Source organism: Streptomyces sp. NBC_00631, from assembly GCF_045206895.1.
Classification (GTDB): domain Bacteria; phylum Actinomycetota; class Actinomycetes; order Streptomycetales; family Streptomycetaceae; genus Streptomyces.
This window is the reverse complement of record NZ_CP107734.1, coordinates 6276517-6333316: the sequence shown is the minus strand read 5'-3', so window position 1 is coordinate 6333316 and position 56800 is coordinate 6276517. Positions and strand designations below refer to the sequence as shown.

The window sequence follows — 56800 nt, the reverse complement described above, 5'->3', positions numbered from 1 at the left end:
CCGCCACCGGCAGCTTCGCCAGGCTCTTCGCGTCCAGCTGCGCCGACTGCTCCGTGATCTTGGAGCCCAGCGAGCCGGCCCGCTCGGCCATGACGTCCTTGACCCGGTTGTTGAAGAGCGCGCCCATGATGGCGACACCGAAGGAGGAGCCGAGCGTACGGAACAGGGTGGTGGACGAGGACGCGACACCCATGTCCCGCATCTCCACGCTGTTCTGCGCGACCAGCATGGTGATCTGCATCAGGCAGCCCATGCCGAGGCCGACGACGGCCATGTACACCCCGGAGGTGAACCGGGTGGTGTCGGTGTCCATGGTGGACAGCAGGTACAGGCCGATGGAGAGCAGCACACCGCCCACGAGGGGGAAGATCTTGTAGCGGCCGGTGCTGGTGGTGACCCGCCCGGCGACCATCGAGGTCACCAGCATCGCGCCGAGCATCGGGAGCAGCAGCAGACCGGAGTTGGTCGCGGAGGCGCCCTGCACGGCCTGCTGGTACAGCGGCAGGAACAGGGTGGCGCCGAACATCACGAAGCCCACGATGAAGCCGATGATCGACATCAGGGTGAAGTTGCGGCTGCGGAAGATGTGCAGCGGCAGGACCGGCTCGGCGGCCTTGGTCTGCCAGAAGACGAAGCCGATCAGCGCGACGACGCCGATGCCGATCAGTTCCATGATCCGCGCGGACGTCCAGGCGTACTCGGAGCCGCCCCAGGTGGTGACCAGCACGATCGAGGTGATGCCGAGGGTCAGCAGAGCGGCACCCAGGTAGTCGATGCGCGTCTTGTTCCGCTTCTTCGGCAGGTGCAGTACGGCACTGATGGCGGCCAGCGCGACCACGCCGAGCGGCAGGTTGATGTAGAAGGCCCAGCGCCAGCCCCAGTTGTCGGTGATGGTGCCGCCGACCAGCGGGCCGCCGATCATGGCGAGCGCCATCACGCCGGCCATCATGCCCTGGTACTTGCCGCGCTCGCGGGGCGGCACCAGGTCACCGATGATCGCCATGACGCCGACCATCAGACCGCCGGCGCCGAGGCCCTGGACGGCCCGGAACCCGATCAGCTGGCCCATGTCCTGGGCCATGCCGCTGAGCGCGGAGCCGATCAGGAAGATGACTATGGAGGTCATGAAGGCGCCCTTGCGCCCGTACATGTCACCGAGCTTGCCCCAGAGCGGGGTGGCCGCCGCGGTCGCGAGGGTGTACGCGGTCACGACCCACGACAGATGCTCCAGACCGCCCAGCTCGCCCACGATCGTCGGCATCGCCGTGCCCACGATCATGTTGTCGAGCATCGCGAGCATCATCGCGACCATGAGCGCGAGCATCACGACCCGTACGCTCTTCGGCTCTTTCTCCGGCTTTTCCTCCGGCTGCCCGGCCGCTTCCGGTGTCTTCGGAGTCTCCTGGCCGGTCTCGGCCGCCTGGGTGTCCGCCATCTCTCCCACTCCCCCTGGCGACAGGTACTTACTTGCCGCCCGGCTAGTTCACTACACTGGAAGTTAGACCCGTCACTAGCCGGGCGTCAAGTAAGTTTACTAGCCGGGCGGCAAGCAAGTTTTCGCGGGGATACGAGGAGTCAGAGGATGAGCGTCACCATGGACGGCACCAAGCAGCAGCGCCGCGGAAACACCCGCCAGCGCATCCAGGACGTCGCGCTCGAACTCTTCGCCGAGCAGGGCTACGAGAAGACCTCCCTGCGGGAGATCGCCGAGCGCCTCGACGTGACCAAGGCGGCCCTGTACTACCACTTCAAGACCAAGGAAGAGATCCTGGTCAGCGTCTTCGAGGACCTGACGCGGCCGATCCAGGACCTGATCGAGTGGGGCAAGGGCCAGCCGCACACCCTGGAGACCAAGCAGGAGATCGTACGGCGCTACCACCAGGCGCTGACCGAGGCCGAGCCCCTGTTCCGGTTCATGCAGGAGAACCAGGCGACGGTCCGGGAGCTGCGGATCGGCGACACCTTCAAGGACCGGATGCGCGGCCTGCGGAACATCATCATCGACCCGGACGCGGCCCTGACCGACCAGATCCGCTGCATCAGCGCGCTCTTCACCCTGCACGCCGGCATGTTCGTCATGCAGGACGTCGAAGGCGACCCCCGGGAGAAGCGCGAGGCCGTCCTGGAGGTCGCCGTGGACCTGGTCACCCAGGCCCACCGGGGCTCACACCCGGCCTAGGACGCGCCGCGACGAACGACCGGACGGCTCCCCGTCCGAAGCCCGGAGCGAGACGCCGGCCCAGCCCGCCGGACACACCTCGGACACCGGCCCGCCTCGCGCCGTCAGACGATGACGCCCTTGGCGCGCAGGAAGGTGACGGGGTCGACCGCGGAGCCGTAGTTCGGGGTCGTGCGGATCTCGAAGTGCAGGTGGGGTCCGGTGGAGTTGCCGGTGCTGCCGGACAGGCCGATGTGCTGACCGGTCCTGACGATCTGCCCGGGCCTGACGTCGACGCGGGAGAGATGCGCGTACTGCGAGTACTGGCCGTTCCCGTGCCTGACGACGATGGCGTTGCCGTACGCGGGACCGTCACCGGCGCCGTTGCCGCCGGCCTTGGCGACGGTGCCGCCGTGCGCGGCGACGACCTCGGTGCCGCTCGGCACCGCGAAGTCCTGCCCGCTGTGCTTGGCGCTCCACAGGCCCCCGGCCTGGGCGAAGCTCGCGGAGAGCGTGTACTTCTTCACCGGGTCGACCCAGGCGGCGGCACCGGAGGTGGCGGCCGACGCGACCCCCGACCCCGCCACGGCCGCGACTCCGACGCCGGCGGCCAGAACGGCGGCCCGCTTGCGGAGCGAGGACGGACGGGGGGCACGGAGAGCAGCGCGCAGGGACATCGGAACCTCATGAAGTAGACAGCAGGGACCCCTCCGCGGCACCGGCCCACAGGGGCGGCCGCCGAACGGGCCGTCCCTTGGTAACCCGGAGCCCGGAAACCGCTCAAGCCACCCGTCTACGACATCTCATAGTATCCATCGCCAGAATTGACCATTTCTTGACAGAAGACGCCTGACCAGGCAATCCCGCCCCGACGTCGCTCCCTGGTCGTAACGTCCAGGCAAAAATCCCCGTCGTTCCGGACGGGCGGATCCACTACCCGCGCTAGTAACGGACATTTCACCCGTGCGGTATGTCACCCGCGGAGCGCGCCGTCCGCCCGGATCCAGAGGAAATCCGGCGCACACCCCTAGCCTCCTACCCGCCGGTAACCCTACGGTTCCCCTCGCGCCATCTGCCCCACTCACCATGCCCCTGACATAGCAAGAGTGACGTGAGAGGACACCCCGCCCCGATGACCAGAGGCACCTGGACCCGCCGCATGTCCGTCACCGCCGTATCCGTGGCCGCGCTCGCCGGACTGGCCGCGCCGGCCCAGGCCGCGACGGAGAGCAGCTCCACCACGGTCGACTACGCCACCTGGCAGCAGGACTGCCAGTCCGTGATGGACCAGGCCCTGCCCTACCTGAAGCAGCGCATCGCCGCCGCCGAGCCGGGCGAGAAGCAGGCGATCGTCTTCGACATCGACAACACCACGCTGGAGACCGACTTCGGCTTCAGCTACCCCCAGCCGGCCAACAAGCCGGTCCTGAACGTCGCCGAGTACGCCCAGCAGCACGGCGTCTCCCTGTTCTTCGTCACCGCGCGCCCGGGCATCATCTACCTGCCCACCGAGTACAACCTCGAACACGACGGCTACCAGGTCTCCGGTCTCTACGTCCGCGGCTTCCTCGACCTCTTCAAGGACGTCGCCACCTACAAGACCGCCCAGCGCGTCGACATCGAGAACAAGGGCTACGACATCATCGCGAACATCGGCAACAGCGCCTCCGACCTCTCGGGCGGCCACGCCGACAGGACGTTCAAGCTGCCGGACTACGACGGCCAGTTGTCGTAACACGCCGATAGGCTCCATCCGCTGGCGGAACTCACGGGGGTGGCGGATGGAGCCGACGGTACTGGGCGGAAAGCTGGCGTCGAGCCTGATGGGCCCGCTCCTGAAGAAGCTGTTCGTGGCGGACGGGCCTGGCGCGGGCCTGGTGGACAGGCCGGTGCGGCTCAAGAGCCTGGTGTCCTTCCGCGGCGAGAAACGCGCGCTGGTCGAGAAGGACGTCCACAAGCTCGCCGAGCACCTGGTCCGGCAGGCGTTCGAGTCGCCCGGTGAGCCGCCGTTCCGGGCCAGGGAACAGCTCGCGGTCGCCGACGCACTGGCCCGCAGACTGCTCGCCCTCGGCGATCTCGACATGGACGACGTCCAGGCCGTACGGCTGGGCCACCGCGCGCTGGCCGCGAAACTGGGGCACGCGGCACCCGCGCCCGACGGCCTCTCCTCCGACGCCTGCTACTTCCTCGACTCCGCGACGGAGTGGGCCTGCCTCCAGATCCTGGAGTTCTTCACCCGCCGCTCCACCTTCGTAGCCCGCACCCTCGTGGAACAGACCCGGGCGCAGACCGAACTCATGGCCAGGATCGATGAGCTGCTCGCCCGCTCGCCGCGCCCCGACAGCCGCGACACCGCCTTCGAACGCCGCTACCGCTCCTACGTCACCGACCGCCACAACCACATCACCATCTACGGCATCGACCTGCGCGACTCCCCCGACCGCTGGCCGCTCGAAGTGGCCTATCTGAGCCTGGAAGCGACCGTCGCCGAGGACCGCGCCCTCCCCGGGGACGGCCCCGGTCCGGCCCCCGTCACCCTCCAGCTCCCCGCCGACGAAGCCCTCCTCGCCCACGACCGCGTCCTGCTGCGCGGCGACGCGGGCTCGGGCAAGACGACGCTGGTCCAGTGGCTGGCGGTGACGGCGGGCCGCGAGGGCGCGCACATCCCGTACGTCCTTCCGCTGCGCACCTTGATCCGTGGTGCCAGTGCCTTTCCCGCGCCCGCCACCTTCCTGACCGCGGTCGACTGTCCGCTGTCCGCCCCGGAGGGCTGGGCGGAACGCGTCCTGTCGGCGGGCCGCGGCCTGATCCTCGTCGACGGTCTGGACGAGATCCCCGACGCCGACCGCAACCGCGCCCGTGACTGGCTCCGCTCTCTCATCCACGCCTTCCCGGGCAACCGCTGGCTCCTGACCTCCCGCCCCACTGCGGTCCGCTCCGACTGGCTCGCCCCGGAGGGCTTCGGTGAACTGACCCTCGCCCCCATGCGCCGGACGGACGTGGCGACCTTCGTCCAACGCTGGCACACGGCGGCCCAAGCCCCGGAGTTCGAGGGCCCCCTCCTCGACTCCCTGCGCACCAAACGCGACCTGGCCCGCCTCGCCACCAACCCCCTGATGTGCGGCCTGATCTGCGCCCTGCACCGGGAGCGGCGCGGTTATCTTCCCACTGGCCGCAAGGAGTTGTACGACGCCGCCCTGGCGATGCTGCTCGCCCGCCGGGACCGGGAGCGGGGCATGGCAGTGGTGGACGAGGTGGAACTGGGGGAGGACGCACAGTTGGAACTGCTGCAGCGCCTCGCCTATGCGCTGGTGCTGAGCGGCCGTACGGAGATGGACGTGGAGACCGCCGAGGCGATCGTGGACCGCTGCCTGCCGTCCGTCGCGCTGCCGCGAGGGCAGTGGAACGCGTCGGCCGTTCTCCGCACTCTGCTCCTGCGCAGCGGCCTGATCCGCCAACCTGCCGTCGGCGTGCTGGACTTCGTCCACCGGACCTTCCAGGACTACCTGGGCGCCCGGTACGCGGTGGAGGAGGGCCACCTGGACGTCCTCGCCGGCCACGCGGACGACACCCAGTGGGAGGACGTGATCCGCATGGCGGTGGCCCATGCGCGTCCTCGGGAGCGGGCCTGGCTGCTACGGCAGTTGCTGGCCGGGGAGAAGCCGCGGCTCACCCTGCTGGCACTGGCCTGTCTGGAGCACGCGACGGCACTGGACCCGGAGGTGCGGGCGGAGGCGGAGTCACGGGCCGCGGCGCTGATCCCACCCCGTACAAAGGAGGACGCGAAACTCCTGGCGGAGGCCGGCCCCCTGGTGCTGGAGCTGCTACCGGGACCGGAGGACCTGAGTGACGAGGAGGCTCTGGCGGTCACGGTGACGGCATCGGTACTGGGCGCGGAGGAGCCGACGGGGGCACTGGGGGTGCTGCGACGGTTCCGGGACCATCAGGACCTGGATGTCCGGCGGCAACTGGCGGGCACCTGGAGCCGGTTCGACGTCGACGAGTACGCGCTGGAGGTACTGGACCATCTGCAGCGGACGGACCTCTTCCTCCGCGGCGATTCCGCCGGGGAGCTGAGGGCACTGGCACGCATGCGGCCCTGGCCCGCGCTCTCCTTCGCCGGCGCACACCCGGTGGAGAGCATCCTTGCCGCGATGCCCGCACCCGGCCTGGTGACGTCGCTCAATCTGTCGGACAACCCTCACCTCACCGATCTGGGGGTGCTGTCGCCCCTCGGATCGCTCGGGAGCCTGTGGATCGACGAGTGCCCGGCAGCCACCGGCCTGGAGCGACTCACCGATCTGCCGCTCGAACTGCTCGGTTGCAACGGCGTCGCCGACCTGACGGGGATGCGGTACCTGCGGTCCCTGACCCGCATCACCCTGAGCCAAGAGCTGCCGGGCGCCGATCTCACGGAGACCCTGCCGTCGGAGGCGGCCCTGGAGTTCCTCTTCCTCGGCGCGCACACCACGGAGAGCACGGGACTGCGCGGGCTGCAGCACTGGACCACCTTGCACACACTCAGCCTGGGACCGCTGACCAAGGAGCTGACAGACGCCGACTGGCGGGCGGTCACCGAACTGCCGGAACTCACCCACCTGTATCTGAACGCGAGGATCATCCAGGACCTCCCGCACTCCATCGAGTTGATGCCCGAGCTGCCGGGTGTGGAGGAGCTGCGGATCGCGTCCATGCAGGGCGCCGAAGACCTCGCTCCGCTGGTACCCCGGCTTCCGGGGCTCCGTTCGGTGATCCTGACCAATCGGCCGGGGCACACCTTCCCGGTCTCACGCTTCGCGGGCCTCTTCCCCGGCGTGGAAACAAGCCTCGAACCGCGCTGACGGACGAGCTGACAGGCGAAAGGGGCCGGCGCTTCGAAAAGCACCGGCCCCTGTCATCGGCTCACCCGCGAAGGGCTACGCCTCCTTGCTCAGGTTCGGCCCCGCTCCGCCGGCCGCCTGCTCGATCGGCGGGACGTCGGGGAGGGCCGACTTCTCCTCGCCGCGGAAGGTGAAGGTCGCGGTGTCGCCCTCGCCCTCCGTGTCGACGACCACGATGTGACCGGGACGCAGCTCGCCGAAGAGGATCTTCTCCGAGAGCGTGTCCTCGATCTCGCGCTGGATCGTGCGACGCAGCGGCCGCGCGCCCAGCACCGGGTCGTAGCCCTTCTTGGACAGCAGCTCCTTGGCGGACTGGGAGAGCTCGATGCCCATGTCCCGGTCCTTGAGGCGCTCGTCCACCTTGCCGACCATGAGGTCGACGATCCGCAGGATGTCCTCCTGCGTGAGCTGCGGGAAGACGACCACGTCGTCGACGCGGTTGAGGAACTCGGGCCGGAAGTGCTGCTTGAGCTCGTCCTGGACCTTGTTCTTCATGCGCTCGTAGTTGGTCTTCGTGTCACCCGAGGCCGCGAAGCCCAGGTTGAAGCCCTTGGAGATGTCCCGGGTGCCGAGGTTGGTCGTCATGATGATGACCGTGTTCTTGAAGTCCACGACCCGGCCCTGGGAGTCGGTCAGACGACCGTCCTCCAGGATCTGCAGCAGGCTGTTGAAGATGTCCGGGTGAGCCTTCTCCACCTCGTCGAAGAGGACGACGGAGAACGGCTTGCGGCGGACCTTCTCGGTCAGCTGGCCGCCCTCTTCGTAGCCCACGTAGCCGGGGGGCGAACCGAAGAGACGCGACACCGTGTGCTTCTCGCTGAACTCCGACATGTCGAGGGAGATCAGCGCGTCCTCGTCACCGAAGAGGAACTCGGCCAGGGCCTTGGACAGCTCGGTCTTACCGACACCGGACGGGCCGGCGAAGATGAACGAGCCACCGGGGCGCTTCGGGTCCTTCAGACCGGCACGCGTACGGCGGATCGCCTTCGACAGCGCCTTGACGGCGTCGACCTGGCCGATGACCCGCTTGTGGAGCTCGTCCTCCATGCGGAGCAGGCGGGACGACTCCTCCTCGGTGAGCTTGAAGACCGGGATGCCGGTGGCCGTGGCGAGGACCTCGGCGATCAGCTCGCCGTCGACCTCGGCGACGACGTCCATGTCGCCGGCCTTCCACTCCTTCTCCCGCTTGGCCTTGGCGGCCAGGAGCTGCTTCTCCTTGTCGCGCAGGGAGGCGGCCTTCTCGAAGTCCTGCGAGTCGATCGCGGACTCCTTGTCCCGGCGGACGGCGGCGATCTTCTCGTCGAACTCGCGGAGGTCCGGCGGCGCGGTCATCCGGCGGATACGCATCCGGGAACCGGCCTCGTCGATCAGGTCGATCGCCTTGTCCGGCAGGAAGCGGTCCGAGATGTAGCGGTCGGCCAGGGTGGCCGCCTGGACCAGTGCCTCGTCCGTGATGGAGACCCGGTGGTGGGCCTCGTACCGGTCACGCAGACCCTTGAGGATCTCGATCGTGTGCGGCAGGGACGGCTCGGCGACCTGGATGGGCTGGAAGCGGCGCTCCAGGGCCGCGTCCTTCTCCAGGTGCTTGCGGTACTCGTCCAGGGTGGTGGCACCGATGGTCTGCAGCTCACCGCGGGCCAGCATCGGCTTCAGGATCGAAGCGGCGTCGATGGCGCCCTCGGCGGCACCCGCACCGACCAGCGTGTGCAGCTCGTCGATGAACAGGATGATGTCGCCGCGGGTGCGGATCTCCTTGAGCACCTTCTTCAGGCGCTCCTCGAAGTCACCGCGGTAGCGGGAGCCGGCGACCAGGGCGCCGAGGTCCAGGGTGTAGAGGTGCTTGTCCTTGAGGGTCTCGGGCACCTCGCCCTTGACGATGGCCTGGGCGAGGCCCTCGACGACGGCGGTCTTGCCGACGCCGGGCTCACCGATCAGGACCGGGTTGTTCTTGGTACGGCGGGACAGCACCTGCATGACCCGCTCGATCTCCTTCTCGCGCCCGATGACCGGGTCGAGCTTGGACTCACGAGCGGCCTGGGTGAGGTTCCGGCCGAACTGGTCGAGGACCAGGGACGTCGAGGGGGTGCCCTCGGCAGGGCCGCCGGCGGTGGCGGTCTCCTTGCCCTGGTAGCCGGAGAGCAGCTGGATGACCTGCTGCCGCACCCGGTTGAGATCGGCGCCCAGCTTGACCAGGACCTGGGCGGCGACGCCCTCGCCCTCACGGATCAGGCCGAGCAGGATGTGCTCCGTGCCGATGTAGTTGTGGCCCAGCTGAAGGGCCTCGCGGAGCGACAGCTCCAGGACCTTCTTGGCACGGGGGGTGAAGGGGATGTGCCCGGACGGGGCCTGCTGGCCCTGGCCGATGATCTCCTCGACCTGCTGACGGACCGCCTCAAGCGAAATGCCGAGGCTCTCCAGGGCCTTTGCGGCGACACCCTCACCCTCGTGGATCAGGCCCAGGAGGATGTGCTCGGTGCCGATGTAGTTGTGGTTGAGCATCCGGGCTTCTTCCTGAGCCAGGACGACAACCCGCCGCGCGCGGTCGGTGAACCTCTCGAACATCGTTAATCGCTCCTCAGAGCGGTCAGGCAGTGGGGGGAACTTCCCCTCCCTGTCCTTCCGCAGCTTAGTCCCGCAAGCGGGGACCGCTCATTCCAACTGCCGACACCGTCGATGGCCTCCTGACCCCGAACGCCGACATCTGCTCCAACCCGATGGTGCGAGACGATGTTCCCGCAGGCCAGACAGTTACCCCTTCCGTCAGTACGCCGATGGCGAACGTGAGACGGCCTCGCCTGCGTGTCGCCCCCTCCCACTAGGGATGTCTTACCCGCAGCGACGGACAGTCCATGCCGTGGCCCCCCGGTCCCTCCGCTATGGGCGAACAACCTTGCGTCTCTCCGGACCTCTACACGCTCGCTTTTCCGGCACTCTGCGCGGTCGCACGCACACCCAGCGTAACCCGGGCGGTCTCGGGAAGGTTGACCAGGCATGGCTGGCACAGCGCCTCTGGCCGCTTCCACGGTCCCTCACCCCCGTCGTCCGTTCCAGTCGGGCGCCCCGCAGCCTGGCCGGCTGCGGCACTGGTACGAGAACGATCTGGGATGGGCAACGGTGCCCGTGGCGCCCGGAGAGCCGTTGCGGCTGGTCACGGGCGTGCGTTTCGACGTGCTGGAGGTGCCGGCGCGGGCGGGGCTGCGGGCGCTCAGGCACCTGGCGCCGGGCTCTCCGGTGGCTGTCCAGGGCGGCCGGATGCGGCTGCTGGTGGCCGCGGGCGGCGCGGAGGAGCTGCCGGGGCTGCTCGACTGGCTGGAGTGGGGCGCGGCGGCCCTGGATCTCGATCTGCGGGCGCTGGGCGCCGGAGGCGCGATGGACGCGCCTGCCCGGCCCGGGCCGGGCAGGCCCGTGCAGGGGGCCGCCGCCTGGTTGCGGCCCCCCGAGTCCGGGTGCGAGGTCGAGGCCTCGCTGCCGACGCTGTCGGCCATGGGGGGCGTCGGAGGCGCCCCCGATCTCGTACGGCTGGTGAACACGGTGGCCACGGAGTGCCACCGCATCCGGCTGCGGCGCGCGGAGCACGGGCCGCAAAACAGTCAGGCGTTGGCGTCCTCGTAGGCCTGGCGAATCGTCGCGGGAACACGGCCGCGGTCGTTGACCTCGTAACCGTTCTCCTTGGCCCACGCGCGAATCTGCGCGGTGTCCTGGCTGCCGCCGGCAGCCGCACGGGCCTTTCCACGTCCGCCCGAAGCACGGCCACCGGTACGCCGGCCGCCCTTGACATAGGGGTCGAGAAGGCCGCGCAGCTTGTCCGCATTGGCGGTCGTGAGATCAATCTCGTACGTCTTGCCGTCCAACGCGAACGTCACGGTCTCGTCCGCCTCGCCGCCGTCGAGGTCGTCGACAAGAAGGACCTGAACCTTCTGTGCCACCGGATTTCCTTTCATCGAAAACTTCAGGGCCGGGGGTCTGCGGCGTCCGCCGTTTCGCCGCCCCCCCTGTTATATGCAGTACTGCAGTACGTCGGAAAGCAAACCGCTTTTGCGGGAAAAACACAAACCCCTGGGAGAGACCGAGGGGCCCGCCCCCGCCCGGAAACATGCGCGTTTCGGACATAGGGCACCCGGGCAAGGCGGGTTGCCCGGAATAGCGGGCCGATCCCCGCCCATCTCTGCCCCGATGTCCCTTGTCGAGCCTTGTCCGCCCCGATCCCTCTTGACGATCACAGATGCAGAAGCATCCGGCTGTTGCCCAAGGTGTTCGGTTTCACTCGTTCGAGTCCGAGGAACTCCGCGACGCCCTCGTCATAGGAACGCAGCAGCTCCGCGTAGACATCGGTGTCGACGGGGGTCTCGCCGATCTCCACGAAGCCGTGCTTCCCGAAGAACTCGACTTCGAAGGTCAGACAGAAAACGCGGCGAACACCGAGCCAACGCGCGGTCTCCAGCAACTTCTCCAGCAACTGATGACCGACGCCGGCGCCCTTGAGGCTCCGGTTCACCGCGAGAGTGCGTACTTCCGCGAGGTCTTCCCACATCACGTGCAGTGCGCCACAGCCGACCACCTCGGCGTTGTCGTCGCGTTCGGCGACCCAGAACTCCTGGATGTCCTCGTAAAGCGTCACCGTGGCTTTGTCGAGCAGGATGCGGTCGCGAACGTACGCGTCGAGGAGGCGGCGCACGGCCGGGACATCGCCGGTGCGGGCCCGCCGGACGGTGATGGCTTTTGCGGTGACTTCGGGGCGCATCGCTGACATGAGCGGACGCTATCGCCCGTCGGTGTCCGCCACGGAGCCGGGGTTCTCCTCTTGCGGAGCCTCCCGGTCTTCCCTCTCCCTATCCGGACCCTGCACGATGCGTACGGCGTCCCGCAGGGCCTGTCGCTGTTCGTCGCTCATCATCCCGAAGAAGGCGACGAGTGCGGCTGCGGGGTTGTCACTCTGCGACCAGGCGTCGTTCATCAGAGCTGCGGCGTAGGCGGGCCGGGTGGAGACGGCCTCATATCGATAGGCACGTCCTTCGGCCTCCCGCCGGACCCAGCCCTTCTGATGGAGATTGTCCAAAACGGTCATCACCGTGGTGTACGCGATGGACCGTTCCTGCTGAAGGTCTTCCAGGACTTCCCGAACGGTCACCGGGCGGTTCCACTTCCACACCCGCGTCATGACCGCGTCTTCGAGTTCTCCCAATGGGCGAGGCACAGCTCAGAACAATAGTGGGAGATCCCGCCAATGGCGTGCCGGACGTGCACTTTCACCAGCAAACGCGAACAAAAAGGGCGTACGACTCGGAAAGCGCGGGCGGGGTAGGGGGATGCCCGGCGAGTCGTACGCCCGGGAGGGCGCGCGCGGTTCAGACGCCGTCGGCCTTGGCGGCGGCCTGGCCGGCGCTCTCCGCGCGCGCGAGGGCGGCGTCCACCGCGGCGTCCTCCTTGGCCTTGGCGGCGCCCCCCTGGGTCTTCACGATCACCCGGACCAGACCGATGAAGAAGGCGGCCATGACGACCGGGGGCACGAGCGCGGAGACGTAGTCCATGGGTCCAGAGTAGCCACGGGGGATCGGGCGAAAGGGGCGGGGTGGGCGAACCGCTCCCCCGCCCCTGCCGCCCGCCGCTTCTCCGGGCGGCCGCTCAGCCGGCGGCGAGCTGCTGCGGGGGCGCGGCCGGCGGCGAGGTGGGGCGGCGCCGGGGGAAGACCTCGCCCGGGGTGGGAATGGGCCGCTTCGGCAGGGCGGGCTCGGGAGCCGCGGGCCGCGGGGCGGGCCGTTCGGCGGGCTTCTCCTTGGGCTTCTTCTCCGGCTCCTTGGCCACGCCCCCCGGCAGGGCCGTCAGCCGGACCCTGGCGGCCGGAACGGCGGGCGCCGGCACCTTCCGGGCTCCCTGGGCGAGCCGGGCCCGTACATCGCGCTCGGCGAGATCCTGGCAGCGGCCGAGCAGAGCGGCGGCGGTGGTGTTCCCCCGCAGCGCGCGCAGCGCGGCGAGATCGTCCGGGGTGGGGCGGTGCCCGGCCTCCAGCACCTCCTCCAGGAGGGCGAGATAACCGGCGGCGGTCCCCGGCAGCGCGGCGCGGTACCGCGCCAGATCGGCCACCAGGAAGGCACGCAGCCGGGCCCCCTCGCACAACGCCTCGTCGAGCGACTCGGCGAGCCGATGACAGTCCTTGACGTCATCGGCGGAGACGGGACCGGGGTGAAGGGCGAGGGCGAGAGCACGGCGGAGCACACGCAGCTCCTCCGCACCGAACGCCATGCCGCCGCGGGATCCGTATGGCGTGGGCATGAACCGAAGATACGCGTAAATCAGACAAACTCGACACAACCCCCGGGTGTGGCGCCACACGGCCACCCACCTGGCCGCCGCCACAGCACAACCCCTGACCACGAAGCCCGGCCCCCACTCCCCCCAGCCCATCTGATGCCGAGGACGAAGACCGGCCCGCCCCCTTCCCGCCCATCCGGCGCCTGAGGCCGAAGACCGGTCCGCCCGCCGTGAGGACCAAGACCAGTCCGCACCCCCACCCTCCGGCCCATCCGGCGCCTGAGGACTGAGACCGGTCCGCACCTCACCTTCCAGCCCGCCAACCCACACTTTCCAGCCCGTCCGGCGTTTGAGGACGAGGCCGTTCAGGCCGATGCGGGGGCCGGGGGCGGCAGCCCCCCGGGGCGGGGGAGCGAAGGGGGCCACCCCCAGGAGGACGGGACGGGTAGGGGCGGCGGGGGCGAAGAACCCGCGGTCCGCCCCCGCCGGCCGCTCACATCCGCGACACGTTCCGCTCGTACACCAACCGCAGCCCCACCAGCGTCAGCCACGGCTCATGCTCGTCGATCACCGACGACTCCCCCAGCACCATCGGCGCCAACCCACCCGTCGCGATCACCGTCACATCGTCCGGATCATCCGCCAGCTCCCGCGCCATCCGCCCGACCACCCCGTCGACCTGCCCGGCGAACCCGTACACGATGCCCGCCTGCATCGCCTCCACCGTGTTCTTCCCGATCACGCTCCGCGGCCGCGCCACCTCGATCTTCCGCAGCTGCGCGCCCTTGACCCCCAGCGCCTCCACCGAGATCTCGATCCCGGGCGCGATCACACCGCCCACGTACTCCCCGCGCGCGGACACCGCGTCGAAGGTCGTCGCCGTACCGAAGTCGACGACGATCGCCGGCCCCCCGAACAGCTCGACGGCGGCGACCGCGTTGATGATCCGGTCGGCGCCGACCTCCTTGGGGTTGTCGGTGAGGATCGGCACCCCGGTCTTCACCCCGGGCTCCACCAGCACCGCCGGCACATCGCCGTAGTACCGCCGGGTGACCTCGCGCAGCTCGTGCAGCACGCTCGGCACGGTCGCGCAGATCGCGATCCCGTCGATGCCGTCGCCGAGCTCGTCGCCGAGCAGCGGGTGCATGCCCATCAGGCCCTGGAGGAGCACCGCCAGCTCGTCGGCGGTACGGCGCGCGTCCGTGGAGATGCGCCAGTGCTCGACGATGTCCTCGCCGTCGAAGAGCCCGAGGACGGTATGCGTGTTGCCGACGTCGATCGTGAGGAGCATGACGTCACTCCGCCTCGCGCAGATCCAGGCCGATGTCCAGGATCGGCGAGGAGTGGGTGAGGGCGCCGACGGCCAGGAAGTCCACGCCCGTTTCGGCGTACGCCCGCGCGTTGTCCAGCGTGAGCCGCCCGGACGCCTCCAGGAGCGCGCGCCCGCCGACGATCGCGACGGCCTCCTCGCACTCCCCCGGCGTGAAGTTGTCCAGCAGGATCAGGTCGGCGCCCGCGTCGACGACCTCACGCAGCTGGTGCAGGGTGTCGACCTCGACCTCGATCGCGAGCTCCGGGAAGGCCTCGCGGACGGCCTTGAAGGCCTGGGCGACGCCGCCGGCGGCGACCACGTGGTTGTCCTTGACCAGAGCCGCGTCGGAGAGCGACATGCGGTGGTTGACGCCACCGCCGCAGCGCACCGCGAACTTCTCCAGCGACCTGAGCCCCGGAGTGGTCTTCCGGGTGTCACGCACGCGTGTCTGGGTGCCCTCCAGGGCGTCCGCCCACGCGCGCGTGGCGGTCGCGATGCCGGAGAGCCGGTTCAGGATGTTCAGCGCGCTGCGCTCGGCGGTGAGCAGGTCGCGGGTGCGGGTGGTGACCGAGAGCAGTTTCTGCCCGGCCTCGACCCGGTCGCCGTCCTCGACGTGCCGCTCGACCTCGAACTCGTCGGTGCAGACCACGGAGACCACGGCCTCGGCGACCCGGAGGCCCGCGACGACCCCGGCCTCGCGCGCCACGAAGTCGCCGGTCGCCACGGCCTCCTCGGGGATCGTCGCGACGGTCGTCACGTCCACGCCGTTGTCCAGGTCCTCCTGGATGGCCACGGTGGCGATGTCCTCGACCTCGATGGGGTCGAGTCCGGCGGCGGCCAGCAGCTCGGCGAGCGCGGGGTCGAGCCCGCACTCCAGGTACTCCTCGTCGCCCTCGGCTCCACAGGCACAGCCGTCGCCGCAGCCGCCGCCGTCGGCGAGGGGAAGGTCGTTGGTGCTCACGTCTGTCACTGCTCCTGGTGTGGCTGGTGCGGCCGGGTAGGGGGGAAGTCTGCGGTCTCGGTGGTGCGCACGGCCAGTGAACGGTCCGGATTCAGCCGTACGACGATGTGGCGGCCCCAGGTGGCGTCGTCACGGTCGGCGTGGTCCTCACGCCAGTGGCAGCCGCGGGTCTCCTCGCGGCGGCGGGCCGCCTCGACGAGCACCCGCGCGACGCACAGGAGGTTGGTGGCCTCCCAGGTGTCGACGCCGGGCTCGGCGGTCTTGCCGTTCTCGGCCAGGGCGTCACGGGCGTCCGTGTGCAGCCGCTGCAGCTGTTCGGCGGCCCTGGCCAGGGACTCCTCGGAGCGCAGCACACCGGCGCCCTCGCTCATTGTCCGCTGGATGGCGAAGCGGGTCTCGGGGGCGAGCAGCGGGTGCGCGGGCTTCTCGGGGTGCGGAACCGGTGCGGGCACGCGCGCGTGGAGGCCGTGCTCCGCGCGGGCCGCCACGATGTCGGCGGCGATGCGCTCGGCGTAGACGAGGCCTTCGAGGAGGGAGTTGGAGGCGAGCCGGTTCGCGCCGTGCACGCCGGTGCAGGCGACCTCGCCGCACGCGTACAGCCCGGGGACGGTCGTGCGCCCCCGCGCGTCGGTGCGGACGCCGCCGGAGGCGTAGTGGGCGGCCGGGGCGATCGGGATGGGCTCGGTGACCGGGTCGATGCCGTTGGCCCGGCAGGCGGCCAGGATGGTCGGGAAGCGGTGTTCCCACATGTCGGCGCCGAAGTGCCGGGCGTCGAGGTACATGTGCTCGGCGCCCTGCTGCAGCATCCGGCGCAGAATGCCCTTGGCGACGATGTCCCGGGGCGCCAGCTCGGCCAGTTCGTGCTGGCCCACCATGAAGCGCGTGCCGTCCGCGTCGACCAGGTGGGCGCCTTCGCCGCGCACCGCCTCGGAGACCAGCGGCTGCTGGCCCTCCGCGTCCGGGCCGAGGAAGAGCACGGTCGGGTGGAACTGCACGAATTCCAGGTCGCTGATCTCCGCGCCCGCGCGCAGTGCCAGCGCCACGCCGTCGCCGGTCGACACCGACGGGTTGGTGGTCGCGGCGAACACCTGGCCCATGCCGCCGGTGGCGAGGACGACCGCGGGGGCGTGCACGGCGCCCACGCCGTCGTGCTGGCCCTCGCCCATGACGTGCAGGGTGACACCGGCCGTACGGCCCTCGGCGTCGGTCAGCAGGTCCAGGACGAGCGCGTTCTCGATGGCGCGCAGTCCACGTGCGCGTACCGCTTCCACGAGGGCCCGGGAGACCTCGGCGCCGGTGGCGTCGCCGCCCGCGTGCGCGATCCGGCGCCGGTGGTGGCCGCCCTCACGGGTGAGGTCGAGTCCGCCTTCGGAGGACTCGTCGAAGATGGCGCCGGTGTCGATGAGCCGCCGTACCGCGCCGGGGCCCTCGGTGACGAGGATCCGTACCGCCTCCTCGTCACAGAGGCCGGCGCCGGCCACCAGGGTGTCCGCGAGGTGCTGTTCGGGGGTGTCGCCCTCGCCGAGGGCCGCGGCGATGCCGCCCTGCGCCCAGCGCGTGGAGCCGTCGTCCAGGCGGGCCTTGGTGACGACGACGGTGGTGAGCCCGGCGGCCTGGCAGCGCAGGGCCGCGGTCAGGCCGGCCACCCCGGACCCGACGACGACCACGTCCGCCGAGATGCTCCATCCCGGGGCGGGCGCGTGCAGTCGTATGCCTGTGCTGGTGCCTGTGCTGGTCACGAGGCGGCTCCGAGGGTTCCGAAGGTGAGAGGGATGTTGTCGATCAGCCGGGTCGTCCCGACCCGGGCGGCGACGGCGAGGACGGCCTCTCCGGTGAAGTCGTCGTCGATCTCGGTGAAGTCGGAGGGGTCGACCAGGGCGAGGTAGTCCAGTTCGACCGGCGGGTCGTAGTGGGCCGCCTCGTCCAGGACCTGGCGGGCGGCCGCGCGGACCGCGGCGGCGGCGTTCGGCACGGCCTTGGCGACGGCGTGCGCGTCGGCGGCCGCGCGGGATTCGCCTATGGCGCTGAGCGCCTCGGCACGCGCCCGCGAGGACGGCACCTCACGCGCCCGCGCGCGCAGCGCCTCCTGGGCCGCGTGCCGGTCGCGGCCGGCGAACAGCGCGCGGGACAGCGCGAGCGCGGTGCGCCGCTCGTCGGCGGAGAGATAGCGGTTGCGGCTGGACAGCGCGAGCCCGTCGGCCTCGCGGACGGTCGGCACGCCGACGATCTCGATGCCGAAGTTCAGGTCGCGGACCATACGCCGGATCACGGCGAGCTGCTGGGCGTCCTTCTGCCCGAACAGGGCCACGTCGGGCCGCGTGAGATGCAGCAGCTTCGCGACGACGGTGAGGACGCCGTCGAAGTGCCCGGGGCGGGAGGCGCCCTCCAGGAGCGTGCCCATCGGCCCCGCGGTGACCCGCACCTGGGGCTGCCCGCCCGGGTAGACCTCGTCGACCGACGGGGCGAAGACCACGTCGGCGCCGGCCTCTTCGGCGATCTTGAGGTCGGCCTCCAGGGTGCGCGGGTAGCGGTCCAGGTCCTCGCCGGCGCCGAACTGGAGCGGGTTGACGAAGACCGTGACGACGACCTCGCCGTCCGGTCCGGCGATCTCGCGCGCGGCGCGGACCAGGGTGGCGTGGCCCTCGTGCAGGGCGCCCATGGTCATCACGACGGCGCGGCGTCCGTGCCGGACGCGCGCGTGCAGTTCCTCGGCGGTGCGCAGCAGAGCGGTGTTCATAGGGGGTTCCCCTCGGTGCCGTCGGTGCCGTCGGTGCCGTCGTCAGTGCCGGTCGTGCCGTCGGCGTCGCTGGCGCTGTCGGCCAGGACGACGAGGAGGTCCTCGGCGAGCTCCGGCTTCAGCAGGCCGTGCGCGAGCGCCCGGTCGGCCGTCGCGCGGGCCATCGCCAGGTAGCCGTCGACGGCCTGCGGGGCGTGCCTGCGCAACTCCATGACGTGCGCGGCTACGGTGCCCGCGTCCCCGCGCGCGACCGGTCCGGTCAGCGCCGCGTCGCCGGAGCGCAGGGCGTTGTCCAGGGCGGCGCCCAGCAGCGGGCCGAGCATCCGGTCGGGGGCCTCGACTCCGGCGGTGCGCAGCAGCTCCATGGACTGGGCGACGAGGGTGACCAGGTGGTTGGCGCCGAGGGCGAGGGCCGCGTGGTAGAGCGGGCGGCTCTCCTCGGAGATCCACTCCGGCTCGCCGCCCATCTCGATGACGAGGGCCTCGGCGGCCAGCCGCAGCTCCTCGGGTGCGGTCACCCCGAACGAGCAGCCCGCGAGCCGCTGCACGTCCACCGGGGTCCCGGTGAAGGTCATCGCCGGGTGCAGGGCCAGCGGCAGGGCGCCGGCGCGCAGGGCCGGGTCCAGGACCTTGGCTCCGTACCGCCCGGAGGTGTGCACGAGCAGCTGGCCGGGCCGTACGGCGCCGGTCTCGGCGAGGCCGGCGACCAGGCCGGGCAGGGCGTCGTCGGGGATGGTCAGCAGGACCAGGTCGGCGCGCTGGAGGACCTCGGCGGGGGCTACCAGCGGGACGTCGGGCAGCAGCGCCTCGGCGCGCCGCCGGGATGCGTCGGAGACTCCCGAGACGGCCACCGGGCGATGCCCGGCGAGCTGCAGGGACGCGGCCAGCGCGGGACCGACCCGGCCGGCGCCGACGACACCGACGGTGAGCCGCGCGGGGCGGTCACTCGGGTCTGGCTGTTGGACTGTACTCACGCGAGGGTGGCCTTCCCGTTCCAGTCCGCTCTGGGTACCGGACGATTTCTCGTCATGTTAACGCTATCCGGTCCGGGCCCGATCGGTCGTCCACAGGCTGTGGGTGGCCGGTCACATCGGCGGACCGGAAAATGCGCGTGCCCCGGCCGACGCGCCACGGCATCATCCACGGCATGAGTGATACGGCGACGGCCCAGGACGAGCAGCCGACCGAACCCCGGTCGGCGCAAGAGCAGTTGCGAGAGCGGCGCGCCGCCGCCTACCGGCGGGCCGACCGCGTCCTCTCGCGCGCGGGTATGCGGGCCTCGCTGCGCGAACGCCTCGCGCGGCTCCAGGAGGCGGCCCCCGAGGTGTACGACCTGGACGAGCCGTCGGACATCTACGGCAACGGGATCGTCGAGGCCCTGGAGCGGCGCGTCGCGGCCCTGCTGGGCACGGAGGCCGCCGCGTTCTTCCCGACCGGCACGATGGCCCAGCAGGTCGCCCTGCGCTGCTGGGCGGCCCGCACCGGCAACCCCACGGTCGCCCTGCACGCCCTCGCCCACCCCGAGGTGCACGAACGCAACGCCCTGCGCGAGGTGGCCGGCCTGCGCACCGTGCGCGTCACCGGCGAGCCCCAGCTCCCCACCGCCCAGGAGATACGCGACTTCGAAGAACCCTTCGGGGCGCTGATGCTGGAGCTGCCCCTGAGGGACGCCGGTTTCGTGCTGCCCTCCTGGGAGGAGCTCACGGAGCTGGTGGAGGCGGCGCGGGAGCGCGACGCGGTGGTGCATTTCGACGGTGCGCGCCTGTGGGAGTCCACCGTCCACTTCGGGCGCTCCCTGCCCGAGATCGCGGATCTGGCGGACAGCGTCTACGTGTCGTTCTACAAGTCCCTCGACGGCTTCGGCGGTGCCGCGCTGGCCGGCCCGAAGCCCTTGATCGAGGAGGCGAAGACCTGGCGCCACCGCTACGGCGGAATGATCTTCCAGCAGTTCCCGACCGCCCTGGCCGCCCTCGCCGGCCTGGAGCGCGAGCTGCCCCGCCTCCCGGACTACGTCCACCACGCGCGCGTGGTCGCCGCGGCCCTGCGCGAGGGCTTCGCCGAGGCCGGGCTCTCCTGGTCCCGCGTCCACCCCGAGCAACCGCACACCCACCAGTTCCAGCTCTGGCTGCCGTACGAGCCCGATGTGCTGATGGAGACGGCGGTACGCCAGGCCGAGGATACCGGCACCTACCTCTTCCCCGGCTTCTGGGAGACCAAGGGCCCAGGCCTGTCCATGACCGAGGTGACGGTGACGGAGGCGGGCCTGAAGTGGACGGCCCAGGACGTGAGAACAGCGGCCGCGGACTTCGCAACGCGGTTGCCTTCAGCGCCCCGTTAGGGGCGCGGGGCTGTGTTCACTGCGCGGCTGCCGCCCCGTGGGCGCGAGCAACCACACTCCGCCGGCACCCGCACCCTCACCGCACCCGGCACCCCACCAGGCGCCCGGCCCCACCTCAACCGTGTCCGCCGCCCGCCCGCACCAGCCCCGTCTCGTAGGCCAGCACGACCACCTGCACGCGGTCGCGGAGCCCCAGCTTGGTCAGGATGCGGCCCACATGGGTCTTCACGGTCGCCTCGGACAGCACCAGCCGGCTCGCGATCTCGCCGTTCGACAGGCCCTGCGCGACCAGCACCATCACCTCGCGCTCGCGGTCGGTGAGCCGGTCCAGTTCCTGGTGCCGGTGCTCCTTGCCGGCGGAGGGCAGCATCGGCGCGAACCGGTCGAGCAGGCGCCGGGTGGTGGAGGGCGCGACCACGGCGTCGCCGCTGTGCACGGAGCGGATGGCGGCCAGCAGCTCGCCCGGGGGCACGTCCTTGAGCATGAAGCCGGAGGCGCCCGCCTTCAGCCCGGAGAAGGCGTACTCGTCGAGGTCGAAGGTGGTCAGGATGAGCACCTTGGGCGCGTCGGGCTCCGCGCAGATGCGCCGGGTGGCCTCCACGCCGTCCAGCTTGGGCATGCGCACGTCCATCAGGACGACGTCCACGGCGGTGGCCTTCAGCACCTGGAGGGCCTCGACGCCGTCGCCCGCCTCCGCGACGACCTCCATGTCCGGCTGGGCCGCGAGCACCATCCGGAACCCGGTGCGCAGCAGCACCTGGTCGTCGACGAGCATCACGCGGATCGTCATCGGGTCCTCTTCCGTTGCCGTTTTCGTCCGTCTGTCAGGGGTTTCCCGCGGATTTTCCGGGGGCGTGACAGGTGTCAACCGGGGGCGTGCGTCTGGGTCAGTGCGCCGGTTTGAGCGGCAGCAGGGCACTGATGCGGAATCCTCCGCCAGGGCGGGGGCCGGCGTCGAGGGTGCCGCCCACCATGCCGACCCGTTCGCGCATGCCGATCAGGCCGTGTCCCTGGCCGTCGGCGCCGCCCTCCTCGTACATCTCGTGCGGGGCGCCCTTGCCGTCGTCCTCCACCAGCAGGCCGAGTCCGTCGTCGAAGTAGACCAGCCGCACGCTGGCGCCCGTGTTGGGGCCGCCGTGCTTGCGGGTGTTGGTGAGCGCCTCCTGCACGATCCGGTACGCCGTGAGCTCGACGCCGCTGGGCAGCGGGCGCGGGGTGCCCTCGACCTTGAAGTCGACGGGCAGGCCGGAGCTGCGGCACTGCTCGACCAGATCGTCGATCTGCTCGACGTCGGGCTGGGGGACGTACTCGCCGACCTCCTTGTGCTCGCCGGTGCGCAGCACGCCCAGCAGGCGGCGCATCTCGGCGAGGGCCTGGCGGCCGGTGGAGGAGATCGTCTCCAGGGCCTTCTTCGCCTGGTCGGGTGCGGCGTCGAGGACGTAGGCCGCGCCGTCGGCCTGGACCACCATCACGGAGACGTTGTGCGCGACCACGTCGTGCAGCTCGCGCGCGATCCGGGCGCGCTCGGCGGCGACCGCGACCTTGGCCTGCGCCTCGCGCTCCTTCTCCAGCCGGGCGGCGCGCTCCTCAAGCTGCGCGAAGTAGGCGCGGCGGGTGCGCATGGAGTCGCCGAGCACCCAGGCGAGCACGAACGGCACCGTCTGGAACAGCACGATCGCGAGGTTCCCCGGGAGACTCGCCTCCTCCTGAGGCCACCGGATCTGGGCCAGGGGCGCCGCGCACAGCCCGGCGTAGAGGCCGAACCGGGACGCCCAGCGTGCGCCGACGGCGGCGTTCGTGCAGACGATCACCAGCATGGCGAAGTTGGCGGCGGTCGTCTCCACGTCCAGCACCAGCTGGGCCAGGCCGGTGGCCGCGGCCAGCATCAGCATCTGCTCGGGGAAACGACGGCGCAGCGCGATGACGACGCTCATCACGACGGACACGGCCAGCATGGCGGCCCTTGGTCCGTGGTGCCCCTGATCCGCCCCGAGCTTCCAGGTGCTCGCGGCGGAAATCCCGAACAGGACGACAGCCCAGAAGCTGTCGACCCATGTCGGGTGCCTGCGGAGGAAGTCATAGAGGCGCTGCACGTAACCCAGCGTAGGGAAGCGCGACAGGTGCAGGGGTCAACCGGAGGGCCGATCCCTGTTACGCACGCGTACTCCGCAAGGTGGAGAAGGTGATCACCTGTGCGCCTAGTCTGGGCCGGTGACGGATGAGGCGACGCGAGAGACGGCCGATGACGCACGTGGCTGGCGTGCGGCCACCGAGGCGGCCCTGTACGGCCCCGGCGGCTTCTACCGGCGCCCGGAGGGCCCCGCCGGGCACTTCCGTACGTCGGTGCACGCCTCGCCGCTGTTCGCCGAGGCCGTGGCCGAGCTGCTGTGCCGGGTGGACGAGGCCCTGGGCCGCCCCGAGACGCTGGACTTCGTCGACATGGGCGCCGGCCGGGGCGAGCTGGTCACCGGTGTGCTCGCGGCGCTGCCCGCGGACGTGGCGGCACGCGTGCGTGCGTACGCCGTCGAGCTCGCCGACCGCCCGCCGGGCCTGCCCGACCGGATCACCTGGCTGACCGAGCTCCCGCGCACGGTCACCGGGCTGCTCTTCGCCAACGAGTGGCTGGACAACGTGCCGGTCGAGGTCGCCGAGGTGGACGCGGCCGGGGTGCCCCGGCTGGTGCTGGTCCGGCCGGACGGCACCGAGCTGCTCGGCGAGCGCGTGGCGGGCGCGGAGGCGCAGTGGCTCGCGCGGTGGTGGCCGCTGGGTACGGAGCCGGGACAGCGCGCGGAGGTCGGGCTGCCGCGGGACCGGGCCTGGGCGTCGGCCGTCACCAGCATCCAGAGGGGGCTCGCGGTGGCCGTGGACTACGCGCACACGCTGACCACGCGCCCCCCGTTCGGGACGCTGACCGGCTTCCGCCAGGGACGGCCCACGGCTCCCGTGCCGGACGGGGCGTGCGACATCACGGCGCACGTCGCGCTGGACGCGTGCACGGCGCTCGACCCGGCGCTCAGGCTGCCCGAGGCGCTCCTGTGCACACAGCGCGACGCCCTGCGCGCCCTCGGCCTGGTGGGCGCACGCCCACCGCTCACGCTCGCCTCCACACACCCCGCCGGATACGTGCGCGCCCTCACGATCGCGGGAGAGGCCGCCGAACTGACCGCCCCCGGCGGCCTGGGCGACTTCCTCTGGCTGCTCCAGCCGGTGGGCATCAAGGACGCACTGCTCTGACTGCCTGCCGGCAGCTGCTTGACGATGTCGGCCACTTGACGATGTCGCCCACCTACTTGTCGATGTCCCCCACCACGAAGAACATCGACCCGAGGATCGCGACCATGTCCGCCACCAGCGTTCCCGGCAGCAGTTCGGTCAGGACCTGGATGTTGTTGTAGGACGCCGAGCGCAGTTTCAGCCGGTACGGGGTCTTCTCGCCCTTGCTGACGAGGTAGTAGCCGTTGATGCCGAGGGGGTTCTCGGTCCAGGCGTAGGTGTGGCCCTCGGGTGCCTTGAGGACCTTGGGGAGCCGCTGGTTGATCGGTCCCGGCGGCAGGTCGGCGAGGCGGTCCAGGCAGGCGTCGGCCAGCTCCAGGGCGTTGTGGGTCTGCTCCAGAAGGCACTCGAAGCGGGCCAGGCAGTCGCCCTCGGCGCGGGTGACGACCTTCAGGGTGTCCTGGAGCTCGTCGTAGGCCAGGTAGGGCTCGTCGCGGCGCAGATCGAAGTCGACGCCCGAGGCGCGGGCGATGGGCCCGCTCACGCCGTACGCGTGCACGGCCTCCGGCGTGAGGGCGCCGACGCCGCGGGTGCGGCCGCGGAAGATCTCGTTGCCGAGGACCAGGTCGTCGAAGACGTCCATCCGGGAGCGCACGGCGGAGACGGCGCCACGCGCGCGTGCGGTCCAGCCGGCCGGCAGATCCTCCTTGAGGCCGCCGACGCGGTTGAACATGTAGTGCATGCGCCCGCCGGAGACCTCCTCCATGACGTTCTGCAGCACCTCGCGCTCGCGGAACGCGTAGAAGACCGGGGTGATCCCGCCGAGCTCCAGCGGATAGGAGCCGAGGAACATCAGGTGGTTGAGGACCCGGTTCAGCTCGGCGAGCAGGGTGCGCGTCCACACCGCGCGGACGGGCACCTCCATGCCGAGCATGCGCTCCACGGCGAGGACCACGCCCAGCTCGTTCGAGAAGGCCGACAGCCAGTCGTGGCGGTTGGCGAGCATGATGATCTGCCGGTAGTCGCGGGCCTCGAAGAGCTTCTCCGCGCCCCGGTGCATGTAGCCGATCACCGGCTCCGCGGAGATGATCCGCTCGCCGTCCAGCACCAGCTTCAGCCGCAGCACGCCGTGCGTGGAGGGGTGCTGGGGACCGATGTTGAGCACCATGTCGGTGCTCTCCGCGGCGCCGCCGATCCCGACCGTGGTCTCCGTCGTAGGAGTCATGGATCCAGTCTCTCCTACGTACGCTGGCGTCATGGAGACGGGGAGCCCGGCCGGCGCCGGGACGAAGGGGACCGAACCGTTCTGGACGGGGCTGCCGTCCGGACTGCTGCGGATGCGCCGGCTGCTGCTCGTCGTGTGGCTGGGGCCGGCCGCTCTCGGCGTGGGTCTGCTGCTCGGCCTGCTGGCCGGCCCGGGATGGGCGGCCTTCGCGCTGCTGCCGCTGGCCGCGCTGGCGTGGGGCTGGGTGCTGCTGGGCCGCAACTGGCGGTCCTGGCGGTACGCCGAGCGCGCCGACGACCTGCTGATCACCCGCGGGGTGCTGTGGCGCGAGGAGACCGTGGTGCCGTACGGGCGGATGCAGCTGGTGGAGGTGACCTCGGGGCCCGTCGAGCGGCACTTCGGGCTCGCCAGCGTGCAGCTGCACACCGCGGCCGCGGCCACCGACGCGACGATCCCCGGCCTCGACCCGGCCGAGGCGGAACGGCTGCGCGACCGGCTCACCGAGCTCGGCGAGGCCCGATCGGCGGGGCTGTGACCACGCCGGGCGTCGAAAGCGCCGTCGGCGCGGGCAAGGCCGTGGGCGAGCGGCGGCTGCACCCGGTGACGCCGTTCCGGCGTGCGTGGGCGCCGGTCGCGGTGCTCACCGGCTGGGCGGTGCACGACCCGAACCAGGCGCAGGAGCAGCTGACGAAACTGACCACGACCATGGTCCTGGGCGGGCTCGCCGTCCTGGTCACGGCGGGGGCTCTCTACGGCTTCCTCACCTGGTGGTTCACCTACTTCGCGGTGACCGACAGCGAACTGCGCATACGCACCGGCCTGTTGTTCCGGCGCACCGCGCACATCCGGCTGGAGCGGATCCAGGCCGTCGACGTCACCCAGCCGCTCCTCGCGCGCGTGGCGGGCGTCGCCAAGCTGCGCATAGACGTCGTGGGCACCGACAAGAAGGACGAGCTCGCCTTCCTGGGCCAGGGTGAGGCCCGTCGGCTGCGCGCGGAGCTGCTGGCACGCGCCGCCGGGTTCGCGCCCGAGACGGCGCACGAGGTCGGGGAGGCGCCGGCGCACGAGCTGATGCGCGTGCCCCCGAACAAGCTCGCGATCTCGATCGTGCTGACGGGCGCCACCTGGGGCTCCCTGGCCGCCGCCCTCCTCGCTCCGCCGTTCCTCTGGCTGGCCACCCACAGTGTGTGGACGGTCCTCGCCACCGCCGTGCCGCTGCTCGGCGCGGCGGCCACGACCAGTGTGGGGCGGTTCGTCGGCGAGTACGACTGGACGGTGGGCGAGTCCCCGGACGGGCTGCGCATCGACCACGGGCTGCTCGACCGCACGCACGAGACGGTGCCGCCGGGGCGGGTGCAGACCGTGCGGATCGTGGAGCCGCTGCTGTGGCGGCCGCTGCGCTGGGTGCGGGTGGAGCTGGACGTGGCCGGGTCGGCGAACTCGGTGCTGGTGCCGGTCGCCCCGCGTGCGGTCGCCGAGTCGGTCGTCGCGCGCGTGCTGCCCGGCGTCACCGTGCCCGGTGAGCTGCTGCGGCCGCCGGGGCGGGCCCGGTGGTGCGTGCCCCTGTGGTGGCGCGGGTACGGGCTCGCGGTCACGGACGCGGTGTTCGCGGCGCGGCACGGGCTGCTGCGCCGGCGCCTCGTGCTCGTCCCGCACGCCAAGGTGCAGAGCGTACGGCTGACCCAGGGCCCCTGGGGGCGGCTGTGGCGGCTCGCGGACGTTCACGTGGACACGGGAGCCGACAAGACCGTGACGGCCCGTCTACGGGGCGCCGAGGAGGCCGCGTCGCTGCTGCGGGAGCAGGCGGAGCGGTCCCGGACGGGGCGCCGGACCGCGCGGCCGGACCGCTGGATGGCCGGATGACCCGACGGCCGACTCGGGGCGACGCCTCCGGCCACGGTTCGGGGACCGGCGGGCCGTCGGCCGGGTGCGGCTGCGCGGGAGCTGGTCGCGCTGTTCCCCGCTAAAGGGGCGCTGCGCGAGGCGCCCCCGAAGGGGCGCGGGGAACTGCGCGCTCAGCCACGACCGCGTCGCACCCGACCGACGGCTGCGCGGCCTCGGAACGGCTTGGGCCGGGGCACCCCGCGAGGTGCCCCGGCCCAGGATCGCCTCGTGTTCAGGAGGCGGCGGTGCCTCAGGAGGCGGCGCTGCGCAGGCCGCCGAGGTTGATCTGCTCCGTCTCGTCGTGCGCGGTGAGGTCGATGACCTGGCCGGCGCCCCGCGCGCGTGCGTCGGCGGGCTTGAACTCGGCCTCGGACTCGGCCTTGTGGAGCGCGAGGGCCTCCTGGCCGACGACGTCCGCGAGGTCCTCGTTGTGCATGGAGTCCAGGCCGCCTTCCGGCGAGCCCTTCTGGGTGCCGAAGAAGTCGAAGCCGCCGGTGACCAGCGGGCGCGGGATCGGCGCGGCCGGCAGGACGGCCACCGCGGTCGGGACCGTGAAATGGCCCGAGGGCTTCACGGAGTTGGCGGACGGTGCCGTCGTGGGGTGGGCGTCCTGCTCCGGTGCTGCCGGGGCGGTGTCCTCCGGCTCGGCCGTGGTGGCGGCGGCCGCGCGCGCGTGCCCGTCGGCCGCCTCGGGCTGCCCCTGCGCCTCGTCCTCCGGCGCGGTCTCGCCCTTCGGGGTCTCGGGCCCGGCGGCCGTCCCCGCCGTGCCCTCGGTGGACGCGGTGGACGCGTCGGCCCCGGCCGCCGAAGCGTCCTTCTCGTCGAACCGGGCCAGTGCCACCTTGGCCCGCAGGAACAGCTTGGAACCCTCCGGCGAGAAGATGGCGGGAGCCGTCTCCTCGACCGTCAGCTCCTCGGCCTTCTCCTCGACGGCCGCCGGCTTCTCCGCCTCTTGGGCGCTCCGGGCGGCCGGCAGGGCGTTCGACGGCGCGCCGGCCTCGATCTCCAGCAGGCGGCGGCCCTCCAGGGCGCTCGCCCGCTCGGTCTCGGCCGTGGCGTAGCGGCGCAGCAGGGACGCGTGCTCGTTGCGCAGTCCCGCCAGTTCCGCCCGCTTCGCGCGCAGCCGCTGCTCCAGCTTGGCGCGCAGCTCCCGCGACTCCTCCAGGTCGGTCTCCAGCTCGGCGATCCGCTCCTCGTGGCGCCACTCGTCGCTCGCACGCGCGCGTGACAGGTCGGCCACCTGCTTGCCCGCCTCGCTGTCCCAGCGCCGCATGACGGCGGCACCGACGACCGCGGTGGCCGCGGCTATCGCGGCCAGGGTGCGCAGCGCCGTCGGTTGGGAGAACAGCCAGGGGCCCAGGGCGCAGACGAGGGAGACACCGGCGATCGCCGAAGGAGGCAACAGCCTGTGCAAAGGCGGGGAATGACGGTGGCGTCCACGTGGCATGGCCAGAAACTTACCGCGCGTAGGCGAATCGTGGTGCCCCGGGCCGTAAAAACACAGCGACAACGAAGCCTTCACCCGGTATCGGCAGGGCAGGGACTCAGTGATCGCCCAATCGGCCGCTGATCCACTGGAGCGTCGCGGGGATCTCGCGGCGCCAGGTATTGAAGTTGTGGCCGCCGCTGTCGAGGATGATCGAGGAGATCCGGGTCAGCTTCGTGGCCTCCACGCTCGCGATGAATTTCAGCGTTGCCTTGTAGTTGGTTTCTCCGACCTTGCTGCTGGTGACCAGCAGGGAGGTGTCCGGGGCGGGCTCGTGCGCGAGGAACCACCAGAGGTCCGCGCGGTTCTGGAGATTCCGGTCGCCCTGGAAGAGGTCGCCGGTCGTGGCGTCCAGGGGCGCCTTGTACGACGGGGAGAGTCCGGCGCCGGCCCCGTAGACGCCGGGGTGGTGCATCGCGAGCTTGAGTGCGCAGTAGCCGCCCGTCGAGTCGCCGACGATCCCCCAGCCGCCCCGCTTCACGGTGGCCCGGTAGTGCGCGCGTACGGCGTCGGGCAGGTCCCTGGCGAAGAAGGTCTCGGTCTGCGGGCCGTGCGGGACGTCCACGCACTCGGTGTCCCTGGGCGGCGCGACCGTGGGCCGCAGCATCACCAGGATCGCCGGCCGCATCTTCCCGTCCCGGACCAGGTGCTGGGCGGTGCGCGGGTAGTGCAGCTTGTCGACCAGCGCCCGCGCGGTGCCCGGATAGCCGCTGAGGACGACCACCACCGGGAACGTACGCGTGCGGTACTGCTGCTGGAAGTACTCCGGCGGCAGGTACACGTACGCGGGCGTGGCGATGTGCGTCGTACGGCCGACGATGTCGACCTGCTGGATCTGACCGGCTGTACGGGGCAGCGAGCCGCCCATGCCGTGCACCTCGGAGATGGACACCACGTGGAGCGGAGCACCGGCCGGGGCGCCCGCCGTGTGGTCGACGACGACGCCCTGGTCGGTCTCCGTGCCGAGCAGGTCCCCCCAGCTCGCGTAGAAACCGAAAGCCTGGTTGACGGCTATCCCCAGGCACGCGAAGAGCGCCAACTGGGTGGCCAGCAAAAGGCCGGCGCGGCCGCTGACGGCCCGCCAGTTCCGGCGGGCCAGCCGGGGCCACAGCCACAGCGTGCCTACGAACAGCAGTACGGCGAACAAGATCGCCAACGCCAGCATTTTATCGCTCGTGAGACCCATGAGGTGCTTCCTGCCTGCGCTTTCCCCCGTGACCCCCGCCGCTTTGAGCGAGTCTTGCCCCGGGCTTTCCCTGGCCTTTTAACCGGCTTTCCGGTGGGGAGTGAACCTCTCCCCCCGAGACACCGTCCTAGAGGGCGCAATGTCGCCGGATGCCCCAATCGGGCCCGGATTCAAGGTCTCTCGCAGAACTACGGGATGCGATGTCTGTCAGGATAGATGGGGAAATGTCGGGCGAGGTTCCGAGCCGATCAGGCCGGGCGCGGCGCATAGTCCGTGGCCCGCGCCCCGATGCCGTCCCCGCTCTGGTGGGCAGGGCGTGCGCGGTCGTAGGCGTCCTGGACATCGCGGCGGGGGTGTTCCCACGCTTCCGGCACAGCCGTATGCACGCCATGGCGGAGGTACTGCCCGGCTCGCTCGGCCCGTTCGCCGCCGCGCTCTCGCTCAGCGTCGGCGTGCTGTTGCTGCTGCTCGCGCACGGGCTCAAGCGGCGCAAGCGCCGGGCCTGGCGGGCCGCGGTCGCGCTGCTGCCGGCCGGCGCCGTGTCGCAGTTCGTGTACCGGCACTCGGTCATCGGCGCGCTGATCTCACTGGCGCTGTTCGTGCCGCTGGTGATCCACCGCGACGAGTTCAAGGCGCTGCCCGACCCGCGCAGCCGGTGGCGCGCGCTCGCCAACTTCGTGCTCATGAGCGCCGGTTCGCTCGCGCTCGGCCTGGTCGTCGTCAGCGCCCACCCGAAGCGCACCATCGGCGACCCGAGCCTGGCCGACCGGATCACGCACGTCCTGTACGGCCTGTTCGGCTTCGAGGGTCCCGTCGACTACGAGGGGTCCACCTCCTGGACGGTCGCCTTCTCGCTCGGCGCCCTCGGTCTGATCACCGCGGTCACCACCGTCTACCTGGCCTTCCGCCCCGAACACCCCGCCGCACGCCTCACCGAGGAGGACGAGTCGCGGCTGCGCGCCCTCCTGGAGAAGCACGGCGCGCGCGACTCCCTCGGCCACTTCGCGCTCCGCCGCGACAAGGCGGTCGTCTTCTCCCCCAGCAGCAAGGCGGCGGTCACCTACCGCGTCGTCTCCGGCGTGATGCTCGCCAGCGGCGACCCGATCGGCGACGTCGAGGCCTGGCCCGGCGCCATCGAACGCTTCATGGACGAGGCCAAGGCCCACTCCTGGACCCCCGCCGTCATGGGCTGCTCGGAGACGGGCGGCGAGGTGTGGACCCGTGAGACCGGCCTGGACGCCCTCGAACTGGGCGACGAGGCGGTGGTGGACGTGGCGGATTTCTCGCTCGCCGGACGCGCGATGCGCAACGTGCGCCAGATGGTCAAGCGCATCGAGCGGGCCGGCTACGAAACCCGGGTACGGCGCATCCGTGACGTCGGCGAGGCAGAGCTCGACCGCATCCGCCGGGCCGCCGAGGACTGGCGCGGCACCGACACCGAGCGCGGCTTCTCGATGGCGCTCGGCCGCATCGGCGACCCCGCCGACGGCGACTGCCTGATCGCCACCGCCCACAAGGCGGACGAGACGCCCGGTCCCTACGGCGACCTCAAGGCGATCCTGCACTTCGTGCCCTGGGGCACCGACGGCGTCTCCCTCGACCTGATGCGCCGCGACCGCTCGGCCGACCCCGGGATGAACGAACTGCTCATCGTGGCCGCCCTCCAGGGCGCCCCGAAGCTCGGCATCACCCGGATCTCGCTCAACTTCGCGATGTTCCGCTCGGCGCTCGCACGCGGCGAGAAGATCGGCGCGGGACCGGTGCTGCGCGCCTGGCGCGGACTGCTGGTGTTCCTCTCGCGCTGGTTCCAGATCGAGTCGCTGTACAAGTTCAACGCGAAGTTCCAGCCGCGCTGGGAGCCGCGCTTCGTGGTCTACCGGGCCTCCGGCGACCTCCCGCGCATCGGTCTCGCCGCCATGCAGGCCGAGGGCTTCGTCAGCCTCGCCCTGCCGCTGCCGCGCTTCCTGCGCCGCCGGCCGCCCGTCTCCCGCCCGTGCGCCCACAGCCTCGCCGAACAGGAGATACGAGCGGCCTGACCCCATGACCGGCCCGAGCGGACGCCCCTCCCCCTCCAGCCCGGGGGCGCCGCTCGGGCCACGGGGGCTGACCGCGGGACCCTGGGCCTACGCTGAACGTATGAGCAACCACAGCGGACGTGGCCAGGTGACAGGGCTTCCGGCATGGGACCGGTGCGCCGTCATGGGGGTCGTGAACGTCACCCCCGACTCCTTCTCCGACGGCGGCCGCTGGTTCGACACGACCGCCGCCGTCAAGCACGGTCTCGTCCTGGTCGCCGAGGGCGCCGACCTCGTCGACGTCGGCGGCGAGTCCACCCGCCCCGGCGCCACCCGCGTCGACGAGGACGAGGAACTGCGCCGGGTCGTCCCGGTCGTCCGCGGCCTCGCCGCCGAAGGCGTCGTCGTCTCCGTCGACACCGTGCGCGCCTCCGTCGCCCGGCAGGCGCTCGCCGCCGGCGCCGCCCTCGTCAACGACGTCAGCGGCGGCCTCGCCGACCCCGACATGATCCCCGTCGTCGCCGACTCCGGCGCCCCCTTCGTCGTCATGCACTGGCGCGGCTTCCTGGAGGGCGGCAACGTCAAGGGCGTGTACGACGACGTCGTCGGCGAGGTCCTCGACGAACTGCACGCGCGCGTGGAAGCCGTCCTGGCCGGCGGCATCTCCCCGGACCGGGTCGTCGTCGACCCCGGCCTCGGCTTCTCCAAGAACTCCGAGCACGACCTGACCCTGCTCGCCCACCTCGACCGGCTGCACGCCCTGGGCCACCCGCTGCTCGTCGCCGCCTCCCGCAAGCGGTTCCTCGGCCGGGTCCTGGCCGGACCCGAGGGGGCGCCCCCGCCTGCCCGGGAGCGCGACGCGGCGACGGCCGCCGTCTCGGCGCTCGCGGCGCACGCCGGCGCGTGGGCGGTGCGCGTGCACGAGGTACGCGCCACTGCGGACGCGGTGCGGGTCGCGCGCGCCATAGAGGAGGCACGCGCCGGGACGAACGCGCCGGGCGCGCAGGCCGCGCAGCACGCTTCCCACCGTGCAGAAGGAGCCCGGTGAGCGCCCCCCATACCGACGTCGAGCACGTCGAGGCCGCCAACACCGCCTTCTACGAGGCACTGGAGAACGGCGACTTCGAGACGGTCTCCTCCCTCTGGCTCACCCCCGCCGACCTGGGCGTCGACGAGCAGTACCACGACCCGGCCGACAGCGGCGTGATCTCCTGCGTGCACCCGGGCTGGCCGGTGCTGACCGGCCGCGGCGAAGTCCTGCGGTCCTACGCGCTGATCATGGCGAACACCGACTACATCCAGTTCTTCCTCACCGACGTGCACGTCTCCGTGACCGGCGACACCGCCCTGGTGACCTGCACCGAGAACATCCTCAGCGGCGGCCCGGCCCCCGAGGGCGGCCAGGAGCTCGGCCCGCTGGTGGGACAGCTGGTCGTCGCGACGAACGTGTTCCGGCGCACCCAGGACGGCTGGAAGCTCTGGTCCCATCACGCCTCCCCGGTGCTCTCCGAGACCGACGAGGACGAGGAGGACGACACGCCCTCCTGACGCCACGCCCTCCTGAGCGCGGGAACCCCGTCGGGAAGCCCCGCGGGTGCCCCGCTGCCCCTCGCGGAGCAAGAAGTGGCTGGAATCACGAACTCGCGAGTAGGTACGGCGACCGGCCCATGAGCCGCCGGGTTCTCCAGGGGAAACACGCGATGAACCCTGGCGCACCCCGCCGGGCCCGCGCGCCCCGTACCCCGGCTCCGTCAGTGCCCGCAGGTAGATTCATGTGAAGCCGGTCGATCGCCCGCACGCGATGCCGCCCGGCCGCCACACCGACGATTGCAGGAGTGATTCGCGTGGATCGTGTCGCGCTGCGCGGCCTGAGGGCCCGTGGGCACCACGGTGTCTTCCCCAAGGAGCGCGAGGAGGGCCAGACCTTCATCGTGGACCTCGTCCTCGGCCTGGACACCCGGCCGGCGGCCGCCGACGACGACCTGGCGAAGACCGTGCACTACGGCATCGTGGCCGAGGAGGTCGTCGCCGTGGTCGAGGGGGAGCCGGTGAACCTGATCGAGACGCTCGCCGAGCGGATCGCCCAGGTCTGCCTCAAGCACGAAGGGGTAAGAGAGGTCGAGGTCCAGGTCCACAAGCCGGACGCGCCCATCACCGTCCCCTTCGACGACGTCACCGTCACCATCACCCGGAGCCGAGTATGACCGCATCCTCCCTGCGGGGTCCCAGCGACCCGACCGTACAGCCGGTGCCCGCCTCCGTCGTCGAGCAGGTGGACGCCGCCGACACCACCCTGTCCAATCCCAAACGCGCCGTGGTCGCCCTCGGCTCCAACCTCGGCAACCGCCTGGAGACCCTCCAGGGCGCCATCGACGCCCTGGAGGACACCCCGGGCGTCCGCATCAAGGCCGTGTCGCCGGTGTACGAGACGGAGCCGTGGGGCGTCGAGCCCGGCAGCCAGCCGACGTACTACAACGCGGTCGTGGTGCTCAAGACCACCCTTCCGCCGTCCTCCCTGCTGGAGCGGGCGCACGCGGTCGAGGAGGCGTTCAACCGGGTGCGGGACGAGCGCTGGGGCCCGCGCACCCTCGACGTCGACATCGTCGCCTACGCCGACGTCGTCTCCGACGACCCGCGGCTCACCCTCCCGCACCCGCGCGCCCACGAGCGCGCCTTCGTGCTCGCGCCCTGGTACGACGTCGACCCCGAGGCCCTGCTGCCCGGCCGCGGCACGGTCGCGGAGCTGCTGGCCGCCGTCACCCGGCACGGCGTGGAAGCCCGCGGGGACCTGGAACTCCGACTGCCCGAGTAGTCGTTAAGGTCGAGACGACCACATCGCTGCGGGGGAGCTGAAGGAACACAGTGAAAGAGCTGCGGATCAGGGTGCTGGCCGGCGTCTTCGTCGTGGCCGGAGTGCTGTCCTGGGCAGGCGCCCGCCTGTGGAACGCGGTGGGGACCCTGCCGAGCGTGCCGGTGGCCGCCCCGATCGTCCTCGCCCTGATCGCCGTGGTCCTGCTCTCCACGGCACTCTCCCTGCGCGCCCGGCTCAGGGCCCAGCGCGAGCGCCGTCCCGGCGCCAAGGGCGTCGACCCCCTGATGGCGGCCCGCGCGGTCGTCTTCGGTCAGGCGAGCGCCCTGGTCGCGGCCCTGGTCGCCGGCATGTACGGCGGCACGGGCGTCTTCCTGCTGGAACTCCTCGACCTCCCCACCCGCCGCGACCAGGCCCTCTACGCGGCCTTCTCGGTCGTCGCCGGCATCGCCGTGATAGCGGCGGCCCTCTTCCTGGAACGGGTGTGCAGGCTCCCTGAGGACGACGACGACAACCACAGCGGGGCCGAGCCGGTGGCCTGAGCCCCGCCGCCCCGGCGGGTCAGCGCGCCAGTATCAGGCTCATCGCCTCGGCGCGGGTCGTCGCGTCCCGGAGCTGGCCACGGACCGCCGACGTCGTCGTCTTGGCTCCCGGCTTGCGGATTCCGCGCACCGACATGCACATGTGCTCGGCCTCGACCACGACGATCACGCCCCGGGCCTCAAGGATCCGCATGAGCGAGTCCGCGACCTGCGTGGTGAGTCGTTCCTGCACCTGCAGCCGGCGGGCGAACACCTCGACCAGGCGCGCGAGCTTCGACAGACCCGTGATCTTGCCGGAATCCGCCGGGATGTAGCCGACATGGGCCACCCCGTGGAACGGCAGCATGTGATGCTCGCAGAGACTGACGATCTCGATGTCCTTGACCAGGACCATCTCGTCATGGCCGAGATCGAACGTCGTCGTCAGGACCTCTTCGGGCTGCTGGTGGTTCCCGGCCAGCAGCTCGCGATAGGCCCGCGCCACCCGCGCCGGAGTCTCCCTCAGACCCTCGCGGTCCGGGTCCTCGCCGACCGCGATGAGGAGTTCGCGTACGGCGTTCTCGGCGCGTTTCTCGTCGAACTCGCCGATGGCGCCGTCGCCGTCCAGGGTCACGGGGTCGGTCATCTGAGGTGCCTCGTTCCTTCGGGTGAGCGCGTGTGGGCCGCGCGCCTCATGTGCGGGCATACCGAAATGCCGCGCCCCCCAGGCTAGATCCTGGGGGGCGCGGCATCCATTCCGAGCCAGGTGAGACCGGTGTGAATCAGCTCTCGGGACGGTCCTCCGGGGCCTTCTCGACCGCCGGGGCGGACTCGGCCGCCGTGGACTTCACCGTGCTGATCGCCGGCGTCGAGCCGTTCGCCCCGTTGGTCAGTGCGAGCTCCCTCGGGGAGAGCACCGGCGGGCGGGTGGACGGCGTACGACGGGAGGAGCCGGTCCAGGCGGGCCGGGCGGGCCGCTTGTGGAGCGCCGAGAAGATCTCGGCGATCTCCTCCTTGCCCAGCGTCTCCTTCTCCAGGAGCTGGAGCACCAGGTTGTCGAGGACGTCACGGTTCTCGACCAGGATCTCCCAGGCCTCGTTGTGCGCGTTCTCGATCAGCTTCTTGACTTCCTCGTCCACCAGGGCGGCGACCTCTTCCGAGTAGTCGCGCTGGTGGGACATCTCACGGCCGAGGAAGGGCTCGGTGTTGTCGCCGCCGAACTTGATCGCGCCGAGACGCTCGGTCATGCCGTACTGCGTGACCATCGCGCGAGCGGTGGCCGTGGCCTTCTCGATGTCGTTCGCGGCGCCCGTGGTCGGGTCGTGGAAGACCAGTTCCTCGGCCGCGCGGCCGCCCAGCATGTAGGCGAGCTGGTCGAGCATCTCGTTGCGCGTGGTCGAGTACTTGTCCTCGTCCGGCAGGACCATCGTGTAGCCGAGGGCGCGGCCGCGGGACAAGATGGTGATCTTGTGGACCGGGTCGGAGTTCGGAGACGCCGCCGCGACCAGGGCGTGGCCGCCCTCGTGGTACGCGGTGATCTTCTTCTCCTTGTCCGACATGATCCGGGTCCGCTTCTGCGGGCCCGCGACCACACGGTCGATCGCCTCGTCGAGCATCTGGTTGTCGATGAGCTTGCGGTCGCTGCGGGCCGTGAGCAGGGCCGCCTCGTTCAGCACGTTCGACAGGTCGGCGCCGGTGAAGCCCGGCGTACGGCGGGCGACCGCCGCGAGGTCGACGTCGGGCGCGACCGGCTTGCCCTTCTGGTGGACCTTGAGGATCTCCAGACGGCCCTGCAGGTCCGGCGGGTCGACCGCGATCTGGCGGTCGAAACGGCCGGGGCGCAACAGCGCCGGGTCGAGGATGTCGGGCCGGTTCGTCGCGGCGATGAGAATCACACCGCCCTTGACGTCGAAGCCGTCCATCTCGACGAGCAGCTGGTTCAGCGTCTGCTCGCGCTCGTCGTGACCGCCGCCGAGGCCGGCGCCGCGGTGGCGGCCGACCGCGTCGATCTCGTCGACGAAGACGATCGCCGGGGCGTTCGCCTTGGCCTGCTCGAAGAGGTCACGCACTCGGGAGGCACCGACACCGACGAACATCTCGACGAAGTCGGAACCGGAGATCGAGTAGAAGGGGACCCCTGCCTCGCCGGCGACGGCACGCGCGAGCAGCGTCTTGCCGGTGCCGGGACGGCCGTAGAGGAGCACACCCTTGGGAATCTTGGCGCCGACGGCCTGGAACTTGGCCGGCTCCTGCAGGAACTCCTTGATCTCGTGGAGTTCCTCGACGGCCTCGTCGCAGCCCGCGACGTCCGCGAAGGTCGTCTTCGGGGTGTCCTTGGTGATGAGCTTCGCCTTGGACTTGCCGAAGTTCATGACCCGGGAGCCGCCGCCCTGCATCTGGTTCATCAGGAACAGGAAGACGACCACGATGAGGACGAAGGGCAGCAGGGACAGCAGGACGCTGACGAACGCGTTCTGCTTGGTCGGCGCGACGGTGTACCCGTCGGGGATCTGCTTGTCCTGGTACTTGGTCTGCAGCGTGTTGGCGATGGTGACGCCCTGGTCGCCGATGTAGCTCGCCTGGATCTTCGAGCTGCCGCCGACCTTCTCGCCGTTCTTGAGCGTGACCTTGATGGTCTGCTCGTCACCGGTGGTCAGCTTCGCCGACTCCACCTTGTTGTCATTGATCGCCGCCACGACCTGGCCGGTGTCCACCGTCTTGTAGCCGCCGGACGAGCCGACGACCTGCATCAACACGACCACGGCAAGGACGGCCAGCACGATCCACATGACCGGCCCACGGAAGTATCGCTTCACGTCCATCCATACGGAGCGGTGTCGCCCCGTCCCTCCTGCCATAGTGAGTTTGATAAGACAGTTCTTCTGACGGTACCCCAGCATTGTGGCCCGAAGCCGCACGAAGCTGCTCGGACGGCTGGTGAACCCGTCTCTGCATGCTCCAACGGCGCGAAACCCGCTGGGGTTCCCGATCGTCTTACATAAGTGGACCCTCCGGCGTATCAGCCGGGGAGTCAGCCGCCGTAGACGTGAGGCGCGAGCGTACCGACGAACGGGAGATTGCGGTACTTCTCGGCGTAGTCGAGGCCGTAGCCGACGACGAACTCGTTGGGGATGTCGAAGCCGACCCACTCGACGTCGATGGCGACCTTGGCCGCGTCCGGCTTGCGTAGCAGCGTGCAGATCTTCAGTGTCTCGGGCTCGCGGGAGCCGAGGTTGTTGATCAGCCAGGACAGGGTCAGGCCCGAGTCGATGATGTCCTCGACGATCAGGACGTGCCTGCCCTTGATGTCGGTGTCGAGGTCCTTGAGGATCCGCACCACACCGGAGGACTGAGTACCCGCGCCGTACGAGGACACGGCCATCCAGTCCATGGTGACGGGGGTGGACAGAGCCCGGGCGAGGTCCGCCATGACCATCACGGCGCCCTTGAGGACGCCGACGATGAGCAGGTCCTTGCCCGCGTACTCCGCGTCGATCTTCGCGGCCAGCTCGGCCAGCTTCGCGTCGATCTCTTCTTTGGTGATGAGCACCTGCTGGAGGTCGGCACCCATGTCTTTCGCGTCCACCCGCATCACTTTCGGTCGGTCGTCCCACCGGCCTACCCAGCCCTTCGGAGGAGCACTCCGGGAGCTCGGGATTCAGCCTTGCCGAATCACCAGTCTGCCACCCTGGCGCTGGGCGACGACTTTGCCGGGGAGATTGATGGCCCCCTGACCGCGCCAGCCGGTGATGAGACGGTCGACTTCCTCGATGTGCCGGGCGAACAGGGAACCCGCCGGTGCGCCCGCCTCGATGGCGGCCCGGCGCAGGATCCGGCGGCGTACCGCGGGAGGCAGGGCGTAGAGCTTGGCGCACTCCAGCAGGCCCGCGGCGTCGCGTACCGAGGCCTCGGCCTGGCTGGCCCAGGTGTCGAGGGCGTCGGCGTCGTCGCGGGAGAGCTGTGCGGTGCGGGCGAGCGCTTCGACGACGCCCTTGCCGAGGGCTTTCTCCAGGGCGGGCAGGCCCTCGTGGCGGAGCCGGGAGCGGGTGTACGCCGGGTCCGCGTTGTGAGGATCGTCCCAAACGGGGAGTGCCTGGACCATGCAGGCCTTGCGGGCGGTCTGCCGGTCCAGCTGGAGGAACGGCCGGCGGTAACGGCCGCCGGCCCCCGAGACCGCGGCCATTCCGGACAGGGAGCGGATGCCGGAGCCGCGGGCGAGGCCGAGCAGGACGGTCTCGGCCTGGTCGTCTCTGGTGTGGCCGAGCAGGACCGCGGTGCCGCCGTGCCGTTCGAGCGCCGCGTCGAGGGCGGCGTAGCGGGCGTCACGGGCGGCGGCCTCGGGCCCGCCGTCGCGGCCGACGGTCACGGTGATGGACTCGACCGGGTCGAGGCCGAGTTCGCGCAACCGCAGGACGACTTCCTCGGCGCGCAGGTCGGAGCCCGGCTGCAGGCCGTGGTCGACGGTGATGCCGCCCGCGCGGATGCCGAGCTTGGGGGCCTCGAAGGCGAGGGCGGAGGCGAGCGCCATGGAGTCGGCACCGCCGGAGCACGCGACGAGGACGAGCGGGGAGGGGGTCCGCTCGTTCGGTGTCTGCTCCGGGATGTCTCCGAAGGGGCGGGCGAGGCGCGCGGTGATGCGACCGCCGGTGCGTTCGCCGGTGGTACGGCTGAGGCGGCTCTGGTCGGTGAGGATGTCGTGGAGGACGCGGCGGACCGCCAGGCGTATCGCCGCGACCGCAGGATGGGGACCCATGTCCGGTTCCCTTCATGAAGTTTCGGGGGGTGAACCCGAGATCGGTCACTCAGAGTGTGTAGATGGTGACAGAAACGGGCCGTTCCCCGAGCATCGCACGCCTACCCATCGCTCACGGTCCCTCGGACGGGTGATTGGAAGGGCGTTCGCCTGCCGTCGGCCGGATTCGGTTCACCACACATCCGCTGGTTCACGACTCGGTCTTGCGGTGCACCCGCGCGACCCAGTCCGCCGGTTTGGCGATCTCCGCCTTGGTGGGCAGGGTGTTCGGGGAGGTCCACACCCGGTTGAAGCCGTCCATGCCGACCTGCTCGACGACGGCCCGCACGAAGCGTTCGCCGTCCCGGTACTGGCGGAGTTTGGCGTCCAGGCCGAGCAGCTTGCGCAGGGTCATGTCGAGGCGGGAGGCGCCCTTGGCGCGCCGCTGCTGGAACTTCTCACGGATCTCGGCGACGGTCGGCACGACCGCGGGTCCGACGCCGTCCATCACGAAGTCGGCGTGGCCCTCCAGAAGGGACATGACGGCGGTGAGCCGGCCGAGGATCTCGCGCTGCGCGGGGGTCTGCACCAGTTCGACGAACGACCGTCCGCCGTCGTCCTCCTCGGCCTCGGGGCGGCCGCCGGCGAGGGACTGGGCCGCGTCCCGGACGCGTTCGAGGACGGTCATCGGATCGACGTCGGTCTCCGACAGGAACGACTGGATCTCGCCCTCCAGATGGGCGCGCAGCCAGGGCACCGCCGTGAACTGGGTGCGGTGCGTCTCCTCGTGCAGGCACACCCACAGGCGGAAGTCGTGGGACTGCACGTCGAGTTCGCGTTCCACGTGGACGATGTTCGGGGCGACGAGCAGCAGCCGGCCGCCGCCGTTCTGGTCCGCCGGGAGGTCGCGGGAGGAGGGGGCGAAGGTCTCGTACTGGCCGAGGACCCTGGACGACAGGAACGACAGGAGCATGCCGAGCTCCACGCCGGTGACCTTGCCGCCGACCGCGCCGAGGACCGCGCCGCCGGGGGTACCGGACCGGCGCTCCTGCATCTTCTCCAGCAGCGGCTTGAGGAGCTCCCGGAACCCGGCGACGTTCGCCTTCACCCAGCCGGGCCGGTCCACCACCAGAACGGGGGTGTCGTGGATGTCGTCGGTGCCCATACGAGTGAAGCCCCGGACGTGCTCCTCCGAGGCTTTCGCGTGCCGCCGCAGCTCCGCGACGATGGCCCGGGCCTCGTCGCGGCTCACCTCGGGGCCCGGCCGCACGAGCCGGGTCGCGGTCGCCACCGCGAGATTCCAGTCGACCATCCCAGAAGAAGCAGCGCCACCGATGCTCGTCATGCGTCAACCGTACGTTAGCGCTCCCCCTTGGGGCAGGCCGTGGGGGTTGGTGAGGTTGGCGTGACTTGTGTGGTGGGGCGGGGCGGAGGGTTACGTGGGCGGGGTCCGGGGTCGGTTTTCGGCTGCCCGGCGCTGCCGGCCGCGCCCGCCCTCCCCCACGCTCGGCTTCGCTCGCGCGGGGGGACCCCATCGCCCTGCGGAACGACTGCCCACGGTGGTTGAGAGACGACGGGCGCGGCGGACGGCGGTTACAGGCCCGCCAGGGCCGTCGCCGTTCTGTCCAGGGCTGCCTGGGCCTCTGTCGGGCTGGTGGTGTTGGAGGTCAGGAAGGCGAAGGCCAGGAGGCGGCCGTCCTTGTCGACGACTGTGCCGGCGAGGGTGTTGACGCCGGTGAGGGTGCCGGTCTTGGCGCGTACGACGCCTGCCGCGCCGTCCGTGTAGCGGCTGGTGAGGGTACCCGTGAAGCCGGCGACGGGGAGGCCGGTGAGGACCGCGCGCAGGCCCGGCCGGTTGGCGTCGGCGGCCTTCACGAGCAGGGCGGTGAGGAGGTTCGCGGTCAGCCGGTCGTCGCGGTTCAGACCGCTGCCGTCGTGGAAGGAGGCGCCGGTCATCGGCAGGCCCAGCTTGGTGAGTTGGGCGTCGATGGCGGCCGCTCCCCCGTCGAAGCTCGCCGGCTGGCCGCTCGCCAGCGCGGTCTGGCGGGCCAGCGCCTCGGCGATGTCGTTGTCGCTGTTGGTCAGCATGCGCTCGACGAGCGAGGAGAGCGGAGGCGAGGAGACCGTGGCGAGGGTGTCGGCCCGGCTGCCGGCCTTGGAGGTGCCGGGTGACGAGGTCCTGATGCCGGCGTCCCTCAGGAAACCGGCGAACTTCCGGGCGGCGTCGGCCGCCGGGTCGCTCACCCGGGTCACCGGTCCCTCGGTGGAGTCGCCGGTGCGGCCCTCGTCGGCCATCAGGGGGCTCACGCGCGCGAGGTTGTCGTTGACGCCGATGGGGTGCAGGTCGGGGCCGGAGTAGAGCGTGGTGTCGTACGAGAGGGTGATCTGCCTGATGCCCCGCGCGGTCAGCGATGTCGCCGTCTCGGTGGCGAGGGTGCGCAGGTCTGCCCAGCCGGCCGCGTCCTTGCGGGCGGTCAGGGTGGGGTCGCCGCCGCCGACCAGGACGACCTCCCGGGTGCCGGGTTCCAGGGCCACGCGCGTGGTGATGCGGTGGTCGGGGCCGAGCGCGGAGAGGGCGGCGACGGCCGTGGCGATCTTGGTGGTGGAGGCGGGAGTGAGCGCCGTGTCGGCGCCGGCGCCGTACAGGCGCGTCCCGCCGGCCACGTCGACGACCACGGCCGTGCGGGTGCTGCCGAGCGCCGTGGAGGCCAGCAGGGGCCGCAGGAGGTCCGTGACGGCAGTCGTGGAGATGCCGGCGGACTTTCCGGCGGGCGCCGACTTCACGGTGTTCATGGCGGCGCCCAGGCCCGTCAGGACGGATCCGGCGCTGGGTGCGGGGCCTGGCTCGCCGTCGGCTGTGACGAAGTCGGCACCGGAGCCGTGATCTGTGCCACCCGTCCGCTCCAGGGCGGCGGCCCGGTCCCGCTCGGCCGTACGCTGACCGTCGGCGTCCCAGGGGCCCGCCGCGGTCACCACACCGGCGGCCAGGGCGAGCCCGGCCGTGGCGGCGCCCGCGGTGTACTGCCAGGTCCTGAGGGTCCGGGACCGAGGCCGAGAGGGGCGGACCAGGGTGGCCAGCCGGGGTCCCGTCGCGTGCGTGACGCGTGCGAGCTGCGGTCCCACGGCCTGCCGCAACCGCGCGACCTGCGGTTTCGTGGCGGTCGCGAGGCGGGCCAGACGCGGTCGCAGGGCGCCCGCGATCTTCCGCACACGCGGTTTCGCGGACTGCCAAGGCCTCAGCTCTGGCACGACCACCAGCCCCTTTCGCGATCACACACCTGCGTGAGGGACACTTAACCACCAGAACTATGTGTTGATCATGGAGGAGCCACCGGTGGAGTTCGACGTCACGATCGAGATCCCGAAGGGTTCGCGGAACAAGTACGAGGTGGACCACGAGACCGGTCGGATCCGCCTGGACCGTCGTCTCTTCACCTCGACCGCCTACCCGACCGACTACGGCTTCGTCGAGAACACTCTCGGCGAGGACGGCGACCCGCTGGACGCGCTGGTCATCCTGGACGAGCCCACCTTCCCGGGCTGCCTGATCCGCTGCCGCGCGATCGGCATGTTCCGGATGACGGACGAGGCCGGCGGCGACGACAAGCTGCTGTGCGTTCCGGCCACCGACCCGCGCGTGGAGCACCTGCGCGACATCCACCACGTGTCGGAGTTCGACCGCCTGGAGATCCAGCACTTCTTCGAGGTCTACAAGGACCTGGAGCCCGGCAAGTCCGTCGAGGGCGCCAACTGGGTCGGCCGCACGGACGCCGAGGTGGAGATCGAGCGGTCCTACAAGCGCTTCAAGGAGACCGGCGGTCACTGAGACCACCCCGGCAGCCCGGTAGACCGGCACCGGGAAACGGGCCGCACGCACGCGTGGGGCCCGTTTTTCGTGTCCGCTGTGCGGTCACCCGCATACTGAGGCTCACGTGCAGATGTCGTTCAGGGAGCGTTACGACGGTGACGGAGGCGGAGGACCGCAAGCCCAGGTCGGACGAAGCGCGGTACGACCCGGAGTTGACATCCGAGTTCGCCGTCCCCCGGGGCATCGAGGTCCCCGAGGGCGGCGGCGGTGAGCCGGAGACGACCTCCGAGTTCTCGGTGCCCCAGGGGCTGGCGGCGCCCCAGCCGGTGAGTGCCGAGCCGGAGGGGTCGGCGTTCAGCCCGCCGAGCACCTACAGCGCCCAGGACGCCCCGCCCGTCTTCACGCCCGCCTCCGGATTCCCCGCGGTCAGCCTCGTCAAGGACGCGCCCTGGCAGGACCGGATGCGCACGATGCTGCGGATGCCGGTGGCCGAGCGGCCGGCGCCGGAGCCGGTGCAGAAGGCCGATGACGGCGGCCCCGCAGTCCCCCGCGTGCTCGACCTGACCCTGCGTATCGGGGAGTTGCTGCTGGCCGGGGGCGAGGGCGCGGAGGACGTGGAAGCCGCCATGTTCGCGGTCTGCCGGTCGTACGGCCTGGACCGCTGCGAGCCGAACGTCACCTTCACGCTGCTGGCCATCTCGTATCAGCCGTCACTGGTCGACGACCCGGTGACGGCGTCCCGGACGGTGCGCCGGCGTGGGACCGACTACACACGCCTGTCCGCCGTCTTCCGGCTCGTGGACGACCTCACCGACCCCGAGACCCATGTCTCCCTGGAGGAGGCCTACCGGCGGCTCGCGGAGATCCGCCGCAACCGGCACCCGTACCCCGGCTGGGCGCTGACCGCGGCGAGCGGGCTGCTCGCCGGGGCCGCCTCCGTGCTCGTCGGCGGTGACCTGCTGATGTTCGTGGCGGCCGCGGTCGGCGCGATGCTCGGCGACCGGCTGGCGTGGCTGTGCGCGGGCCGGGGGCTGCCGGAGTTCTACCAGTTCATGATCGCCGCGATGCCGCCGGCCGCGATCGGGGTCGCCTTCTCGCTCGCCCACGTCGACGTGGCGGCGTCCGCCGTCGTCACCGGTGGACTGTTCGCGCTGCTGCCCGGACGGGCCCTCGTCGCGGGCGTCCAGGACGGGCTCACAGGCTTCTACATCACCGCCTCCGCGCGCCTGCTGGAGGTCATGTACTTCTTCGTCGGCATCGTCATCGGGGTGCTGACGATCCTGTACTTCGGCGTGAAGCTGGGCGGCCGGCTCAATCCCGACGCGGCACTGGGCAGCTCCGCACGGCCGCTGCTGCAGATCGCCGCGTCGATGGTGCTGTCGCTGACCTTCGCCGTGCTGCTCCAGCAGGAACGCTCCACCGTGCCGGCCGTCACCCTCAACGGGGGTGTCGCATGGTCGGTCTACGGTGCGATGCACTACGCCGGAGGGATCTCGCCGGTCGCCTCCACGGCCGTCGCGGCGGGGCTGGTGGGGCTGTTCGGGCAGCTGCTGTCGCGGTTCCGGTTCGCGTCCGCGCTGCCGTACACGACGGCGGCGATCGGGCCGCTGCTGCCGGGGTCGGCGACCTATTTCGGGCTGCTGTCGATGGCTCAGAACGAGGTCGACAAGGGGCTGGTGTCGCTGGCCAAGGCGGCGTCGCTCGCCATGGCGATCGCCATCGGGGTCAATCTGGGGTCGGAGATCTCCCGGCTGACCCTGCGGGTGGGGTCGGCCGGGAAGCGTCGGGCTGCGAAGCGGACGAGGGGGTTCTGAGCGCCCAGTGGGGTGAGGGCTCGGGACGGACGGCGGCTGCGGGTGCGTGGGGGCTGATCGCGCCCACGCGGCGAAGCCGCACGTTTATCCGGCCCCGCGCCCCTTGAAGACAGGGCGGTGCCGCTCAGGGCGCTTGGTAGTGGTCCTCGGTGTACGGGTTCTGCTGCTGGCCGTACCCGCCCTGGTGGTAGTAGCCGTTCTGGTCGTAGTACGGCTGCTGCTGGCCGTATCCGTACTGCTGCTGGGGCTGCTGCTGAGGCAGGGGCTGGGGCTGGGGCTGCTGCGGGGGTTGGGGCTGCTGCGGGGTGTACGTCGGCTCGATCCTGCGGAGCTGGGTCGTGGCGTCGTCCATCACCGGGGCCGCGGGGTGCTGCTGGAACGGCTGGAACGGCTGCTCGGGCGGGGTCGCCGCGGCCTCCTTCTTCGCCTTCGCGCGGGCCCGGAGGAACTCGATGATGATCGGGACCACCGAGATGAGGACGATCAGGATCAGGATCGCCTCGATGTTGTTCTTGACGACGTCGATCTTGCCAAGCCAGGAGCCGAGCAGGGTGACGCCGGCGCCCCACAGGACGCCGCCGATGACGTTGAACGTCAGGAACGAGCGGTACGCCATGCCGCTGACGCCGGCGATGATCGGCGTGAACGTGCGGATCACCGGCACGAAGCGGGCCAGGATCAGGGACTTCGGGCCGTGCTTCTCGAAGAACTCGTGCGCCTTGGCGACGTTCTCCTGCTTGAAGAGGCGGGAGTCCGGGCGGTTGAAGAGCGTCGGGCCGACCTTCTTGCCGAACATGTAGCCCGCCTGGTCGCCGAGGACCGCGGCGAGGCAGATCAGGGCGATGGCGCCCCACAGCGGGAAGTCCAGCTGGTGCGAGGTGATCAGCAGGCCGCAGGTGAACAGGAGGGAGTCACCTGGCAGGAAGAAGCCGATCAGCAGCCCGGACTCGGCGAAGACGACCAGGAGCAGGCCCCAGATGCCGAACGAGTCGAGCAGGTTGTTCGGATCCAGCCAGCTCGGGCCGAGGGCGAGCGTCATCACGGTTCCGGGCTCCTGAGGGGTGAAGGCACTACGGCTTCCTGGTGCGGGCGCACAAAGCTATCAACGTAATGTGTCCGCCCCAGGTTCCACCGGTGGAACCAGGATGCACTGTGCCCGGCCTGGGGAATGGCTGTGGACATGGGTATCGAAGAGTACGGCGGCGGTCAGGCACCGCAGGCCGATGTGCTGGTCGTCACCACGAACGACGTCCCCGGTTACCGGGTGCGGGAGGTCATCGGCGAGGTCTTCGGGCTGACCGTGCGCTCCCGGCACCTGGGCAGTCAGATCGGCGCGGGTCTGAAGTCGATGATCGGCGGTGAGCTCAAGGGGCTGACGAAAACGCTCGTACAGACCCGCAACCAGGCCATGGACCGGCTGGTGGAGCAGGCACGCGCGCGTGGTGCCAACGCCGTGCTGGCCTTCCGGTTCGACGTGACGGAGGCGGCGGACGCGGGGACGGAGGTCTGCGCGTACGGCACGGCCGTCATCCTCGACAAGGAGTAGTCATGCCGTGTGCCGGTCGGCGTTGGCGAGGATCGCGTCGCGCAGGTGTTCTGCGAGCCCGGGGCGCATGGAGTCGTAGAACGCCTTGAAGCGTTCGTCCGAGACGTACATCTCCCCGAAACACCGGTGCATCTCGTACGGGACGTCGAAGTAGTACCTGCTGATGTGCTGCCGGTGTTCCTCGGCCAGGTCCATGGCCGCCTCGCCGGCCGGCCGCTCACCGGCGGCGACCAGGGCGGCGTACCGCTCGCCCCAGTCGTCGACCTGGGCCTGGATGCGCCTCCAGTCCTCCTTGGTGTACGTGGCGGCGCGGCGCTGCGACTCGGCGTACGCCTCGGTGCCGCCCCAGCGCTGCTCGGCCTCCTCGGCGTACTGCTCGGGGTCCTTGTCGCCGAAGACCTCGAAGCGTTCTTCGGGGGTGAGGTTGATGCCCATCCTGCGTGCCTCCATGGCGTGCTCCACGGCCGCGGCCATCTTCTGCAGCTTCTCGATCCGGGCGGTGAGCAGCTCGTGCTGCCGGCGCAGGTGTGCGCGCGGGTCCGCGTCCGGGTCGTCGAGCAGGGCCGCGACCTCGTCGAGCGGGAAGCCGAGCTCCCGGTAGAACAGGATCTTCTGGAGCCGGTCGAGGTCGGGGTCGCCGTAGCGCCGGTGACCCGCGGTGCTGCGCTCGCCCGGGACCAGAAGGCCGATCTCGTCGTAGTGGTGCAGGGTGCGCACGGTGACGCCGGCGAACCCGGCGACCTGCCCTACTGAGTAGCTCACTTCCGCTCCTTTCCGCGCTCCACCCTGGGTCCTCACGCCACGTGAGGTGCAAGCCCGTTTCCGTTCCGGATGTTGTGTCGGTTCTGCCCGCTTATGGTGGGCCCGTGGCCCAGGACACCGCGCAGCAGGCGCTCCCCACCCCGCCCTCGGCCCCCGCGCGCGCCCTGCTGCCGCTGATCCTGCCCGCGATCGTCGTCGGCGTCGGCAGCAGCCTGCTCTTCCTGCTGGTGAGTTCGCTGGCCGAACGGCTGCAGCACGTGCTGTGGAACAACCTGCCGGACGCGCTGGGCATCGGACGGTACTCGGTGCTGTGGATGCTGGTGATGCTCACCGCCACCGGGATCGCGGTGGGACTGGTGGTCTGGAAGGTGCCCGGGCACGCGGGGCCCGATCCGGCCACCCTGGGCCTGGAGGCGGTGGCGCTGCCGCCCGTCGTGCTGCCGGGGCTGCTGCTGGCGACCGCGCTGATGCTGGCGGGCGGGCCGAGTCTCGGTCCGGAGAACCCGATCATCGCGGTCAACGTCGGGCTCGCGCTCTGGCTGGGCCGGCTCGCGATGCCCCGGCTGCCGGGTTCGCTGTGGCCCGCGCTGGCCGACGCGGCGACCCTCGGGGCGCTGTTCGGGACGCCGGTGGCGGCGGCGCTGGTGATCTCCGAGGCGCTGGCCGGGAAACCGCTGAAGGGGGCCCTGTGGGACAACCTCTTCGGGCCGCTGATGGCCGCGGCGGCGGGCGCGATGACGACCGACCTGCTGGCCCGCCCGACCCTGGACCTCGGACTGCCCGCGCTCAGCCGGACCCGCTGGCCCGATCTGCTGGCGGCCCTGGTGGTCGCCCCCGCGGCCGCTCTGCTCGGCATGTGTGCCGTCTGCGCCTTCCCGTACCTCCACGGCGCCTTCCAGCGCCTCGGGCACCCCATGGTGGCGCTTCCGGTCGGCGGGCTCGTGCTGGGTCTGCTGGGGGCGCTGGGCGGTCATCTGACGCTCTTCAAGGGGCTGGACCAGGTCGCGGAGCTGGCGAAGGACCCGGAGGGCTGGTCGGCGGGACAGTTCGCCCTGATGACGGTCGTCAAGCTGGCCGCGCTGACGGTGGCCGCCGCCTGCGGTTTCCGCGGTGGCCGGATCTTTCCGTCGGTGTTCATCGGCGCCGCCTTCGGACTGTGTGCCCATGCCCTGGTGCCCGCCGTCCAGCCGTCGGTGGGCGTGGCGGCGGGTGTCCTGGGCATGCTGTTGGCGATCACCCGGCAGGGCTGGGTGAGCCTGTTCACGGCCGCGGTGCTCGTGGCCTCGCAGAGCGTCATCGTGTTGCTGTGCATCGCGTCGCTGCCCGCGTGGCTGCTGGTGACCGGGCGGCCGAGAATGCAGTTGCGGGCGGACGGTGCGGCTCTGCGCTGACCCTGGTGAACTCCCGTAAGCCGTTCGTGTCGTTCATATCGTTCGTGTCGTTCATGTCGTTCATGTCGTCCAGGAGGCACTCCTCATGCCGCTGCACAAAGGTCCCCAGAAGCACCAAGAGCGATCCATGTCCGTCAACCCGTTCTTCGGTGAGGCGAACCCGGTCGCCGGCATGACCGAGGCCCCGCCCACCCACCGGCTGCCGGACGGCCCGCTGCCGCCCTCGACCGCCTACCAGCTGGTTCACGACGAGTTGATGCTGGACGGCAACGCCCGGCTGAATCTGGCCACTTTCGTCACCACGTGGATGGAGCCCCAGGCCGGGATCCTGATGGCGGAGTGCGACGACAAGAACATGATCGACAAGGACGAGTACCCGCGCACCGCCGAGCTGGAGCGGCGCTGCGTGGCGATGCTCGCCGACCTGTGGAACGCGCCGGATCCGGCCAACACCATCGGCTGTTCGACGACCGGTTCCAGCGAGGCCTGCATGCTGGCCGGGATGGCCCTGAAGCGGCGCTGGACGCAGCGCAACGCCGACCGCTACCCGGGCACCGGGCGGCCGAACCTGATCATGGGCATCAACGTCCAGGTCTGCTGGGAGAAGTTCTGCAACTTCTGGGAGGTGGAGCCCCGGTTCGTCAACATGGAGGGCGACCGCTACCACCTGGACCCGCAGGCCGCCGCCGACCTCTGCGACGAGAACACGATCGGAGTGGTCGGCATCCTCGGCTCCACCTTCGACGGGTCGTACGAGCCGATCGCCGACCTGTGCGCCGCCCTCGACGCCCTCCAGGAGCGCACCGGAATCGACGTCCCCGTCCATGTGGACGGTGCGTCCGGCGCGATGGTCGCCCCCTTCCTCGACGAGGACCTGGTGTGGGACTTCCGCCTCCCGCGCGTGGCGTCGATCAACACCTCGGGGCACAAGTACGGGCTGGTCTACCCGGGCGTCGGCTGGGCGCTGTGGCGGGACAAGGAGGCGCTGCCCGAGGAACTGGTCTTCCGGGTCAACTACCTGGGCGGCGACATGCCCACCTTCGCCCTCAACTTCTCCCGCCCCGGCGCCCAGGTGGTCGCGCAGTACTACACGTTCCTGCGCCTCGGCCGGGACGGCTACCGCGCGGTGCAGCAGGCGTCCCGGGACGTGGCGACCGGCCTCGCCGAACGCATCGGGCAGCTCGGCGACTTCCGGCTGCTCACCCGGGGCGACGAGCTGCCCGTGTTCGCCTTCACCACCGCCGACCACGTGACGGCGTACGACGTCTTCGACGTCTCCCGGCGGCTGCGCGAGAACGGCTGGCTGGTGCCGGCGTACACCTTCCCGGCCAACCGGGAGGACCTGTCCGTGCTGCGGGTGGTCTGCCGCAACGGCTTCTCGAAGGACCTGGCGGACCTGTTCGTCGAGGACCTCTCCCGGCTGCTGCCCGGACTGGGCCGGCAGCCGCATCCACTGACCCATGACAAGGGCGCGGCCACCGGCTTCCACCACTGACCGGACTCAGCCGGCCTGTTCCAGCGCCACCAGTTCGAAGGCCGTCTTGCCGTCCAGGGACTCGCGGATGATGTCGGCGTGGCCCGCGTGGCGGGCGGTCTCCCGGATCAGGTGGAGGCAGACCCAGCGCATGGAGACGCGGCCCTCCGGCGGGAACCAGGGCTGCGGCGGGAGCGGGAAGGTGTCGTCGAGGCTGGGGACCGAGCGGATGAACTTCTCGGTCTCGGCGGCGACCTGCTCCCATTGGGCGAGCTGGGAGGCCACCGTCTCGTCACCGACCAGCTGGAAGGTCTCGTGCCAGTTGGTCTGGTCGCGCTCGATCGCCGGCGGCTCCTGCTTGGCGCGGGCGATCCAGCTCTGCTCGACCTCGGCGGCGTGCTTGAGGAGACCCGCCAGGGACAGCTCGCTCGCGCTGGGCCTGCTCGCCGCCTGCTCGTCGGTCAGGCCGAGCAGCGCCCGGCGGATGCCACCGCGCTGCTCCTCGATGAAGGAGAGCAGTGCTCCGCGCTCGTCGCCCTGTGCTTCCGCGGGAACGTGAGTGACCATGTCCGGCCGCCTTTCCTCGGGTCGTGTTTCCCTGACCTGACCGAAGCTACGGGCCCTGTAGGACAGATCGCGTCCTAAAGGGCCCGGGGCAGCGAGCTGTTCTCACGGGTTTCTAGAACGGGAAGCCGCTCCGGCCGTGCTGCACCGAGATCCACTTCAGCGTGGTGAAGGACTCCACGGTCGTCTCGCCGTTCAGGCGGCCGATCCCGGAGTGCTTCTCGCCGCCGAAGGGGACGACGGGCTCGTCGTGGACGGTGCCGTCGTTGACGTGGAACATCCCGGTGTCGATCTGCTTGGCGAAGGCCACGCCCCGCTCGATGTCCCCGGTGTGGACAGCGCCGCTGAGGCCGTAGGGGGTGTCGTTGACCAGGCGTACGGCCTCCTCCTCGCCGTCGAACGGGATGAGGAAGGCGACCGGGCCGAAGATCTCCTGGCGGAGCAGGTCGGAGTCGGCCGGGATGCCGGTGAGGACCGAGGGCTCGACCAGGTTGTCGGTGGTCGTGCCGTGTACCAGGGCCGTGGCGCCCTCGGCGACGGCCTGCTGGACCGTGGCCGAGACCGACTCCGCCTGCTGGGAGTTGATCAGGGGGCCGATGACGGTCTGCGGGTCGCTCGGGTCGCCGGTCTTGAGGGTCCTGACCTTGGCGACGAACTTCTCGGTGAACTCGTCCGCGATCGAGCGGTCGACGAGGACACGGTTGGCGGCCATGCAGACCTGGCCCTGGTGGACGTACCGGCTGAAGACCGCGGCGTCCACCGCGTAGTCGATGTCGGCGTCGTCGAGGACCACGAGCGCGCTGTTGCCGCCCAGTTCGAGCACCGAGCGCTTGAAGAGGGAGGCGCAGACGGTGGCCACATGGCGGCCGACCTTGTCGGAGCCGGTGAAGGAGATGACCTTCGGGACCGGGTGCTCGATGAAGGCGTCGCCGATCTCCGCGATGTCGGTGACGACGACGTTGAGCAGGCCGCCGGGCAGGCCCGCGTCCTCGAAGATCTTCGCGACCAGGGTGCCGCCGACGATCGGGGTGTTCTGGTGCGGCTTGAGGACCACGGCGTTGCCGAGCGCGAGCGCCGGGGCGACCGACTTGATCGACAGGAGGAACGGGAAGTTGAAGGGGCTGATCACGCCCACCACACCGACCGGCACGCGGTAGACGCGGTTCTCCTTGCCGTCCACCGGGGAGGGCAGGATTCTGCCTTCGGGGCGCAGCGACCACTGGATCGACTCGCGCAGGAACTCCTTGGCGAGGTGCAGCTCGAAGGCGGCCTTCAGGCGCGTGCCGCCGAGCTCGGCGATGATCGCCTCGGTGATCTCCGCGTCGCGCTCCTCGATGAGGCGCAGGGCCTTCTCGAAGACGGCGCGGCGGGCGTAGGGGTTGGTGGCGGCCCACTGTTTCTGCGCGCGCGCGGCGGCCTGGTAGGCCTGATCTATCTCCTCGACCGCGGCTATCGTGATCGACGCGAGCTTCTCACCGTCGTACGGGTTGAAGTCGATGATGTCCCAGGAACCGGTCCCCTGGCGCCACTCACCGTCGATGTACTGCTGGGCCAGTTCAGTGAAGTACGACGACATGTGAACCCCAAATCAGTAGCAGACACATGATCGACATCACGGTCTGATCACGCGTCATCGTACTTGCGCCACAATGAAGTTGGGGACGGAGAGCGAACTTCTGGGGAGAGCCCTAGGAAAGCTGGAGGAGACCCCGCAGAAGATCCCGGCTCTCGTCCGGTCCCGGGCTGTCCTGCTGGAGTTCCTTCAGCGCCTGCTCGTACTGGGCGACGTCCTCGCGCTTGTCGAGGTAGAGGGCGCTGGTGAGCTGCTCCAGGTAGACCACGTCGGACAGGTCCGACTCGGGGAAGCTCAGGATGGTGAACGAGCCGCCCTCCCCCGAGTGCCCGCCGAAGCTGAACGGCATGATCTGCAGCCGCACGTTGGGCCGCTCGGAGATCTCGACCAGGTGCTGGAGCTGGCCGCGCATCACCTCGCGGTCGCCGTAGGGACGGCGCAGGGCGGCCTCGTCGAGGACGATGTGGAAGTCGGGTGCGTTCTCGGCCACCAGGTACTTCTGCCGCTCCAGGCGGAGTGTGACCCGCCGTTCGACGTCGGCCTCGCCGGCCCCCTTCATACCGCGCCGCACCACCTCGCGCGCGTACTCCTCGGTCTGCAGCAGACCGTGGATGAACTGCACCTCGTAGGCGCGGATCAGATGGGCCGCGCCCTCCAGCCCGACATAGGTGGGGAACCATGTCGGCAGGACGTCGGAGTAACTGTGCCACCAGCCGGCCACGTTGGCCTCGCGGGCGAGGGAGATGAGCTGTTCGCGTTCGGCCTCGTCGGTGATGCCGTACAGCGTCAGCAGGTCTTCCACGTCCCTCGTCTTGAAGCTCACCCGGCCCAGCTCCATGCGGCTGATCTTCGACTCGGAGGCGCGGATCGAGTACCCCGCGGCCTCACGGGTGATCCCCCGGGCCTCGCGCAGCCGCCTGAGTTGCGAGCCGAGCAGCATTCGCCGCACCACCGATCCGGGCTCTCCCGCGCTCACGTTCGCCAGCCTCCCCAACCGTCTTCAGGGCCCGCAGTCTGCCACTAAAACACTTCGAGCAGTACTCGTCCGGTTACGGAAACGGAAAGCGGCCAAAGTTTAAGCACAGGAAGTTGCAAGCAGGTAGTGAGCCAAGGAGAGCAACTTGGCGGAAAAAATGGCCAAGAAGCGGTACGGGAGGGCCCAATTCGGTCGCGTGCACGTGCATCTGCCCTTGCATCTGCTGTACGCATCCGAAACCATGGTCCCGCGCCACCGCTGCATCGCAACGACCGCGAATTCCCGGGAGTGCCTCGCATGGGGACGAATGGATCGACCATGCTCAAGCCGTTACGGCAGGGCCTTCCGCCGCTTGATCCAGCGGCCGTGTCCAACGCCGCCTCCTGCGCCCTGCCCGCCCGCTACGAAGCGGTGCGCGAAGCCCGGCTGTTCACCCGGAGAACCCTCGGCCAGTGGGACGTCGGCGACCGCTTCGACGACGTCTGTCTCGTCGTCTCGGAGCTCGTCACCAACGCCCTGCGGCACGCGGTGCCCGGTGAGACCGACTGCATCGCCGCGCCACAGGGGCCGGCGGTGCGGCTGCACCTGATGCGGTGGACCGGACGGCTGGTGTGCGCGGTGCGCGACCCCAGCCACGAGACGCCCGCCCCCCGCGACTCCGACGACTTCTCGGCGGAGTCGGGCCGCGGGCTGTTCCTGGTCGACTCCTTCAGCGACAGCTGGGGCTGGCACCCGCTGGCCGGCACCCTCAGCGGCAAGGTCGTGTGGGCGCTGTTCCGGCTGCAGTCCGCCGAATGACGGACCCGGCGTCTTCGGACGCCGGGTTTCTACGCGCGTTACTGTGCATTGTGCGCCGAATGCACGAGTTGCCCGAGGTAGGGCCCCGTCAGCTCGTGATCAGGTGGTCGAACTCGCCGTCCTTGACCCCGAGGAGCATCGCCTCGATCTCGGCGCGCGTGTAGACGAGCGCGGGCCCGTCCGGGAAGCGCGAGTTGCGGACCGCCACGTCGCCGCCCGGCAGCCGGGCGAACTCCACGCAGGAGCCCTGCGAGTTGCTGTGCCTGCTCTTCTGCCAGGCCACTCCGTCCAGCTGCGTGGCAGCCATGCCGTTGTACACGTCAAACCCCCCGTACCCGCCGTCAACGTCGAGGTCCACAGGTCGCTCCCCGGTGGTGCACTAACTGGCTGATGTGACCATTGATGCCATTGATGCAGCGGTCAACTGACCCGGATCATAACCTTGTTCACGTGCAGATGCATGAGCAGATGCACGTGCACGGGGGGTGTTCCTGCGGTTACAGCTTTGACGTCCGCTTTACTCAACCCGTTCCAGCGTCTGCCCCAGTCTTCGCAGGACATGCGACCGCCAGCCCCCGTCCATGATCCCGTGCACTGTCATCCGCACGGGATCGACCGGATCGAATTCTTCATGCACTAAGGAAAGACGCGTACTTCGGCCCGCGTGTTCCACCGTCCGTGTGACGGTCCGATGAGTGAGATCGGCCGAATCCGGGTGCAGTCGGCACAGCGGCCGGGGCGGGACGCCGAACCAGCAGGTGGGGAGCGGCGGGGAACGGTGCGTACGTCCGTGCGCGGGACCTGGGGATCGATTCGGTTCGTCCCGGGGTATCCGCCGGAGCAAGCCCACAGCGGATGCCTACCTGGCGTACGCAAGTCCTCCAGGTGAGTCCTGGTAGCTTGCCGCTGTCGTTCGGGCGGCCGGGCCGGCCGACCCCCCTAGAGCTTGGGAGCGTTGCGGTGACCACGGCTACGGCGAGTACGGCTACGACGCACAGGGAGACGGCTTCGGCCCGGACTGCCGCGGCGGGGACGGCCACAGCGACCACGCGGCCGGCTCTGCGGCTCGTGGCCGCCGCGGCGGGGCTGGTGGGCGCGCTCGCGCTGACCGCGTGCAGCGGCGGCTCCGGCGGCTCCTCGGCCACCCCGTCGGCCACGTCGTCCGCTGCCGCCACCGCCACGGCCGGTTCGGGCAGCTCCACGGCCTCCTCCGACGCGCTCCAGGGCAGCTGGATCACCACGAGCGGCGGCAAGATCGTCGCGCTGGTCGTCACCGGCAAGGAGGCCGGGCTCTTCGAGACCGGCGGGTCCGTGTGCAGCGGGACCGCCGGTGAGGAGGCCGGGATGCGGATGATCCATCTCACCTGCACGGACGGCAGCAAGGACCGGGTCACCGGAATGGTCGACTCGGTCAGCAAGAGCGGCATGAAAGTCACCTGGTCCGGAAAATCGGGCGAGGAGACCTACACCAAGGCCGAGGGCGGCAAGCTGCCGTCGGGGCTGCCAACCGCGGGCCTTGGGCAGTAAGGCCCTGTCCGACCGCCGCGAGGTGGGCTCCCGCCCGCCCGCGCGGGTCCACGTGTGCGCATCGTTCACACGTCCAGGGCGGGGGCGGGCGCGCGTGGCCCGGGCCGGGGCGTGATGATGCTGGGACACCGTCACGACCTCGATGGGGAACTGCTCATGCGCGTCATTCCGCTCACCGTCACCGCTCTCGCCGCCGCCCTCGCCCTGACCGCCTGCGGTGGCGGCGGCTCGGGCTCCAGCGGCAAGAACAGCTCGACCTGCGAGATCGGCAAGGTATCCGTCCAGGTCGGATCCGCGAGCGTCGCACCGGCGGCGGGGGACACCGGTGAGGTTCCGGTGAGCATCACCAACCAGAGCGCGCCGTGCACGCTGGACGGCTTCGCGGGGGTCACGCTGAAGGCGGGCGGTACGTCGGCGGTGGTCGCCGCGCAGTCCGGGGCGAAGACCGAGAAGCTCAAGCTCGCCAAGGGCGACTCCGCGACGTTCTCGGTCAGCTACGTGCGCGGCAAGGACGGCGACCAGGCGAGCCTCGCGGCCACGTCGATGACGGTGTCCCTGCCGGGGAGCGACGCGACCCAGAGCTTTCCGTGGAAGTACGGGGCGGTGGCAGGTAAGGGATCGGCGGAGAAGGTGAACGCCGCGGTGGGGGCGTTTCAGCAGGCGGGGGACTGATTCGGGGGGACCGGCGGGTCGGGATTCGGCTTTCCGCCGGTGGGGGCGTGCCGCGCCCGCGCGGCGAAGCCGCATATCGGATACAGCCCCGCGCCCCTGACGGGGCGCTACCGGTCGGGATTCGGCATTGCGCCGGTGGGGGTTGAGCGTCCTTCCTCGGGATGGGGTGTGGGTCAGGGCAGTGGGGTG

53 protein-coding genes (2 of these 53 running past the window's edge) are annotated in these 56800 nt (G+C 70.8%); 22 read left to right on the top strand and 31 right to left on the bottom strand.

Annotation, left to right across the window (positions count from 1 at the left end; translation table 11 throughout):
• On the bottom strand, positions 1–1435 hold the 5' portion of the coding sequence (locus OHB00_RS29050; protein ID WP_406438977.1) for an MDR family MFS transporter. Its footprint begins 185 nt before the window's first position; only the first 1435 of its 1620 coding nucleotides appear in the window; its start codon is at positions 1433–1435; its stop codon lies beyond the left edge, outside the window.
• 147 nt (positions 1436–1582) lie between these two features.
• Here OHB00_RS29050 and OHB00_RS29045 point away from each other — a divergent pair, with 147 nt between their 5' ends.
• Positions 1583–2179 (top strand): TetR/AcrR family transcriptional regulator, encoded by a 597-nt coding sequence (locus OHB00_RS29045; protein WP_406438975.1) that lies wholly within the window; start codon positions 1583–1585, stop codon positions 2177–2179.
• A gap of 104 nt (positions 2180–2283) precedes the next feature.
• On the opposite strand, the gene OHB00_RS29040 is transcribed toward OHB00_RS29045, so the two are convergent.
• The gene (locus OHB00_RS29040) at positions 2284–2835 is read right to left on the bottom strand and encodes a M23 family metallopeptidase (protein WP_406438973.1); all 552 of its coding nucleotides are present in this window, start codon (positions 2833–2835) and stop codon (positions 2284–2286) included.
• 455 nt (positions 2836–3290) lie between these two features.
• Between OHB00_RS29040 and OHB00_RS29035 the strand changes: the two genes are divergently transcribed.
• Together OHB00_RS29035 and OHB00_RS29030 are read left to right on the top strand one after the other, a co-directional pair.
• Entirely contained in the window at positions 3291–3893 is a 603-nt protein-coding gene (locus tag OHB00_RS29035; protein WP_406438971.1) for an HAD family acid phosphatase, read from the top strand.
• A gap of 46 nt (positions 3894–3939) precedes the next feature.
• On the top strand, positions 3940–6999 hold the full coding sequence (locus tag OHB00_RS29030; protein ID WP_406438969.1) for an NACHT domain-containing protein: 3060 nt from the start codon (positions 3940–3942) through the stop codon (positions 6997–6999).
• 75 nt (positions 7000–7074) lie between these two features.
• Here OHB00_RS29030 and OHB00_RS29025 read toward each other — a convergent pair whose 3' ends face one another.
• The gene (locus OHB00_RS29025) at positions 7075–9600 is read right to left on the bottom strand and encodes an AAA family ATPase (RefSeq protein WP_390972431.1); all 2526 of its coding nucleotides are present in this window, start codon (positions 9598–9600) and stop codon (positions 7075–7077) included.
• A 429-nt stretch (positions 9601–10029) separates the two neighbouring features.
• Here OHB00_RS29025 and OHB00_RS29020 point away from each other — a divergent pair, with 429 nt between their 5' ends.
• Positions 10030–10650 (top strand): SCO3374 family protein, encoded by a 621-nt coding sequence (locus OHB00_RS29020; protein ID WP_406438966.1) that lies wholly within the window; start codon positions 10030–10032, stop codon positions 10648–10650.
• Here OHB00_RS29020 and OHB00_RS29015 read toward each other — a convergent pair.
• The 10 genes from OHB00_RS29015 to OHB00_RS28970 all read right to left on the bottom strand — a co-directional run bounded on the left by OHB00_RS29015 (position 10629) and on the right by OHB00_RS28970 (position 19271).
• The gene (locus OHB00_RS29015) at positions 10629–10964 is read right to left on the bottom strand and encodes an Lsr2 family protein (protein WP_351317758.1); all 336 of its coding nucleotides are present in this window, start codon (positions 10962–10964) and stop codon (positions 10629–10631) included. The genes OHB00_RS29020 and OHB00_RS29015 overlap by 22 nt on opposite strands.
• A 290-nt stretch (positions 10965–11254) precedes the next feature.
• Entirely contained in the window at positions 11255–11788 is a 534-nt protein-coding gene (locus OHB00_RS29010; RefSeq protein WP_406438964.1) for an amino-acid N-acetyltransferase, read from the bottom strand.
• A 9-nt stretch (positions 11789–11797) separates the two neighbouring features.
• Complete coding sequence (locus tag OHB00_RS29005; RefSeq protein WP_406438962.1) at positions 11798–12232, bottom strand: BlaI/MecI/CopY family transcriptional regulator; 435 nt, start codon at positions 12230–12232, stop codon at positions 11798–11800.
• Positions 12233–12383: 151 nt separating this feature from the next.
• Positions 12384–12566 carry a hypothetical protein gene (locus OHB00_RS29000; RefSeq protein ID WP_406438960.1) on the bottom strand — a complete coding sequence of 61 codons (183 nt, stop codon included), beginning with the start codon at positions 12564–12566 and terminating at the stop codon, positions 12384–12386.
• 94 nt (positions 12567–12660) lie between these two features.
• The gene (locus OHB00_RS28995) at positions 12661–13278 is read right to left on the bottom strand and encodes a hypothetical protein (protein WP_406446022.1); all 618 of its coding nucleotides are present in this window, start codon (positions 13276–13278) and stop codon (positions 12661–12663) included.
• 502 nt (positions 13279–13780) lie between these two features.
• Positions 13781–14578 carry a type III pantothenate kinase gene (locus OHB00_RS28990; protein ID WP_089099902.1) on the bottom strand — a complete coding sequence of 266 codons (798 nt, stop codon included), beginning with the start codon at positions 14576–14578 and terminating at the stop codon, positions 13781–13783.
• A gap of 4 nt (positions 14579–14582) precedes the next feature.
• Complete coding sequence (nadC, locus tag OHB00_RS28985) at positions 14583–15560, bottom strand: carboxylating nicotinate-nucleotide diphosphorylase (protein WP_406438958.1); 978 nt, start codon at positions 15558–15560, stop codon at positions 14583–14585.
• Positions 15561–15565: 5 nt separating this feature from the next.
• On the bottom strand, positions 15566–17299 hold the full coding sequence (locus OHB00_RS28980; RefSeq protein WP_406438956.1) for an L-aspartate oxidase: 1734 nt from the start codon (positions 17297–17299) through the stop codon (positions 15566–15568).
• On the bottom strand, positions 17296–18297 hold the full coding sequence (panC, locus tag OHB00_RS28975; RefSeq protein ID WP_406438954.1) for a pantoate--beta-alanine ligase: 1002 nt from the start codon (positions 18295–18297) through the stop codon (positions 17296–17298). The genes OHB00_RS28980 and panC overlap by 4 nt, the downstream gene beginning before the upstream one ends.
• On the bottom strand, positions 18294–19271 hold the full coding sequence (locus OHB00_RS28970; protein ID WP_406438952.1) for a Rossmann-like and DUF2520 domain-containing protein: 978 nt from the start codon (positions 19269–19271) through the stop codon (positions 18294–18296). The genes panC and OHB00_RS28970 overlap by 4 nt, the downstream gene beginning before the upstream one ends.
• Before the next feature lie 173 nt (positions 19272–19444).
• Here OHB00_RS28970 and OHB00_RS28965 point away from each other — a divergent pair, with 173 nt between their 5' ends.
• Positions 19445–20635 (top strand): threonine aldolase family protein, encoded by a 1191-nt coding sequence (locus tag OHB00_RS28965; protein ID WP_406438950.1) that lies wholly within the window; start codon positions 19445–19447, stop codon positions 20633–20635.
• Positions 20636–20750: 115 nt separating this feature from the next.
• Here OHB00_RS28965 and OHB00_RS28960 read toward each other — a convergent pair whose 3' ends face one another.
• Complete coding sequence (locus OHB00_RS28960) at positions 20751–21425, bottom strand: response regulator (protein WP_406438948.1); 675 nt, start codon at positions 21423–21425, stop codon at positions 20751–20753.
• A 97-nt stretch (positions 21426–21522) separates the two neighbouring features.
• Complete coding sequence (locus tag OHB00_RS28955) at positions 21523–22728, bottom strand: sensor histidine kinase (protein WP_406438946.1); 1206 nt, start codon at positions 22726–22728, stop codon at positions 21523–21525.
• Positions 22729–22846: 118 nt separating this feature from the next.
• Here OHB00_RS28955 and OHB00_RS28950 point away from each other — a divergent pair, with 118 nt between their 5' ends.
• Complete coding sequence (locus tag OHB00_RS28950; protein WP_406438944.1) at positions 22847–23869, top strand: SAM-dependent methyltransferase; 1023 nt, start codon at positions 22847–22849, stop codon at positions 23867–23869.
• Positions 23870–23921: 52 nt separating this feature from the next.
• Here OHB00_RS28950 and OHB00_RS28945 read toward each other — a convergent pair whose 3' ends face one another.
• Complete coding sequence (locus OHB00_RS28945; protein WP_406438942.1) at positions 23922–25073, bottom strand: NADH-quinone oxidoreductase subunit D; 1152 nt, start codon at positions 25071–25073, stop codon at positions 23922–23924.
• A gap of 31 nt (positions 25074–25104) precedes the next feature.
• Here OHB00_RS28945 and OHB00_RS28940 point away from each other — a divergent pair, with 31 nt between their 5' ends.
• Positions 25105–25608 (top strand): PH domain-containing protein, encoded by a 504-nt coding sequence (locus OHB00_RS28940; RefSeq protein ID WP_406438940.1) that lies wholly within the window; start codon positions 25105–25107, stop codon positions 25606–25608.
• On the top strand, positions 25605–26936 hold the full coding sequence (locus OHB00_RS28935) for a PH domain-containing protein (protein WP_406438939.1): 1332 nt from the start codon (positions 25605–25607) through the stop codon (positions 26934–26936). Before OHB00_RS28940 ends, OHB00_RS28935 begins: the two co-directional genes overlap by 4 nt.
• A 271-nt stretch (positions 26937–27207) precedes the next feature.
• On the opposite strand, the gene OHB00_RS28930 is transcribed toward OHB00_RS28935, so the two are convergent.
• Both OHB00_RS28930 and OHB00_RS28925 read right to left on the bottom strand, forming a co-directional pair.
• On the bottom strand, positions 27208–28404 hold the full coding sequence (locus OHB00_RS28930) for a hypothetical protein (RefSeq protein WP_406438937.1): 1197 nt from the start codon (positions 28402–28404) through the stop codon (positions 27208–27210).
• Positions 28405–28501: 97 nt separating this feature from the next.
• Positions 28502–29629, bottom strand: a complete 1128-nt coding sequence (locus tag OHB00_RS28925; RefSeq protein WP_406438936.1) for an alpha/beta hydrolase — start codon at positions 29627–29629, stop codon at positions 28502–28504.
• A 224-nt stretch (positions 29630–29853) separates the two neighbouring features.
• Between OHB00_RS28925 and OHB00_RS28920 the strand changes: the two genes are divergently transcribed.
• The 6 genes from OHB00_RS28920 (at position 29854) to OHB00_RS28895 (ending at position 34995) form a co-directional block, all read left to right on the top strand.
• Positions 29854–31665 (top strand): phosphatidylglycerol lysyltransferase domain-containing protein, encoded by a 1812-nt coding sequence (locus tag OHB00_RS28920; RefSeq protein WP_406438934.1) that lies wholly within the window; start codon positions 29854–29856, stop codon positions 31663–31665.
• Positions 31666–31765: 100 nt separating this feature from the next.
• Positions 31766–32692 (top strand): dihydropteroate synthase, encoded by a 927-nt coding sequence (folP, locus tag OHB00_RS28915; RefSeq protein WP_406438932.1) that lies wholly within the window; start codon positions 31766–31768, stop codon positions 32690–32692.
• Positions 32689–33192 (top strand): nuclear transport factor 2 family protein, encoded by a 504-nt coding sequence (locus OHB00_RS28910; protein WP_406438930.1) that lies wholly within the window; start codon positions 32689–32691, stop codon positions 33190–33192. The genes folP and OHB00_RS28910 overlap by 4 nt, the downstream gene beginning before the upstream one ends.
• A 296-nt stretch (positions 33193–33488) precedes the next feature.
• Positions 33489–33848, top strand: coding sequence for a dihydroneopterin aldolase (folB, locus tag OHB00_RS28905; protein WP_362592893.1), 360 nt, complete (start codon positions 33489–33491; stop codon positions 33846–33848).
• Positions 33845–34456 (top strand): 2-amino-4-hydroxy-6-hydroxymethyldihydropteridine diphosphokinase, encoded by a 612-nt coding sequence (gene folK, locus OHB00_RS28900; protein WP_406438928.1) that lies wholly within the window; start codon positions 33845–33847, stop codon positions 34454–34456. The genes folB and folK overlap by 4 nt, the downstream gene beginning before the upstream one ends.
• Positions 34457–34506: 50 nt before the next feature.
• Positions 34507–34995 (top strand): DUF3180 domain-containing protein, encoded by a 489-nt coding sequence (locus OHB00_RS28895; RefSeq protein ID WP_406438926.1) that lies wholly within the window; start codon positions 34507–34509, stop codon positions 34993–34995.
• A gap of 19 nt (positions 34996–35014) precedes the next feature.
• Here OHB00_RS28895 and folE read toward each other — a convergent pair whose 3' ends face one another.
• From folE to dacB, 6 genes are all read right to left on the bottom strand, one after another.
• Positions 35015–35620 carry a GTP cyclohydrolase I FolE gene (folE, locus tag OHB00_RS28890; RefSeq protein WP_406438925.1) on the bottom strand — a complete coding sequence of 202 codons (606 nt, stop codon included), beginning with the start codon at positions 35618–35620 and terminating at the stop codon, positions 35015–35017.
• Between the two features lie 136 nt (positions 35621–35756).
• The gene (gene ftsH / locus OHB00_RS28885; protein WP_406438923.1) at positions 35757–37796 is read right to left on the bottom strand and encodes an ATP-dependent zinc metalloprotease FtsH; all 2040 of its coding nucleotides are present in this window, start codon (positions 37794–37796) and stop codon (positions 35757–35759) included.
• A gap of 209 nt (positions 37797–38005) precedes the next feature.
• The gene (gene hpt, locus OHB00_RS28880; RefSeq protein ID WP_093500061.1) at positions 38006–38566 is read right to left on the bottom strand and encodes a hypoxanthine phosphoribosyltransferase; all 561 of its coding nucleotides are present in this window, start codon (positions 38564–38566) and stop codon (positions 38006–38008) included.
• Positions 38567–38632: 66 nt separating this feature from the next.
• Positions 38633–39727 carry a tRNA lysidine(34) synthetase TilS gene (gene tilS, locus OHB00_RS28875; RefSeq protein WP_406438922.1) on the bottom strand — a complete coding sequence of 365 codons (1095 nt, stop codon included), beginning with the start codon at positions 39725–39727 and terminating at the stop codon, positions 38633–38635.
• Positions 39728–39917: 190 nt separating this feature from the next.
• Complete coding sequence (locus OHB00_RS28870) at positions 39918–41051, bottom strand: zinc-dependent metalloprotease (RefSeq protein WP_406438920.1); 1134 nt, start codon at positions 41049–41051, stop codon at positions 39918–39920.
• 248 nt (positions 41052–41299) lie between these two features.
• Positions 41300–42916, bottom strand: a complete 1617-nt coding sequence (dacB, locus tag OHB00_RS28865) for a D-alanyl-D-alanine carboxypeptidase/D-alanyl-D-alanine-endopeptidase (protein WP_406438918.1) — start codon at positions 42914–42916, stop codon at positions 41300–41302.
• A 124-nt stretch (positions 42917–43040) separates the two neighbouring features.
• Here dacB and OHB00_RS28860 point away from each other — a divergent pair, with 124 nt between their 5' ends.
• Both OHB00_RS28860 and OHB00_RS28855 read left to right on the top strand, forming a co-directional pair.
• Positions 43041–43532: an inorganic diphosphatase gene (locus OHB00_RS28860; RefSeq protein ID WP_362150479.1), complete on the top strand. Its 492-nt coding sequence runs from the start codon at positions 43041–43043 to the stop codon at positions 43530–43532.
• Positions 43533–43669: 137 nt separating this feature from the next.
• The gene (locus tag OHB00_RS28855; RefSeq protein ID WP_406438916.1) at positions 43670–45328 is read left to right on the top strand and encodes a threonine/serine exporter ThrE family protein; all 1659 of its coding nucleotides are present in this window, start codon (positions 43670–43672) and stop codon (positions 45326–45328) included.
• Between the two features lie 124 nt (positions 45329–45452).
• Here the strand turns inward: OHB00_RS28855 and OHB00_RS28850 are convergent, their stop codons facing one another.
• A complete protein-coding gene (locus OHB00_RS28850) occupies positions 45453–46370 on the bottom strand; it encodes a DedA family protein (RefSeq protein WP_406438915.1) in 918 nt (305 codons plus the stop codon).
• A gap of 138 nt (positions 46371–46508) precedes the next feature.
• Here OHB00_RS28850 and OHB00_RS28845 point away from each other — a divergent pair, with 138 nt between their 5' ends.
• Positions 46509–46874 (top strand): YbjQ family protein, encoded by a 366-nt coding sequence (locus tag OHB00_RS28845; RefSeq protein ID WP_406438913.1) that lies wholly within the window; start codon positions 46509–46511, stop codon positions 46872–46874.
• Here the strand turns inward: OHB00_RS28845 and OHB00_RS28840 are convergent, their stop codons facing one another.
• Positions 46875–47636, bottom strand: a complete 762-nt coding sequence (locus OHB00_RS28840) for a MerR family transcriptional regulator (RefSeq protein ID WP_406438912.1) — start codon at positions 47634–47636, stop codon at positions 46875–46877.
• Between the two features lie 104 nt (positions 47637–47740).
• Here OHB00_RS28840 and OHB00_RS28835 point away from each other — a divergent pair, with 104 nt between their 5' ends.
• On the top strand, positions 47741–49027 hold the full coding sequence (locus tag OHB00_RS28835) for an ion channel protein (protein WP_406438910.1): 1287 nt from the start codon (positions 47741–47743) through the stop codon (positions 49025–49027).
• Between the two features lie 85 nt (positions 49028–49112).
• The gene (locus tag OHB00_RS28830) at positions 49113–50522 is read left to right on the top strand and encodes a glutamate decarboxylase (RefSeq protein ID WP_406438908.1); all 1410 of its coding nucleotides are present in this window, start codon (positions 49113–49115) and stop codon (positions 50520–50522) included.
• 6 nt (positions 50523–50528) lie between these two features.
• On the opposite strand, the gene OHB00_RS28825 is transcribed toward OHB00_RS28830, so the two are convergent.
• The 3 genes from OHB00_RS28825 to OHB00_RS28815 all read right to left on the bottom strand — a co-directional run bounded on the left by OHB00_RS28825 (position 50529) and on the right by OHB00_RS28815 (position 53578).
• Positions 50529–51068 (bottom strand): DinB family protein, encoded by a 540-nt coding sequence (locus tag OHB00_RS28825; RefSeq protein WP_406438907.1) that lies wholly within the window; start codon positions 51066–51068, stop codon positions 50529–50531.
• A gap of 112 nt (positions 51069–51180) precedes the next feature.
• Complete coding sequence (locus OHB00_RS28820) at positions 51181–52641, bottom strand: aldehyde dehydrogenase family protein (protein ID WP_406438905.1); 1461 nt, start codon at positions 52639–52641, stop codon at positions 51181–51183.
• A gap of 112 nt (positions 52642–52753) precedes the next feature.
• Positions 52754–53578 (bottom strand): helix-turn-helix domain-containing protein, encoded by an 825-nt coding sequence (locus tag OHB00_RS28815; RefSeq protein ID WP_406446020.1) that lies wholly within the window; start codon positions 53576–53578, stop codon positions 52754–52756.
• A 333-nt stretch (positions 53579–53911) separates the two neighbouring features.
• Here OHB00_RS28815 and OHB00_RS28810 point away from each other — a divergent pair, with 333 nt between their 5' ends.
• On the top strand, positions 53912–54412 hold the full coding sequence (locus OHB00_RS28810; RefSeq protein WP_406438903.1) for an ATP-binding protein: 501 nt from the start codon (positions 53912–53914) through the stop codon (positions 54410–54412).
• A gap of 88 nt (positions 54413–54500) precedes the next feature.
• On the opposite strand, the gene OHB00_RS28805 is transcribed toward OHB00_RS28810, so the two are convergent.
• The gene (locus tag OHB00_RS28805; protein WP_181806651.1) at positions 54501–54770 is read right to left on the bottom strand and encodes a DUF397 domain-containing protein; all 270 of its coding nucleotides are present in this window, start codon (positions 54768–54770) and stop codon (positions 54501–54503) included.
• 701 nt (positions 54771–55471) lie between these two features.
• Between OHB00_RS28805 and OHB00_RS28800 the strand changes: the two genes are divergently transcribed.
• Positions 55472–55939, top strand: a complete 468-nt coding sequence (locus OHB00_RS28800) for a hypothetical protein (protein WP_406446019.1) — start codon at positions 55472–55474, stop codon at positions 55937–55939.
• Between the two features lie 156 nt (positions 55940–56095).
• Positions 56096–56611, top strand: coding sequence for a DUF4232 domain-containing protein (locus OHB00_RS28795; protein ID WP_406438901.1), 516 nt, complete (start codon positions 56096–56098; stop codon positions 56609–56611).
• A gap of 173 nt (positions 56612–56784) precedes the next feature.
• Here the strand turns inward: OHB00_RS28795 and OHB00_RS28790 are convergent, their stop codons facing one another.
• Positions 56785–56800, bottom strand: the end of a protein-coding gene (locus tag OHB00_RS28790) for a DUF2786 domain-containing protein (protein WP_406438899.1). The gene runs 1121 nt beyond the window's last position; only the last 16 of its 1137 coding nucleotides appear in the window; its start codon lies off the right edge, out of view; the stop codon is at positions 56785–56787.

Coding starts and splice junctions, on each gene's coding strand:
- OHB00_RS29045 (WP_406438975.1), top strand. CDS start 1,583: ATGAGCGTCACCATGGACGGCACCAAGCAGCAGCGCCGCGGAAACACC.
- OHB00_RS29040 (WP_406438973.1), bottom strand. CDS start 2,835: ATGTCCCTGCGCGCTGCTCTCCGTGCCCCCCGTCCGTCCTCGCTCCGC.
- OHB00_RS29035 (WP_406438971.1), top strand. CDS start 3,291: ATGACCAGAGGCACCTGGACCCGCCGCATGTCCGTCACCGCCGTATCC.
- OHB00_RS29030 (WP_406438969.1), top strand. CDS start 3,940: ATGGAGCCGACGGTACTGGGCGGAAAGCTGGCGTCGAGCCTGATGGGC.
- OHB00_RS29025 (WP_390972431.1), bottom strand. CDS start 9,600: ATGTTCGAGAGGTTCACCGACCGCGCGCGGCGGGTTGTCGTCCTGGCT.
- OHB00_RS29020 (WP_406438966.1), top strand. CDS start 10,030: ATGGCTGGCACAGCGCCTCTGGCCGCTTCCACGGTCCCTCACCCCCGT.
- OHB00_RS29010 (WP_406438964.1), bottom strand. CDS start 11,788: ATGTCAGCGATGCGCCCCGAAGTCACCGCAAAAGCCATCACCGTCCGG.
- OHB00_RS29000 (WP_406438960.1), bottom strand. CDS start 12,566: ATGGACTACGTCTCCGCGCTCGTGCCCCCGGTCGTCATGGCCGCCTTC.
- OHB00_RS28995 (WP_406446022.1), bottom strand. CDS start 13,278: ATGGCGTTCGGTGCGGAGGAGCTGCGTGTGCTCCGCCGTGCTCTCGCC.
- OHB00_RS28990 (WP_089099902.1), bottom strand. CDS start 14,578: ATGCTCCTCACGATCGACGTCGGCAACACGCATACCGTCCTCGGGCTC.
- panC (WP_406438954.1), bottom strand. CDS start 18,297: ATGAACACCGCTCTGCTGCGCACCGCCGAGGAACTGCACGCGCGCGTC.
- OHB00_RS28965 (WP_406438950.1), top strand. CDS start 19,445: ATGAGTGATACGGCGACGGCCCAGGACGAGCAGCCGACCGAACCCCGG.
- OHB00_RS28960 (WP_406438948.1), bottom strand. CDS start 21,425: ATGACGATCCGCGTGATGCTCGTCGACGACCAGGTGCTGCTGCGCACC.
- OHB00_RS28945 (WP_406438942.1), bottom strand. CDS start 25,073: ATGACTCCTACGACGGAGACCACGGTCGGGATCGGCGGCGCCGCGGAG.
- OHB00_RS28940 (WP_406438940.1), top strand. CDS start 25,105: ATGGAGACGGGGAGCCCGGCCGGCGCCGGGACGAAGGGGACCGAACCG.
- OHB00_RS28930 (WP_406438937.1), bottom strand. CDS start 28,404: ATGCCACGTGGACGCCACCGTCATTCCCCGCCTTTGCACAGGCTGTTG.
- OHB00_RS28925 (WP_406438936.1), bottom strand. CDS start 29,629: ATGGGTCTCACGAGCGATAAAATGCTGGCGTTGGCGATCTTGTTCGCC.
- OHB00_RS28920 (WP_406438934.1), top strand. CDS start 29,854: ATGTCGGGCGAGGTTCCGAGCCGATCAGGCCGGGCGCGGCGCATAGTC.
- folP (WP_406438932.1), top strand. CDS start 31,766: ATGAGCAACCACAGCGGACGTGGCCAGGTGACAGGGCTTCCGGCATGG.
- folK (WP_406438928.1), top strand. CDS start 33,845: ATGACCGCATCCTCCCTGCGGGGTCCCAGCGACCCGACCGTACAGCCG.
- folE (WP_406438925.1), bottom strand. CDS start 35,620: ATGACCGACCCCGTGACCCTGGACGGCGACGGCGCCATCGGCGAGTTC.
- ftsH (WP_406438923.1), bottom strand. CDS start 37,796: ATGGACGTGAAGCGATACTTCCGTGGGCCGGTCATGTGGATCGTGCTG.
- hpt (WP_093500061.1), bottom strand. CDS start 38,566: ATGCGGGTGGACGCGAAAGACATGGGTGCCGACCTCCAGCAGGTGCTC.
- tilS (WP_406438922.1), bottom strand. CDS start 39,727: ATGGGTCCCCATCCTGCGGTCGCGGCGATACGCCTGGCGGTCCGCCGC.
- OHB00_RS28870 (WP_406438920.1), bottom strand. CDS start 41,051: ATGACGAGCATCGGTGGCGCTGCTTCTTCTGGGATGGTCGACTGGAAT.
- OHB00_RS28845 (WP_406438913.1), top strand. CDS start 46,509: ATGGGTATCGAAGAGTACGGCGGCGGTCAGGCACCGCAGGCCGATGTG.
- OHB00_RS28830 (WP_406438908.1), top strand. CDS start 49,113: ATGCCGCTGCACAAAGGTCCCCAGAAGCACCAAGAGCGATCCATGTCC.
- OHB00_RS28825 (WP_406438907.1), bottom strand. CDS start 51,068: ATGGTCACTCACGTTCCCGCGGAAGCACAGGGCGACGAGCGCGGAGCA.
- OHB00_RS28820 (WP_406438905.1), bottom strand. CDS start 52,641: ATGTCGTCGTACTTCACTGAACTGGCCCAGCAGTACATCGACGGTGAG.
- OHB00_RS28815 (WP_406446020.1), bottom strand. CDS start 53,578: ATGCTGCTCGGCTCGCAACTCAGGCGGCTGCGCGAGGCCCGGGGGATC.
- OHB00_RS28810 (WP_406438903.1), top strand. CDS start 53,912: ATGGGGACGAATGGATCGACCATGCTCAAGCCGTTACGGCAGGGCCTT.
- OHB00_RS28795 (WP_406438901.1), top strand. CDS start 56,096: ATGCGCGTCATTCCGCTCACCGTCACCGCTCTCGCCGCCGCCCTCGCC.